Source organism: Phormidesmis priestleyi BC1401, assembly GCF_001650195.1.
In the GTDB taxonomy this organism is placed as follows: domain Bacteria; phylum Cyanobacteriota; class Cyanobacteriia; order Leptolyngbyales; family Leptolyngbyaceae; genus Phormidesmis_A; species Phormidesmis_A priestleyi_B.
Map to the genome: position 1 here is coordinate 1 of NZ_LXYR01000003.1, position 57,671 is coordinate 57,671.

The window sequence follows — 57,671 nt, forward strand, 5'->3', positions numbered from 1 at the left end:
AATTCGTTCCTGATTACCCTTGCCCGTCGTTTGGGTTGCCGTACTCTCCCAGATTGCATTCGTCATCTAGCCAATCAAGTCCATCAGGTTTTTCGCTGGCTAACTTGAAACCACCCTGGGAGAGCGATTATCCAAAGGGGAACTTGCTTTGCAAACGGGCGATCGTGCAGTATCAAACACGGCTTGATGGTGAATGATGATTGCTAGAAGACAAGATATAAAGATGTCCCCTGTAAAACGTTTTTACAAAGGACAATGAAGGGCGAGTTTTATCGGTTAGAGCGGACGATAAACGCGGTAATTGATGTCAGGGAAAATGTTGTCGATCGCTTCGACTTTCTCAATCCAACCCGAATCGATTTTGCCCTGATTGATGTCTTCATAGAGTTTGTTAAAGCGCATCAGGTGCGATCGAGTCCGACGAATTGCGTAAGGAACCATCGTTCCCGTTCGCATGATAAACGCCCAGTCAGACGACTGCGCTAACAGCACTTCTCTCGCCGCTTGATTGAGTGCCCGCCCGCTTAGTTCATCTTCAGGTTCTTTTTTAGACAACTCGATCATCCGTTCTGCGGCTTTGTGCAGATGAGGATAGATCCAGGCGTTGGTTTCGTTGAGCCAATATTCATGAAAGCCTTTGTAGCCCCAGCTCGACTGCGACGGACGGCAGACTTGCTGCATCGGTTCTGCCTTGAGATAGTCGGCTAAGTGCGTCATCTCATAGGTGCCCTGATCAAACCACGACTTGCGGAACAAATAGTCGATAAACCACGGACCTTCATACCACCAATGCCCAAATAGCTCGGCATCATAGGGCGATACAATAATCGGCGGACGCTGCATCATGTTGTGGAGATTTTCGACCTGCCGTTCGCGATTGTAGGAAAAATTGGCGGCGTGTTCGGCGGTCTTTTCTTTTGCCCAGTAGGGATCGTAGAGTTGTTTATCTGACAGCCCCAGCCCTTTGCCTGTGATTTTGTGATATTTAATGCCCACATTTTTACGCTGACCGTTGGGCATGACGTAAGGCTTGATATATTCATATTCAGCATCCCAGCCTAAATCGCGATAAAACTCTCGATATTCAGACGCGCCGGGATAGCCGACTTCCGATGACCAAACTTGCTGCGACGACTCATGATCGCGACCAAAAGCGGCGACTCCTGCCTCGGTGAAGATAGGGGCGTAGGTGCCAAAACGCGGACGGGGACGGGCGTAGAGAATGCCGTGTCCATCAGTGAGGAAGTAGCGCAGTCCGGCATCTGCCAACATCCGATCGACTCCCTCATAATAGGCGCACTCTGGAAGCCAGATGCCATTTGCGGGACGATCGAAGGTCTGCTCATAGTGTTCACACGCAACTTGAATCTGTGCCCACACCGCTTGGGGATACATCTTCATTAAGGGAAGATAGCCGTGAGTTGCGCCACAGGTAATGATTTCTAGGTTGCCGCGATCGAGATAGTGCTTAAACGCTTTAACGAGATTGCGATCGCACTTCTCCCAAAACATGCGCGCCGCTTTAAATTCTTTGGCGTTGTGTTCTGCCAGATATCTCATGTGACCATCGTGGGCGTGGCGATCGATTTCCATCTCAGCAAGTTCTTCAAGCTGCGCGAGATGGGCATCATAGCGATCTTGCAGCAATGGATCGAGCAACATCGACACCAGCGGCGGAGTCATGCTCATGGTGAGTTTAAACTCGACCCCATCGCGGATCAAACCCTCAAACACTTGCAGCAGAGGGATATATGTTTCGGTAATGGCTTCATAGAGCCATTCTTCCTCTAGCACGTAATCACTTTCGGGGTGACGAACAAAGGGCAAGTGGGCGTGCAAGACGAGGGCAACATATCCAATGCTCATAAGACTTTCGGGTATAGAGAATGAAACGCTGGGGAAAAACTCAAGAGTTGCCAAAATTGTAAAGCAAAACCGAGGGCGAAACTTATTCTGCGGGGATCAGGTTGTCGGGAATTGAAAAAGTCATCACGATTATGGCTTTATTCGTCAGCGTTGCTGAATAGCGGGATAGACTGCCCTCCTCACGAAGTGGGGCAAGCCCTCCCCAACCCTTCTCCCTAAGGAGAAGGGAGCTAAAGATCTTGTCCCCTCTCCTTTTGGGAGAGGGCTAGGGTGAGGATCAATCTGGAAATTCATCCATCAATTCAGCAACGCCTATTCGTCAACGATCGCGGCATATCGACGGCGGTTGACGATCGCAAACACCCACACGATCGAGGTGAGAAACCCTGCCAAATATAAGGGATAGCGATACGTTGAGGGATAAGCTTGATTGACCATCAATCCGGCAATTACAGGTCCGAACGCATTAGAAGCGCTCAAATAAGAGGAGTTTAATCCCATCACGGTGCCTTGATCTTGAGAAGAGGCATTGAGAGAGATTAACGTATTGATCATCGGCTGAACTAATGAGTTAAACAAAGAAAAGACAATGCTAACAATCACAAAATAAGAAATGTTTGCCCAAATCGGCATTAGAACAAATGAAATGCTGCGGACAAACAGTGCGAATAACAAGATAGTCACAAGATTGAACCGCCGATTGAGCACTGACACACCCCAAGTTTGCATAATCACTCCCAGTACGCCAAATAGGAGGAACATCAGCGTGAGTGCACGATTATCTTGATTGAGCACATGCAAAAAATAAAGCTGAAAGGCATACGTGAAGATCGTAAATGTTGTGCCGATAAAAAAGTTGATGATTAGCAGAATGCCAACTCTTGGAATCGCTAGACCTTTAATCAGATTTTCTAAACCGAGGTCAAAAATGTTGCGCGATCGTCCCGCTTTATGTTGCAGGGTTTCGGGCAAAAAGAAGAGGGTGATTAGCAGGGCAACGAATGCGATCGCGCTCGACACCAAAAAAGCCGCTCCGAGTGAAACCTGTTGAGCAAACAAACTCGTCGCTGGACCTAGCACAAATCCTAGACCAAAGGCTGCCCCAAAAATTCCAAACCCTTTGGCACGATCGGCAGGGGTCGTCACATCTGAGATGATGGCTTGAGCGACCGATGCGTTGCCGCCCGTGATGCTGTCTAAAAATCGCGCGATGAATAAAACGCTGGCGGTCGTAGCGGTGCCTGCAATCAGGTTAGCGATTACAGTTCCGGCTAGGCTGATGATCAAAAGCGGCTTTCGTCCAAAGCGATCGGAGAGTTTGCCAATGATTGGGGTCGCAAAAAACTGAGCGATCGCGTAGCTCGAAAATAGTAGGCTGGTTTGAAAATCATTTAAGCCAAATTGTTTGCCGTATAAATAGAGAACTGGAATTAAAATCGTGAAACTAAGCGCATTAATAAACGCAACGAGAGCCGTCACCCAAAACGTTCGATTCATTTCAATTCTCTAAGAGCGGTCATTTTGATTTTGGCAGACGCGTGCTGTCCGTGTGCGCCAGACAACATGGAGAAACAAATGACCAATGATACGGTTGCTGAAGACTGTCTAAAATTTGGGTAAGGCTTCAGCGATGCGTGTCAAGCTGCTATTTGTTGGACTGCTTTTGTCAAGCTTTTTTGCCCCAGTTTTTCCAGCTTGGGCGGAAACTAGGCAACTAAACTATACTCTCACGCCTGAAGCCAACCAATCATTTAATGGGCTGATTCAGCAAGCAGAACGGCTAGCAGAACAGTCAGTAAAAGAGAGCTTTGCCAATCCTTCAACGGTGGCGATCGAGCTAAAAATCTTGGCAGAACGTGAGGGACTCACCGCTCCAATTCTCTATGTTCGCGTGACTCGTGCCGACTGGCAAAGACAGTCTAATCTGCGATCGGCATTCACCTATCTTCGGGGAGCCGAGCAATTGTTGGGGTTCAGGCTTCCTCAAAATTCTCAGCCGCTCTCGCCAGCAACGGCGGTCAGTTTGGCATCGCCTCAAAGCGAACCGAACTACTATGACAATCCATAAGAACTTATGGCTTAACGGTGAGTATAGCAATCCTAATTAACTTGTGAGATGCAGAGATTCTGCCCTCACCCTAAATCCCTCTCCCCAAGGAGAGGGACTTTGACTTTCTGGCTCCCTTCTCCTTGGGGAGAAGGGCTGGCGAGGGCTTGCCCCACTTTGTGAGGAGGGCAGACCAAATTTACAACTGATTCAGGATTGCTATAGAATCCACTTGAATGAGAACAGTTTCAACTATCAAGAATTGATATCCAGGACTTTCACAACCACTTTCTTGTATATTTTTTTGCCGTCCTCATTTAAGTGAACGCCATCAGATGTCAATCCTGCTTTGAGGCTCCGATCGTTAAACAGGGGTTCGAGTCCTTGATCAACAAGTGCGACACTCTCGACATCAGCCACTTCACGAATCAAGGCGTTGATTTCTTCAACACGCTCGATCGTTCCAGCGACGTTGGGGTTGCGGCTTGCCTCAAGAGTCGAATAAAACGCAGGAGTCAGCGTCACTTGGCTGGCTCCCATTGAGCGAGTCAGTAAGATAATTTGCTCAAGATTGCTTACAAACTCGTCGTTGCGAATGGCATACAAAGCATCATTGGTGCCGATCGCGATCATCACATTTTGGCATTGCACATCCGCAGCTTTTAGCGTTTTTAATTGCTCTAATAGCGACACAGTGCTTAAGCCGCCCATCGCGAAGTTAGCGGCATCTTTACCCAACGTGTTGCCTAACCCCGATGAGATCGAATCTCCAAACAGACAGCCTTTATATCGCTGTCTTTGACTTGACTGTGCCTGATCCTTTACCTTTGAGCGCCACCATGCCAGATCGCCTAGTTTGTCTGGCTTCATCTGAGCGATCGAGACTTGATTTAACAGCCCAACCAGCCCAACTGATGACAGCATTGTCACCAAACTAATCTTGAAATTCTTGATCATAGCGAGTCGATTGAGAAAAATCAGAAAGCTTGCCTCATGATACATGACCGATCTGACCTCGATAGTGTTCCGGTGGTCTGAATTCAGTCATCTAAGCTTTCTTTCACGTAAGGAATGCCTAAAGCGGCAGGAGGCGTAGATTTGCCTGCTAAACCGATAAGCGCGAATAAAGCAATCACGTAAGGCAACATCACTAAGAATTGATAAGGAATGTTTAAGCCAAATGCCTGGATTCTTAACTGTAATGCTTCGGTTGCACCAAACAAAACGCAGGCGAGAACGGTGCTAATGGGATGCCATCGACCAAAAATTAAGGCGGCTAACGCAATAAATCCTTTGCCTGCGCTAATGTCTTCCATAAAGAACTTAACGTGAACTAAAACCAAATATGCACCGCCTAGAGATGCTAAACAACCACTTAGCATGACGCTAAGATAGCGCACAAATAACACTGAAACTCCAGCCGTCTCAGCCGCACGGGGATATTCTCCAACCGCTCGGAGGGTGAGTCCTAAGCTCGTTTTGAACAATAGATAAGTGATCAACGGCACCAGCAGCAGCAATAGATAGACGAGCGGATCTTGATTGAAAAACAGAGACCCCACGATCGGGATTTGGCTTAATCCTGGAATGGCGATCGCGTCGAGTCCTTGCAATGGCTGACTCGTTTTGCTATTGAACACCAGCCGCGATAAAAATGCCGTCAACCCTGCCGCAGAAAGATTGATCGCTAGCCCTGACACGAGTTGATCGACTCGCAGCGTCACACACAGATAAGCGTGAAGCAACCCCACTAAGCCGCCCACGATCAGCGCTGCCAAAATCGCGACCCAAACGCTACCTGTATAAAATACAGTCGCTGCACTGACAAACGCACCTGTAAGCAGCATCCCTTCTAGCCCGATGTTGAGCACGCCCGATCGCTCAGAAAAGAGTCCGCCCAGTGCCGCAAACGCCAACGGAACCGAGAGGCGAAGACTGGCAGCAAGATAGTCAGACAGAAAAGCAGCCGAATCGGACATAGAAATCTTTATCCACTTGTGATAACGGAAGACTGACGGATAGCGAATCGCTTTTCTAACGCTAAACCGATTGCGATAAACAACACGGCGAGTCCTTGAATAGCATACACAACCGTAACGGGAACCCCTGCACTGCGCTGCATGACATTAGCCCCACTGCGAAGGGCACCAAAAAACAGCGAAGTCATCACGACCCCGACTAAATTACCACGACTTAGAAACGCGATCGCGATTGCATCAAAACCATATCCCGGCGAAAATTGGTCAAACAACCGATACTTCAAGCCCGTCACTTCCCCGGCTCCTGCAAGTCCTGCCAGTCCTCCGGCGGTTGCCATGACTAACATAATGGTGCGCTCGACTGAGATTCCGGCGTAGCGAGCCGCGATCGGATTTTGTCCCACGGCTTCGATCTGGTAGCCCAACGGCAATCGCTGAAACACGATCCACAAGACGATCGTCGCCGCGAACCCGATCAGAATTCCGGCGTGGGTTTGGGTTTGGGGCAGAATGATCGGCAGTTGGGCAGAGGTGGCGATCGTCGGACTGTAAGGACTCGGCGCACCTGGCTCGATCAGAGGATTGCTGACCAGATAGTTAATCAAATTAAGGGCAATGTAGTTGAGCAGTAAAGTCGTAATCACCTCATTGATGCCGCGTATCGCTTTCAAATAGCCAGGAATCAGCCCCCAGATTGCCCCAAACAAAAAGCCACTCAGCAGCGCCAAAGGAACGTGAATCAAGGCGGGTAGCCCGTGAACATACAGCCCAACTAGAACGCTGCCCAAGCCCCCCATATAAATCTGACCTTCGCCCCCAATATTAAATTGTCCTGCTTTGAGCGCTACGAATACGCCCAAGCTCGTTAACAGTAACGGTGCCGTTTTTGTTAACGTGGTGCCGAATCCATAGTAATTAGCAAGTGCTTCGCGAAACAGAACAGAATAAGCAGCGATCGGATTCACTCCCGCCAACGCAATCAAGCCAGCCCCGACTAACAGCGCAGATGAAATTGCGAATAGGGGAGATAACACCGGAGTGATTGATCGTAGAATTTGATTCGCTTTCATGGTGACAACCTCCCGGCTGGGCTTCCTGCCATTAACAAGCCCAGTTGTTCAACGGTTGCCGTCGCCGCATCAAGAATTGCCACAAATCGCCCTTCATAAAGGACGGCAATCCGATCGCTCATCATCATAATTTCCTCTAGCTCGGTCGAGATATAGAGAATGGCGGCTCCTCGCTGTCGTTCAGTTAGGAGGGCTTGCTGCACATACTCAGTTGCGCCCACATCTAGACCTCGCGTCGGCTGCATCGCCACAATTAAAGAAGGATCACCAGAGAGTTCTCGTGCGAGAACAACCTTCTGCTGATTGCCTCCCGAAAGCTGACTGACGCGCAGTTTCCCACTCGTCGCACGGATATCAAAGGATTGAATTGCCTGTGTTGCGTGATGGGCGATCGCGCCGCGCTGCAACCATCCATTTCGGCAAAACGGCAACTGCTGAAACCCTTTGAGAATCAGATTTCGGGCAATGCTGAACCTCAGAATCAGCCCCATTTTTTGCCGATCTTCTGGGATATAGCCAATCTTCAAACGTTTGATGCGTTGCTGCATTGTCCAACGCGTGATTAGCTGCCCGTTGAGAATCAGTTCTCCGGCAGTGGCGGGACGTAGACCTGCGATCGCGTCGGCTAATTCTCGCTGACCGTTGCCATCGACTCCGGCAACCCCCAAAATCTCCCCGGCTTTTAGCGTAAAAGAGACATTTTGCACCGCGTTTAAGTGACGATCGTCCCTCACCTGCAAGTTCTGCACTTCTAGAACGATGTGATCCGAAGACTGAGCCGCTTTTTCGAGATGAAACAGCACGTCTCGACCCACCATCAGCCGCGCCAAATCTTGACGAGTCGAGTTGTGCGCGATCGTTGTGCCGACCACTCGCCCCCGTCGCAGCACTGTTATGTGATCGCACAAACTCAGGATTTCATCTAACTTGTGACTGATAAACAAAATCGTATGATTCGCTGCTGCCAGTTGACGCAACACTTTAAAGAAACCCTGCACTTCAGGAGGCGTTAACACTGCGGTTGGCTCGTCTAAAATCAACACTTTTGCCTGACGATACAAAGCTTTGAGAATCTCGACTCGCTGCTGAGTGCCTACAGGCAGATCGCCGACTTTAGCAAGCGGATCGATCGAGAGTCCGTATCGTTCTGACATGACCAAAATCTCGCGGGACTTTTGTTTCAAATTCAGCCGCAGAGTCAACGGGCTACCCAAAATGATATTCTCAATCACCGTCAACTGCGGCACCAGCATAAAATGTTGATGAATCATGCCGATGCCCTGCGCGATCGCCACCTTCGGAGACGTAATTTGTACGGCTCGATCGTGCAAATAAATCTGCCCTGCCTCCGGCTGATACAATCCGCATAAAATATTCATTAGGGTTGTTTTCCCGGCTCCATTTTCACCGAGCAACCCATGAATACTTCCAGCATTCACCTTCAGATTAATAGAGTCGTTGGCAACAAAATTACCAAACCGTTTTGTAATTCCCTCAAGCCGAAGATAAGCAGTCTCTCCATCTCTCATTCTTTCCTAAGCGGCTCCTTTGATACACCAGCTATCTTTTCCGCTAACTTTGCATTCTTCAAACGTGATCTTCTTCGCAATCAACGATTCTTTCGCTTGCGTTGCTTTTTGTTTCGTCGCATCAGTGACAGCAGCACTAAACTCTCCCAGTCTCAGAATATCTGGTTTGTCTAATCCCAGCTTATAGATTTCGCCCTTCATTTGACCATTTTTAGCAATGCTTGCAATGTTTGCGATCGCCAGCCCATAATTTTGCACTGCGCTAGTCAAAACCGTTTGAGGAGCGAGTTTAAGCTGATCTTCAAAATATCCGATCGCATAGCCACCTTTCTCACTCAGGGTTTGAATCACGCCCAAAGCTGCCGAATCGAGCATATTGTAAACCACATCCACTCCAGACGCTAGCAGCGCTTGGGTCGCTTCTTTCGCTTTGCCAATATCATTCCAATCGTTGGTATAGCTGGCTTTGACCTCGATCGCTGGCTTGACTGATTTTGCCCCTAACTCAAACCCTCGATATTCTTGATCTGTGGTGGCAAACGATTGAGCCGTAAGAAACGCAACTTTGTTTGATTTGGTCATCTGGGCTGCAACAATGCCGCACAGATAGCCGATTTGCAGGTGATCGACTTGCAGCGAGGCGATATTGCTGCCCGTCACGACTCCATCAGACACCGCAAAAAACGTGTTGGGAAACTGTGCCGCTACTTGTTTAACTGCCGCCTCAAATTGTCCTCCATGAGCAATCACTAAGTTGAACCCACGACGCGCAAAATCAGACAACACTTCTGCTTGATCGGCTTGAGCAACTTTCTCGACATACGCCGTTTCTGCACCCAGCTTAGACTTGACGACATCCATCGCTTCATAGCCTGCCTGACTCCAGCCCTTATCGGTAATCGGACCCGGAATCGCGATCGCCACTTTAAACGCCGATGCCGAAGCCGCCGGACTTGAGGTGACGCTGCTCGCAGTTGGGGTCGGTGGAGCGCTAGCACATCCTTTAATCAACAAACTTCCACCAAATGCTGCCGAACCCCACACAATAAAGGTTCGTCGATCGAGCTTCCTGACCATTTGTTTTCCTCAGCGACTTCTCAGACCCTAATCCAATTCGGCATTAGAGAATTGTCACTTACAATACCGTTGCTCAGTGGGTTGACTAGACAATTAGTTTGTCCATCAAGTGCCGCACGAGACGATTGAGCCGATCAGAATAGCTTTTCATCACTTCGAGCGCAAAAAATGGGGTTTCTTGAACGACAAACAAAAATCGCTCTTCATCTAAAAATGCCAGCTTGCAGTCGGTTTGGGCGATCGCCGTATAAGCTCTTACGCCTGAACTCACGAGAGCACCAATTCCAAACACCTTACCTGGCTCGATCGTTTCTACAATTTTGCCATTCACCGATAGAGCAATCTCGCCTTCAAGAACGCCATACATCAAATCTCCCGGTTCTCCTTCTTGAAAAACAGTTTGCCCTGCTGAAAAGATTTGAGGGTCAGGCTGTCTTTGAAAAATGCTGAGGGTTCTAACGGGGTCTAACATGAGTGTGTCCAAACAGTGCAAATGCCATTGGGTAGTATACGTCAATCTTTTCGCGCTTTCATGTCGGCTGCATCACATCCAATTTCCTCACGACGCTGAGCGATCGGCATCGCTACCTGAGTCAAAATCGTCATCGGCTGCTGATCTTTGAGAATCTGCATCTGCTCTTCGTCGCGCACAAACAGACTTCCTGCGAACCCTAAAGAGTTGACCGAGATCGACGCAAAACTGTCTTGCGATCGAGGCACCATTAATATCCAATCTCGCGTGGCTAAGAGATTATAAGCGTCACCTGCTCGCAACCCTAAAGTATCTAGGAGCGTACTATAACGAGCAAGTGTCTCCTCAGCCGCTTTCGTCGGTGACTGCATCCCGCTTGGTAAGCGCATCAGCCCATGAGCAAACGGCAGTTTGGGAATCGTCGCAAGGGTGCCTTTAAACTCAGCCGAGGCTAACCACGAGTCGATCGCGATCGCTCCATCTCTCCAAAGAGGCAATGGAATCAGTTGCAAATGTTTGTGAGGCTGACTTGCTCCGGCATTCTTGCCAGCGTTGTAAAAAGCCAGTCCATCATATTCAACGAGGCAAGCCCACAGCGCTGCAAAATCTTCTAGCGTCAATAAACGTTCTTGCTCCTCAAAGGCACGAGTAATGATCAGCAAGTGATAGTCTACAACGTTGAATTTATTTAGCAGACACAAGTGAGTTTCTGATAAATCGGCAACAAACAAGTCTTCTTCATAGGGCAAAAAAGGATTAATTACTTCGCCAGAAATGATAGCTTTTTGCGTTTGCTGCCGGGCTGCTTTCTCTTTGCGCGTCAGATTGGCTAAAATTCTCACTAAAAAATTTACGCCATCTTGATCGACGATCTCACGGTGAGTTGGAATCGATCGCAGCGCTCCACACTCTAATGCGTGCTGTGTCTGTTCAATGACCCGCGTCCACAGCGTTCCAGGCTCTAGCATCAATCAAAAAGATAACGGCTAAAACAAAGCAGAAACACCAATACGGCGCTTCTGCAATCGACCTAAAACTCAGTTTAACCTGTGGCTTCCCAAACCCTTGAGCTAAATAGGTTTTAAAATTGCCCCTAGACAAAGAGCCTGTGAGAAGCGGGAAGGCTCTCTGTCTCAGGAGAGAAGATTTAGTACAACTCTTCTTCTTGGTGCGTCTTGATGGTGCAGTCAGAAGTGGGGTAAGCCACGCACGTTAGCACATATCCTGCTTCGATCTGGTCATCATCTAGGAAAGACTGATCAGATTGATCGACCGTGCCCGCCGTGATTTTGCCAGCGCAGGTAGAACAAGCACCCGCACGGCAAGAGTAAGGAAGGTCTAAACCCTGCTCTTCAGCAGCGTCTAAAATATACTCATCTTCGGGAACGTCGATCGTCGTGTTTAGCCCTTCAGCTTCGTTAATCAGCGTGACTTTAAAAGTTGCCATCGGTAGTCCTCTCTCTATAAACAGAAACGGCGTTAAAGCCATTTGAAAGCGTAACTTTAGGCGTTGCCTGTAGCAGGCTTGCTTCATAAATCAGCTTCAATTCTGATACTACGGGAAAACTTATGAGTTAAAACCTCCAATTCACCTTTGGGATGAACGGGATTCGTAATAAATCTCGCCCATTTAATCTACTTATACTTATGGGACGAGGGAAAAACAGGGTTAAGACGGGCGTTGATCGACTAAGAATCGAGAGCGAACCGATCGCTTGCCTCAATTAATGCACTGCAAATTCCGGGTTCCATCATTGAATGACCCGCATCGGGAACGACGACCAGCTCAGCATCTGGCAAGGCTTTGTGCAAATCCCAGGCAGAAGTCATGGGGCAGACGACATCATAGCGTCCCTGCACGATGACAGTTGGGAGGTGGCGAATGCGATCGCAATTCTGCAAAAGTTGGTCATCTGGCTCTAAAAAGCCTCGATTGATAAAGTAGTGGCACTCAATCCGCGCAAACGCATCGGCAAACTCGGCATCGGCAAATCGACTCTGCGATTTGGGGTCAGGAATCAGTCTGCTGGTGGTGCCTTCCCAAACTGACCACGCACGAGCCGCTTCTTGACGAATCTGGGCATCATCGCTGGTCAAACGACGATAAAAGGCGGATAGAAGATCGGCGCGCTCATCAAGGGGAATCGGCTGTAGATAGTCCTCCCAAGCATCGGGAAAGAGATAGCTTGCGCCCTCTTGATAAAACCAGAGAATCTCTTTGCGCCGCAGTAAGAAAATGCCCCGCAGAATTAAACCCAGACAGCGATCGGGGTGAGTTTGACTATACGCTAATGACAATGTGCTGCCCCAACTGCCGCCTGACACGACCCATTGAGAAATTTTGAGGTGCGATCGTAGCGTTTCAATATCGCTGACTAAATGCCAGGTCGTGTTCTCTCGCAGTTCGGCGTGGGGCGTGCTGCGACCGCAGCCTCGCTGATCGAATATCACAATTCGCCACTTTGCCGGATCGAAGTATTGCCGGAAGACAGGCAGACTGCCGCCCCCTGGTCCGCCATGTAAAAAGATGACAGGCTTGCCTTGAGGATTTCCCGACTGCTCAAAATAAATCGTATGCAGGTCAGACACCTGAAGAGTGCCCGTGTCGTACGGTTCTAAAGGAGGATAAAGATCACGCATATAGCAAGTCTTAGACAACTGAAATACAGTAAACGTCCTATAACAAGGGGCTTAAGCCCCTTGTTCATGCCCTACCCAAATCGGAAACGCAATCAGAGGTTTCATCGCTGCAAACTCCGAGGATCGAGGGCATCTCTCAGTCCATCTCCCAGCACGTTAAACGCTAGAACCGTCAAAATAATCAGCAGCGCAGGCGGCCAAATCAGCCAGGGTTGCAGCACCAAAATCGACGCATTCGTCGCCAGCGTCAGCATATTTCCCCAAGACGGATCAGGCTGTTGAATTCCTAGCCCGATAAGACTCAACACCGACTCAGCCACAATAAAACTCGGAATCGAAAGCGTTGCTGAAATAATGATGTAGGTCGCCGTCTGAGGCAAAACGTGCCGAATGATGATGTAAAGAGGCTTTCCGCCCATCGCTCTCGCCGCCTGAACAAACTCTTGTTCTTTAATCGAGAGCACCTGTCCGCGAATCACCCGCGCCAACCCTGCCCATCGAATAAACGACGTAATCAAAATAATCAGCAAAAACCGTTCAGCACTCGTCAACCCTGGAGGCAGAACCGCCGCTAGCGCCACCAATAAATAAATTTCAGGAATGGTCATCAGCACTTCGACAAAGCGCATTAATACAGAATCGAGCCATCCACCCGCGTAGCCAGAGATGCCCCCGACCAACATCCCTAACGGAAACGCGATCGCGATGCCCACCAGTCCGATACTCAGGCTCACCCGTCCGCCATACACTAAGCGACTGAACTGATCTCGCGCTTGTTCATCCGTTCCCAGCAGGTTAAATTTGCCTTCTCCTGATGTGCCAAACAGATGCAGATTGCCAGAGATGCCAGGAAACAACTCGATCTCTTCAAACTTGGGATCGGTGAGCGGGAACCGAGTCGGCAACGGCAACCGAATCTGCAAAAAGCGATAGTCATCTCCCTGCACAAACAGCCGAATCGGAGACGGCTTTGAACGATCGACCTTTAACTGCCGATCGCCCGTCTGCACATCCACCGCGCCTTGAGTCGTCGGATAGACATGCGGACCGATGAATTTACCGCTCTGGTCAGCCCAATAAACCTGAGTGGGCGGCAGCAGCGCTCCATCGGTTTGAGACTTATAGGGATCGTAGGGAGCAACCAGTTCAGCCGCGATCGCTGACAGGTAAAACATCAGTAGCAACAACGCTCCAAACTTTGCTAACGGGTTTTTCTGAAGTCTTTTCCACCAGTCCATAAGCGCTCAGGGTGAAGGGGGGCTTTAATGCTCTTTGCTGACGATGATCACCCGATCGTGATCCTCATCTTCGATCGAGAGCATCGGTTCTAGAATACTATTCTCCATCGTTTCAGAGAAGATAGATCCCGTTTGAGGTGGAAGAGCCGGATCGAGAATAATTTCGACGATCGTGCGAATCACACTCGTCAATGGAATCGCTAAAATCACGCCCAACAGTCCCGCAACTCTAGCACCAATCAGCAGTGAGGTCAGAATAATCACGGGGCTGAATCCGGTCAGGTTGCCCATGATGCGCGGGGCGATAAAATTATCTTTGACTTGCTGAAGGGCGATCGCGGCTCCCAGCGCTTGTAGGGCTAACCACCAGTCGATAAACGCCACAACGATGCACACGGCAGCAATTCCCAACGTTGCGCCGATAAACGGAATGACTTCCATCACGCCGATAAACACCGCAAACACTAAGAAAAATGGCACTCTAAGCCACCAAAACGCAAAGGATAGCATCGTCGCCATAAATAGCCCTAGCAGCAGTTGCCCTGATGCAAATCGCTGTAGGCTATCTCTTAAAGAACTCGTCAACCGCTCTTGAATGGGGGCAGAAAAGATGCTGGTCAAGCCCGTCCAGATTTTTCCACCGTCCAACAATAAGTAGAACGAGATCACCAAAATTAAAATAAAGTCTAGCACCCAGTTAAACGTGCCCAAGACCAAGCCGATGCCTGTAGATGCGATCGTTTTTGCCTGCCCTTGCACCTGGGCTGAAAGCTGCTGTTCTAGAAACGACAAATCAAAGCCAAAGTGACGCTCTGCGCTCCAGGTTTCGAGATCATTTAGCTGCTGCTGACCTGACTCAATTAATCTCGGAAGATTAGCAGTCAACTGCTGTGCTTGCAATAAAATTGGTGGCGCGATCGTGATCGCTGCAAACCCCAGCACAAATCCTGCGAGTAAATAGACTAAAGCAGCGGCGATCGGGCGAGGCAAAATTGGATGCAACCGATCGACCGCGTAGTTGAGCAAGAAGGCAATCAATCCAGCAGTGACTAGCACGCTGAGGAGTTCGCCGAAATAGGTGAGCGCGTTTAAGCTCAACCAACCTGTGACCAAAATCAGCAGCCAGGTGATCAAAAACTGTTGAATTGGAGAGAAGAAGCGATCCATAGAGGAATCTAAAGAAGTTTGAGCGGACAACCCATGCACGCTATCACATTCCCATCTTATCGTTCTCCATTTGTAGGAGTGTCTGGTAAGTCTCTGCTACTTCAGCGATCGCTTCATCTCTCAGAAGCTTTTAAGAAATCACTTCGGCTGGGTAATTGAGTGAGGTGACGATCACGCTAAGTTTGATCGGCGTGTTAGTTAGTGTGAGCTGTGTTTTGCTAAGTTCGATCGGAGTGTTCCTTCGTGTGATCCGTGTTTTGCTAAGTTCGTTCTCTGACGGTTGCTATAATTTGGTGCAGTTCATCGATCGCATTGCCCCATGACCCAACAGCCACTCTCACAGATGCGGACGGAATTGGTGGGGTTGTGAAGTATCTTCCCGATGATGCATTCATTATCACCGCCTATTTCACAGATAAGAGAAACAGAAAACGATGCCATCATGGAACGAGTGGATGTAGAGGGTAACCTTCTCAGCTTTTCCATTCTAGCGGTTAGTCAACTTGCAAAATCAAAACCATTAATTGCTGAGTTGTTGTCAGGAAAAGGAGATGCAGCTTAGTCGAAGAAATAGGCATCTCTAAACCAGACATTGTGGCGGGGTTTCATCATCCGTTAATGCGCGAACATTCTGACTTTGCAGTTGCTTGATTCATACCTTAACAAGGAGAAAAGCTATGTCTACTCTGATGCAATCCTCAATCGAGGATCTAGCGATCGCAGCCCCTGAAAAAAAAGTCTGGACGGATGAAGCATTCATGGCGCTGCCTAATGATGGACATCGCTATGAAATTGTGAATGGAGAATTGATTGATATGGGAAATTCAGGGGCATCGCATGGTTATATCGCGATTATTTTAAGCTCTGCTTTGTTCCCTGTGGTCATGTCTAAGAAATTAGGAGCTTTATTGGACTCCAGCACCGCTTTCAAAATGAAAAATGGCAATAAGCGATCGCCCGATATTTCTTTCTTTGCTAGAGAACGTCTGCAAGGCATGACCCAACTACCCACTGGTTTTCTCGAAGGCGCACCCGATCTCGCTGTTGAAGTGCTGTCTCCTGGCAACACCGTTGAAGAGATACACGAGAAACTGGTCGAATATTTTGAGAATGGCGCTCGTTTAGCTTGGGTGATTCATCCGACTGAAAATTACGTGTTGGTCTATCGCTCTGCCGTGGAACCAGACCGATTACTCAAATCAACCGACTCCCTAGACGGTGAAGATGTGATTCCCGGATTTACTCTTCCTGTTGCCGATCTCTTCCAAAAGCTCTCGTTCTAAATCTTTGTGATGACCTCAACCCCTCTCAATCCCACCATCCTCGAACCCCTCTTTGCTCCCTGGTCAGAACCCAACGCCCATCGCGTCCGGGCAGAAAAAGCGGGCGACCCAGCCCAGATTATTCAGGGTAGACGGGCATCACCGATCGATTTAGTCAGCAATCTGCGCGCTGCCGTGCGCGAGTGGCGCGAAGCCTTCTACATTGGAGCAAGTGACACGACGATTCAGCTTCTCAACCACTAGTTTAACCGCGCCCATCGTCAAACCCAGCCCAACGGCGAAGAGCTTGAGTTTCGCTACTTCTTCTGTCAGCGCGAAGCCGTTGAAACCCTGATTTACCTCAAAGAAGTGCGACGCATCGAATCCCTTTCCCAAATCATCGCCGAATTTGGCGGCACCAACGCTGAACTACAGGCATTAGGCATTACCGAAACTGAAGATGCTTGGAGCCGTTATGCCTTCAAGCTCGCAACGGGCGCAGGCAAAACCAAAGTCATGAGCCTGTGCATCGTCTGGAGCTACTTCCACGCCCTGCGCGAATCCGAGTCCGAAATGGCGCGGCACTTTGTGGTCATTGCCCCCAACCTCACCGTCTACGAACGCCTCAAAGACGACTTTGGCAACGGGCGCGTTTTTGACACCGATCCCCTGATTCCCCCCGAATGGCGCGGCGACTGGAACCTCTCCGTTGTCCTGCAAGACGAAGCCAGCGGCGCAGCCACAGGTGGCACCCTCTACCTCACCAACATTCATCGCCTCTACGAAAAACGCAAAAAGAAAGCCGAAGACGAAGGCTATGCCTGGATGGGACCAGCCGTTTCCAAATCCAAAGCGCTCGACACCGGAGCAGCCTTGCGCGATCGCATCACCACCCATCGCCACGTCATGATCCTCAACGACGAAGCCCATCACGTTTGGGATGCAGATTCAGCCTGGAACGACGCGATCGCCACCCTCCATAAAGCCATTCTTGCCAAAAGCGGCTGCAAACTCGTCGCCCAACTCGACTTTTCCGCTACTCCCAAAGACAACAAAGGACTCCTTTTCAAACACATTGTCTGTGACACGCCCCTGGGTGAAGCCGTTGATGCCGGAATCGTCAAAACGCCGCTGATCGGGCAAGCCAGTCGCAAACTGGTCGAGCAAGCCGACGACAACGCGGCCTACCGCTGGGAGCAGCACTTGCTCTTGGGTTACGAACGTTGGAAAGCCAGCAAAGCCGAATGGAAAGCGAGTGGTAAGAAGCCTTTGCTGTTCATCATGTGTGACGACACCAATGCCGCTGACCAAATTACCCAACGCTTCAATACCGACCCGCTATTTGCTCACCTCAACGGCAAAACCATCAACCTGCACACCAACCTCAAAGGCAAACTCAAAAAAGTCGGCAAAGGCAACAACGTCCGCTACGAATTTGTCGAAGACGAAAAAGCCATCAGCGACGATGACCTAAAAGCACTCCGCAAACTCAGCCGCGAACTGGATAGCAACACCAGCCCTTATTCCTGCATTGTTTCCGTCCTGATGCTGCGAGAAGGCTGGGACGTTCGCAACGTGACGACGATCGTGCCGTTACGTCCCTACAGTTCCAAAGCCAACATCCTACCCGAACAGACTCTAGGACGAGGCTTGCGGTGCATGACTCCAGCCGGACAAGCGAACGAACTGGTGACGGTGATCGAGCATCCCGCCTTTGCCAGCCTTTATCAACAAGAACTAGCGCAGGAGGGCTTACCTTTAGAGATTGTGGATCTCGATCGCGTCCCTGCTACCACCATTTCCATCTTTCCTGATGAGGCACACAAAGACGTAACTCAACTAAACATTCAGATTCCCACCCTCTCAGCAGGCTACCGGATCATCCCAAAGCTAGAAGGCTTGACCATTCACGATGTCAAAAAAGCTTTCAAACCATACAAACCTCTCCCATTGGGAAAACAGGGCAATAGCGAAATCCAGTACGAGGGGCGACACCTGTTCACCGGGGAAGTCATCCAAAAACTTCAGCTCAACTTGCCTCTCCTGGCATCCGGCATTGGTGCGGTTTCTTACTACGTCAAGCAACTCGAAACGATTTGTAAACTGCGGGGATTGCATCCCATCCTCGCCCCGCTGATTCAGACCTTTCTAGAAACAATCCTATTTGAGCCAAAAACCAACCTGTTCGATCCCGCATTAGTCGCTCGTCTTGCAGATTCCGATGTTGGTGAACATCTCCGGGCTGTGTTTGTCCCCCTGATCCGCAGTCGCACCACCACCACTGAATCACGCTTGGCAGCAGAAGCCCCCAAATCACTCAACACATGGAAACCCTATCAAGTTACCCTCAGCGAACGTCGCCCCGCCCTAGAAGCGGCTAAAACCCTATTTAATCTCGTCACCTGCAATCGAGAATTAGAAGTCGCGGTAGCCAAGTTTTGCGATCGCGCCCCCGATGTCGTTGCCTTTGCCAAAAACGCTGGCTCACAGTGTTTACGAGTGGATTATTTGGCACAGGGCGATCGCCTTGCTTTCTACACCCCCGATTTCTTTATTCGCACCCTCGACGGGCACTGCTACTTAACCGAAACCAAAGGACGAGAAGACCGAGATGTGCCGTTGAAAGCAAAAGCGGCGATCGCCTGGTGTGAGTCTGCTTCTACAGAAACAATCCAGTGGCACTATCTCTACATTCCCCAAGGGGTCTTTGAACGCATGGCAGGCGATACCGTTGCCGAACTCGCTCGTGCCTGCGCTCCAGCCCTACAAAACTTACTACAAGCCGAAGAATTTCAGGATTTGCCTCTATTTGTCAATCTGGGACAGGCAGATGAAGCAGCAACAGCGGTAGACAGCCTGATCGATTCAGCCATTCTGAATGCTCTGCCTTCTCGCTATCGCCGAGCTGCCGATCAAGCTGTGATGCTCTATCGTTTCTTTGAAAACAAAGAAGGCATGAACTACGCACCCGTCTTCACAGCCCTGCTGGGTTCGATCGATGAAGTTGCAAAAGGCTTTATTGTGCGTCGTCTTCAGCCAGAGTTGCTCATTACTATAGAGGCTCAAAAAGCTTGGTTTGATCCAGATCTGTATGGGTTAGATCGTAAATCAGAACAGAACTATCGTAAGCTGGCGCAAAACTTGAAACGGACGCTAGTGTTTAACAACGGATTGTCGCTGATTGGCTTATTGCGATCGTGTCTAGACTATGCTCTGAATGACACCACAAAAATCGAGGGTGTTTTTGCAGCCCTGCATACTCAATTTCGGATTCAGGGTGGACGCAAACTTCTAGAAACCATCACGCGCATTAACGACTTTCGTAATACCTACATTGCTCACCAGGAGCAGGAACTAACCGATCGAAATTTGGCTGAACAAGAATTAAAAGTCTGGATCGAGGCGTTACAAGTCGTTGGCAAGCAAATGCAGTGAACGAAGGATTCTAAGCGTCGACGACCCCCTACGCAGGAGCGATTTGCCCTTGCTCGTCAGCTTTTTCGTGTTCGATGACAAACACATTGGAATAGAGATTTGCAATAATCTGCTTGCCCTGCTGAGTCAGTGAAAGATAGTGCAACGCATCTTTAATATAAGGATGAACTCCATTCCAGTAGAACTTGGGATAGTTTTTGCGGAGATCTCCAGGATGCCGATAGCCTAACGCTTGATTCACGCCCGTTTCTTCAAATTCGTAATAAAGGGCGCTGATCTTCTTCAAATAGCGGGGGTCACTGAGTTGACCAATCAAATCCGAGGCGCGAATCAACCCCGGATAGTCGATCGTATCCTGATGATCTTCAGCCGTCGGGACAGGGAAGCGAGTCAACTCGATGTTGCGTTTGACTAGCTCGGCATCAATCAATTTATGCCCCCCAAAGCGCTCATCGATAAACAGCTTGGCTCGATCGACGTGATAAGGGGTCAACGCCGCATCAGAAGCACCCGGCGGAAGCGTCACCATTGCGCCATCTTTCCCCGTCGAAAACATTCCATCGCGATCGCAGCGACACACCCCCTTGACATAGCCAATATCGTGACAGACCAGCGAGATCACAAAATGCAGCCAGTCTTCACACGATACGCCCCCTTGCCGAATGTGACGACCCCGCAGAATTTCTTGCCCTACCAGCGTCACCAAAATTGAATGCTCAACGTTGTGATAGAGCGCATCACTGTTGGCAATATTCTCCATTGCCATTGACCCCACCCAGCCGATGATGTCTTCATAGTCAGACTTCCAGCCGCCATAGGTGCGTCGATAGCCCTCTTTGAGCTTGGCAACAAAGTCATCAATTAAAAGTTCGGTGGCGTTAAACATCAGGAGCACTCACTGCGAATCTACGGACGATTTTATCGGTCTAATCTTCCCCGGTTTGTTCAATCTCAGCTAAACGGTAACTGACTTCCTGAGATCGGGCGATTCAAACCACGATCGCAACGATTCTACAGTCGGTCAGATGAGTGCTGGTTGAATTCGGGCACACTCCTTGATTCTATCGAAGTGAAACTCCATCACCCAAAACAAGTCACTATAGATTTTGGCGAGTGTTTCGCGTAAGAATATTTAGCGTGCGTCATAATCAAGAAAGACATTTATTTCACGCTAGACAAGGTTTGTAGAGGAAGCATCGTGGCATTGAATACCCTGACAGAATCTGACTCCCCTGAACCACAGCCGCCCCACAGTGCAGAATTTGAGGCAGCTTCTGACGGAGTGGCTCCTCCGGCTCGCGGTCGGCTTACCGGAGCACGAGGCATTTTAGCCGGGGTTGGAATTGGCATGGCGATCGCCGTTGGGGGCATGACGCTGCTCTCGAATTCTGGTAAATCTGCGGCTCCGGCGGCAACGACTCAAGAGGCTCCGGTGGCGGGTCAGAGTGTTGCAGTCGAGACGGCAAAGTTGGCGTTTGTGCCCAAAACATTCAGCGCGACGGGCAGTGTGGATGCTCAAGACTGGGCACAAGTAATGCCCCAGGCAACCGGGGTGCAGATTCAGCAAATTTTGGTGAATGAAGGCGATAGCGTCCAGACAGGGCAAGCGATCGCGATTCTAGATAGTTCTGTCTTGCGAGACCAACTCAATGAAGCTAAGGCGCAGTTAAATTCGGCTCAGGCGCAATTTAGTTCGGCGCAAGCGCAGTTAAATTCGGCTCAAGCGCAAGTGTCATCTAATCGCTCGATCGTGCAGCAAAAAAATGCGGTACTGAAACAACAAAGAGCCGTTTTAGCCGAGGCTGAAAGCAATTTGAGACGCTATCAAGGGCTGCGAGACGATGGCGTGATCAGCAGTCAAGATCTAGAGTCCCGCACGACTTCAGCCACCACTGCAAGAGAGTCGATCAGCGTGGCGCAGTCTAACATCAGCAGTGCCCAAGCCGATGTCGCCAAAGCTCAAGCCGGGGTCAATCAAGCTCAAGCCGGAGTCACGCAAGCTCAAGCCGGAGTCGATACGGCAGTGACTCGTATTCAGCAGCTTGAGACAAAAATTGCTCAAACGACAGTACGCGCTCCGGCAAGTGGGATTTTGGCAAAGCGAAACCCCGATGATCAAAAAGCAGCCGTTGCTAAAGTCGGCGAACTGACTGGCTCTAGTCCCCTGTTTTATATTGTGCGAAATGGTGCGCTACAGCTTCAGGTGAATGTGCCCGAAACGCTGCTTTCTCAAGTGAAAGTGGGTGAATCTGCCAAAATCACCTCTGATGCAGATAAGCGTATTAGCGTCCAGGGGCGAGTGCGAGACATAGAGCCAGTGATCAACTCGCAAACTCGTCAAGCGATCGTCAAGATTGACCTACCCGAAAGTGGGCTGCTCAAGCCAGGAATGTTTCTGAGATCGGAGATTGTCACCCAAAAAGTTCAAGCCGTAGTGGTCTCTGAAAAAGCCGTGGTGTCTCAGGCAGATGGGCGCAAAATTGTCTATGTGTTAGACGGCGACCAGATTGCTCATGCAAAACCCGTTGAGACGGGCGATCGCAACAACGGACAAATCGTGATCACAAGCGGCATTAATCCTGACGATCGCGTGGTCGTGGCAGGTGCAGGATTTGTCAAAGATGGCGATCGGGTCACCGTTGCCCAACAATAATCCTTCTGCGTGAATCGTCTTCTGTCCCCCTCACTTCTTGATTCATGTCTTTTAATATTTCTGCTTGGTCAATCCGCAATCCGATTCCAACGATCGTTCTATTTGTCATTCTGACGTTAGCAGGACTGATTGCATTCCCGTTGTTAGGCATCAACGACAACCCCAATGTCGATATTCCGGCTGTGACAGTGACGGTCACTCAACCGGGGGCTGACCCATCCGAGTTAGAATCACAGATTACTAAAAAAGTTGAAGATGCAGTTGCGAGCTTAGGCAACATTGATGACATTACTTCGACCATTAACGATGGCGTTTCTAATACAGTTATCAACTTTGTGTTGGGAACGAACACCGATCGGGCAACCAATGATGTCAGAAATGCTGTGTCTCAGATTCGGCAAAATTTGCCCCAGGACATTAACGAACCTGTTATTAAGCGCTTAGAATTTGCGAGTGGTGGACCGATTACCACCTATGCGGTTTCGTCAGATCAGCGATCGGTGACCGAACTGAGTAACTTAGTCGATCAAACCATCAGCCGAGCCGTCTTAGCCGTTCCAGGAGTCGCCCAAATTCAGCGAGTGGGAGGAGTCGATCGCGAAGTGCGCGTCAATCTGAACCCCGATCGACTACAGGCTTTAGGCATCACCGCCACGCAAGTCAACGATCAAGTCCGCACATTTAACACCAATCTGTCGGGCGGACGGGGCAACGTCGGCGGCAGTGAGCAAAGCATCCGCACGTTGGGCAGTAGCGCCAGTGTGCAAACGCTTCAAGATCTGCAAATCACGCTGCCCAAAGGAGGCTATGCCCCTCTTTCTAGTCTGGGAACCGTCACCGACGGGACGGCAGACCCTCGCCAAATAGCACGGCTGAATAACCAGCCTGCGGTCGTCTTCTCAGTCCTGCGGAGTTCGGGCACGACGCTGGTTTCGGTCGAAGAAGCGGTGCGGGCTGCTCTTGAGAAACTGCAAACGACGCTGCCCCAAGACATCAAGCTGAGGCTAATCAATAACGTTCAGGCAGACTATATTCGAGAGTCGTTTACCGCCTCGATCGATGCCGTGATATTCGGGGCAGCGTTGGCAGTCGTCACGATTTGGCTATTTCTACGAGACTGGCGAGCAACGCTGATTACTGCTGTTGCGCTGCCGCTCTCACTGATTCCAACCTTCGCCGTGATGAAAGCGTTGGACTACACGCTAAACGATCTGACTCTCTTGGGACTAGCCCTTGTAGTTGGCATTCTTGTGGATGACGCGATCGTCGAAATTGAAAATATTGAACGTCACATGCAGATGGGCAAATCAGCCTATCGAGCCGCGATCGATGCCTCCGATGAGATTGGTTTAGCGGTCGTCGCCACCACGTTTACGATCGTCGCCGTGTTTGGACCCGTCGCCTTCATGACAGGCATCACCGGACAGTTCTTCCGTCCGTTTGGCATCACTGTGGCAGCATCGGTTCTCTTCTCGCTGTTGGTTGCCCGAATGGTCACACCATTGATGGCGGCTTACTTGATGAAGGATCATGCAAAAGCCCCCAAAGAAGATCGCCTCTCGGCTCAATATCGTCGCCTGCTCACCTGGTCAATCAAGCATCGACTGGTGACATTATCGGTGGCGATCGTGTTTCTGATCAGCAGCCTAAGTCTGGTGCCTAAAATCCCGGTTGGGCTGTTCTCAAACCCTGATGTCAGCTTATCGACGATCTCGATGCAACTGCCGCCCGGTTCGACCATTGAAGACACCGATCGAGCGACTCAACAGTTGACGACTCTGCTGCTGCAACATCCTGCCGTTGAGGGTGTGCAAACCAGTGAATCGATCGCAAAATCGACGCTCTATGCCAAACTCAAGCCCAAGTCAGAACGTAAGATGACTCGCAAAGAGTTTGAAGATCAGATTCGTCCCATGTTTGCTCAAGTGCCAGGGTCACGCATCAGCTTTGTCAAAGGCGGACCGGGCGGCGGATCGAAAGAAGTCGCGATCGTGCTTAAAAGCGAAATTCCGGCAGCGTTGACTCAAGCTGCAAACGAGCTAGAAAAGCAAATGCGCCAAATTTCAGGATTGGTGGAAGTCACGTCTAGCGCCAGCTTAGTCAAGCCAGAAATCCTGATCACGCCTGACCCAGCACGAGCCGCCGACCAAGGCATCACCGTTCAGCAGATTGCCCGAACTGCGAACCTGGCAACGCTGGGAGACTTTGATGCAAACCTGGCAAAATTTGACTTGCCCGATCGTCAGATTCCGATTCGCGTTCAGCTAGATCCCAAGTCACGTAACAACATTGAGACCATTAGAAGTCTGCAAGTTCAAAACAAAAGTGGGGTGTTAGTGCCCTTGCAAACCGTTGCAGACATCAGCTTCGGCAGCGGTCCGTCTCAGATCGATCGCTACAACCGATCGCGGAATATCTCGGTCGAAGCCAACCTCAAAGGGTTAGCGCTCGGCGACGCATTAGCCAAAATCAACCAGTTACCGATTTTGAAATCTCTGCCAGCCGGGGTGACGAGAGAAAACTTCGGCAACGCGAAAATTCTCGGTCAAGTCTTTGGCAACTTTGGCGGCGCACTGCTAGCGGCGGTTGTCTTCATCTACGCAGTGTTGGTGTTGCTGTTTAACGATTTTCTGCATCCGCTCACGATTATGGTGGCGTTGCCATTCTCGATCGGCGGTGCCATGCTTGGGCTGCTGATCACCCACAAAGAACTGGGACTGATCGCTCTCATTGGAGTCGTCTTGCTCTTGGGTCTGGTGACCAAAAACTCGATTCTGCTAGTCGATTATGCGTTGATTAACCAGAGAGAAGGTAAGCCGACTTATCACGCAGTCATTGATTCTGGAGTTGCGAGATTGCGTCCGATTTTGATGACCACGATCGCCATGATTGCGGGCATGATTCCGATCGCGATGGGCATTGGGGCAGGATCTGAGTCGAGAAGCCCGATGGCGATTGCTGTGATTGGAGGTCTGCTCACCTCAACGCTGCTGACGCTGGTCGTTGTTCCAGTAATCTTTACGTATATCGATCGTTGGCAAGCCGTCATTTTTGGAAAGCTGCTCAAAGGCTCAATGAAGCGACGGTCAGAAGACTCGATCGTCGCCAATGGTCAACCGAGCAGTTTTTCCGCTCACAAGTAGATGTATAATGGCTAGATAGCTAGTCGCGGGTATAGTTTAGTGGCAAAATGAATGCTTCCCAAGCATTAGTTGCGAGTTCGATTCTCGCTACCCGCTTATTTAAGTCAAGTCCCTCGCAAATCCTGAAAGCGACTGAGCACACTTTTAGGACTTTGTTGTATGGGATATTTTTCGAGAACCTATTCCTATCATGCGTTTCAAATTCATCTCTCTCACTTGAAGCAAGAGCCGAGTATTGACAGACGCAGACTCATACGCTAGATTAGTCAAGGTTGTGAAATACGCCCCCATCGTCTAGAGGCCTAGGACACCTCCCTTTCACGGAGGCGACGGGGATTCGAATTCCCCTGGGGGTATGTAGCAAAATGTAAGAAGGGCAAGACTTTTATCGGTCTTGCCCTCTTTGTTTTTGGCAATTTCTTCTCTTTGACAACCCAGAGCTACGCTAGTTCTACATTAGAGGATTTGGAATGGTCAATTCGAAGGTCGAGGACATCATCAATAAGAGTGGAAATAATTTTCATTGCAAAGTCATTAATTATCTGAAAAAAAAGGGGTGGCAAATTCTCGTAAGCCCCTACTACATGGATGGTGCAACTAACAAGCCTCGTGAAATCGACTTAATTGCAGAAAAAGTGTTTACCAATGAAGGTGAACAAGGCTTCCCTAGGGCTGTGGTCGTCAAGCTATTCATTGAGTGCAAATATATTCCTCAGCCAAATGTATTTTGGTTCAGCGAGAAAGATCATGTTTCAGCAAAAAAGTGGGTCATTGACAATACGCCTTTACCCGCAGACAACATCTTTACTAACCACCACCATTATCTCGCCTCAGAATCTAGGAAGGTGGCTAAGCTGTTTTCCGGTGAGAGCAGGCAAAATACTGAAAATGAGGTAATCTATAAAGCCTTGAATCAGAGCCTAAACGCTATGGTTTATCTTAGAGGGCAGGAAGTTAGTCGAGAATCCATCTGGCAAACTGAACATAGGTTCGGGATACTCCCACCTACTATTGAGATGCCCGTCATTGTTTGTAACAGCTTTGCTGATTTTCATCGCGTTGACATGGAAGACTTAGGTGCTCCAAAGCCTATCGATACTAATTTTCAACTTGAAGTAAACTACGCATACATAGACCAGGACAAGAGCCACAAGACGGAATACTTTTTAATTGACATTGTCGCTTTTGATAAATTAGACGATTTTTTGGACGTTCTTGAAGATGATAAAAAAGCCATATTTTCGATTTTCACCTGAGAGCCTCACGTAGCTGATTTTCTGAGCAAGAGTGTCTCAGAGACAATTCCTACTACACGAGAAGTTGGGGTATCGATGCAACAACGCCCTTTGAATTGACTTCGAGTTCCTCTGGGGGTATGTAGCAAAATGTAAGAAGGGCAAGACTTTATCGGTCTTGCCCTTCTTCTTTTTTTGGTGAAATTCTCCTCGCTGGCGGCTGCGGTCGATCGCTCCAGTTAAATATTCTGGACACAAACTCTTGAACTTCACCTAATCGTTAGAAAGATTTTTGACAATGTTGGTCAAATTTAACCCTCGTCTCAGCCCTTTGAAGAATGGCAGAATAATGAACCACCTCTAGGATGAAAGCGGTCTACTCAGAAAATGTGGAGAGCCAGCCAATGTCGCTGATTAAATTAGAAGATTTTTATCCTGCCTATCGCGAAGGACATTCTGACAGTAAATCTGAGATCAAGAGTTTTGAAGTTTGCACTCAAGGGGGCAAAAAGGTCGGCTCGGTAACTGATATTTTAGTGGACGAGCAACAGGGACGGTTTCGGTATTTAGTGGTTGATATGGGTTTGTCGGGCTTCGGCAAGAAAGCGCTACTTCCGATCGGGCTAGCCCACATTAACTACACCGATCATCGAGTCTATGTGGAGGGCTTGAGCAAAGGGCAAATCGAACGCTTACCTGATCTTCATGACCTAGAGCGGGTTGACTATCACTATGAAGAACAGGTGCGAGATGTTTATCGCCCGACGACCCCAGCAAGTGTGGCTCAGGGCACGACGAAAGGAGTTTCTCACTATGAGCAAGACCCCAATCTATATGCTGTGAATGACACTCAGCACCAGTCTTTGAAGCTGTATGAGGAACGATTGATTGCTAGTAAGCAACGGCAAAAGACGGGAGAAGTCGCGATCGAGAAGCACGTTGAGACAAAGACGGCGCGGGTGTCGGTTCCGGTTGAGAAAGAGCGGGTGGTGATTGAGAGAGTGACTCCGATGGGTGGGGCGGCGATCGCTCCTGGGACGGCTTTTCAGGAGGGGGAAGTGGCTCGGATGGAGGTTTATGAGGAGACCCCTGACATTCATAAGGAGGCATTTGTGCGCGAGGAAGTTCGGGTCACGAAAGTCGTCGATCAAGATACGGTGATGGCTGAAGAAACGCTGCGACGTGAAGAATTGGAGGTGAATACGCAGGGTCACCCAGCCGTGGATCAAGAGCGGTAGGTTAGGGAGGCTTTGAGCTGAAACCTGCTTAACGGTGTCGATTGATTTGTAGCCAAACGCTTAATAAGCGATATCGGACTCCCTGATGAAAATCGCTATGCGCTGATTCGGCAAATCCGCGATCGAGGTGAACGATTCCGGCGATCGCGGCTGGATTTCAGCAGCATTTAGCCAAGTCATTTAACCCCGACGAATTAGGGGCGATCGTCGCCAGCCTAGTCAACCACCCACCGTAGGGACGTTTCGGTGGAACGTCTCTCCAACAATCGCCCCACAATCACTTATTAATCAACGACGATCGCGGCTTCGTTTGCCCAACACGATCGTCTCATAGACTGTCCTATACTTCAGTCTAAAAGTTGCATCTATCGGTAGAGGGTTAAACAGGAGTACCCACTTATCTTAAAGGTAGATTTCCAGTCGAATTTCTACACTCGGCACTTTACATTTTGTTTGTATGCATGAACTGGTTCAAGCTGTTTTAGACAGCGACGAAAAAACGGCTCTCCATCAGGTGATCAATGCGCTTACCACTTCAGAAAAGCGCTACTTCCTGAGAACCGAGATTCTACAGACATTTGCAAATTATTGTCACAATGCTCAAAAGCCCGCCTACTTCTTTCACGCCTCCTCGATCGGAGAACTCATGCATCATACCCATGAGATGATTTTTCAAGAAGGAGAAACCTGGTTTTTGCTGCGTCCGTGGATTGGCAGCCAACAGATTTGGCGATTGAGCGCTGATTTAAGCAGATTTGATCAAATGACCCCCGAAGCGTTGTTAGACGTGCGCGATCGCTTTGTCGATCGTGCTCAGTCTCGCATTCTAGAACTTGATCTGCGCCCATTCTATAAAGATTCACCAACCATTCGCGATCCGAGGAGTATCGGACAAGGGTTAGCGTTTCTCAATCATTATTTGTGCGACGAATTACTCAATGATTCGGCTTATTGGCTAGAGGCGCTGTTCAACGTGCTGCATCAGAGCCACTATGAATCGATCGAGCTATTGATCAACGATCAGATTCACTCTGGTCAAGAGATGGCTGAACAGGTCAAACAGGCATTGCGCTTTTTGAAAGTGCGATCGAACGATGAACTTTATAGCGAGGTGCATGAGCAACTACAAGAATTAGGGTTTGAGCCGGGATGGGGCAACACAGCCGGACGCGCCTCTGAGACATTGGAATTGCTCGATCGGCTGATCACCAGCCCCGAACCTGCCATTCTAGAAGCCTTTGTGAGCCGCATCCCAGCCACGTTTCGAGTTGTGCTGGTCTCGATTCATGGATGGATTGGGCAAGAAAGCGTGCTAGGGCGACCCGAAACTACGGGACAGGTTGCCTATGTGCTAGATCAAGCTCGAAGCTTAGAAAATAAACTGCGAGAAGACATTCAGCTTGCGGGGTTAGACTTGCTGAATATTCAGCCGCAGGTGTTGATTTTGACGCGCTTGATTCCTAACTGTGAGGGCACTCAGTGCGGGGTGCGGCTCGAAAAAGTAGACGACACCGAAAACGCCTGGATTTTGCGGGTGCCGTTTCGAGAGTTCAACCCCAAAGTCACCCAAAACTGGATTTCTAAATATGAGATTTGGGGCTATTTAGAGACGTTTGCGATCGATGCCGAAGCTGCCATTCTCAAACAACTCGGCACCAGCCCAAATTTAATTATCGGCAACTATAGCGATGGCAATTTAGTTGCATTTCTATTATCGCGTCGTCTCAAATCGATTTACTGCACCATTGCTCATTCTCTCGAAAAACCAAAGCGGCTATTCAGCAATCTCTATTGGCAAGACCTTGAAGATCAGTATCATTTTTCCGCGCAATTTACGGCAGATTTGATTAGCATGAATGCGGCGGATTTTATTGTCACGTCGTCTTATCAAGAGATTGTAGGGACTCCCGAAGCGATGGGTCAATACGAGTCATACAAATGCTTTACAATGCCGCAGCTTTATCACACAGTTGATGGCATTGACTTGTTTAGCCCCAAATTTAATCGAGTTCCGCCAGGGGTGAATGAGAAATCTTTCTTTCCCTACAGTCAGGCGGACGATCGCAATTCTGGGTTGCAGAGCCGCATCTATGATTTGCTGTTTACGCGTCAAGATCAGACGACGATCGGGTCACTCGCTGATCTCAATAAGCGACCGATTTTGGCACTCGCGCCGATGACCCCGATCAAGAATCTAGCTGGACTGGCAGAATGTTTTGGCAAAAGTCAGGAACTCCAAAACCACTGCAACTTAATTCTAGTCACCAATAATCTCGACCTGGGGCAGACGACGAGTTTTGCAGTAGCGGAGGAAATTAAAAAGCTGTACGCCATTTTAGGTCAGTATCACCTGCACGATCGCGTCCGGGTGATTGGGATGAACTTCACCAGCATAGAGTTGGGCGAAATCTATCGGGCGATCGCCGATCGTCAAGGCGTATATGTGCAGCCTGCCCACTTTGAAGCATTTGGACGCACTATTTTAGAGGCGATGATTTCGGGGTTGCCGACCTTTGCGACTCAGTTTGGCGGCGCGTTGGAAATTATTCACGATAAAGACAACGGATTCCATATTAATCCCATGAATCACGAAGAAATGGCTGAGGAGATCCTGGGTTTTGTAACTCAATGTGAAACCGAGCCGCAACACTGGCAGACCATTTCCGATCGAGCCATCAAACGGGTGCAAGAGCAATATAACTGGAAGTTACATACCCAACAACTTCTCTTGCTAGCGAAAACTTATGGCTTTTGGAGCTATGTATCACGCGACGATCGGGAAGCCCTATTGCAATATCTAGACGCGCTATTCTACCTCCTGTATAAGCCAAGAGCCGACTTGATTTTAGAAGCGCATATGCGGCGCTAGGAGTCGAAATACCCTCACCCCAGCCCTCTCCCTAGGGAGAGGGCGCAAGAGTCTAGTTTTCCGTCTCCCCAGGGAGGGGGAGCAAGAGTCTAGTTCCCCTTCTCCCTGGGGAGAAGGGGTTAGGGGATGAGGGCAAAGACTGAGCCGCAGACCGACCATCTCTCTATAAACCTCCCCAACCCACTGTCGTGACGATGGCTAACCCAGTTTCTGCTTCACCGTTTATCTACAAAGACTGGCTTTTGATCGAGCCTGACTTTGATCCTGCTCAACTGCATCACCGAGAAACCGTGTTTACGATCGGCAACGGCTATCTAGGAACGCGCGGCACCTTTGAGGAAGGCTATCCTCGTGCATCTCCGTCTACCTTGATCAACGGCGTGTATGATAGCGTCCCGGTGATGTATACCGAGTTGGTCAATTGCCCCGACTGGCTGCCGCTCGTGGTGATCGTCAACGGCGATCGCTTTCGCATGGATCAGGGCGACGTGTTGAGCTATGAGCGATCGCTGGATCTGCGGCGGGGGGTGTTGACTCGATCGGTGCGGTGGCGCAGTCCCACAAATAAAACGGTCGATCTGAAGTTTGAGCGATTTGCAAGTCTGGCAGATCAGCAAGTAGTGGCGTTGCGCTGTCAGATTACACCCGTCGATTTTGATGGCTTTATCGAAGTGCAGGCGAGCATCAATGGCTATCCTGAAAACCAGGGATTTAACCATTGGGAATGGCTCAACCAAGGCAAAACCGATCGCGGCGTTTGGCTGCAAGTTCGGACTCGTAGCTCTCGCATTGAGTTGGCAATGGCATCGGGAATCACGATCTCAGGAATCGAGGCATCGCAGCAGGTGTCGAGTGTTCCGGGCTATCCCACCTTAACGACAACCTTTATGGCGACGATGGGGCAGACGGTGACGATCGAGAATCTGCTCATCGTGTTTACTTCGCGAGAAGTCGAGTCGCCTGTGACTGCGGCACAGGAAAAACTTGCCGCTCTGCCCGACTACTCCACGGTGTTGAGCGCTCACGAGCAAGCCTGGAATCAAAACTGGGAAGCTAGCGATATTGTGATTGAAGGCGACGTGAGAGCGCAGCTTGCCGTTCGCTATAACCTGTTTCAGCTTTTGATTGCGGCTCCTCGCCATGACGATCGGGTAAGCATTCCGGCTAAAACACTGGCGGGGTTTGGATATCGTGGGCACGTTTTTTGGGACACCGAAATCTTTATTCTGCCGTTTTTCACCTACACGCAGCCTGCGATCGCCCGCAATCTTTTAAATTATCGCTATCACACTCTGCCAGGAGCGCGACGCAAGGCAGCATACTACGGCTATAAGGGCGCAATGTTTGCCTGGGAAAGTGCCGATACGGGCGATGAAGTTACGCCGCGCTGGGCATCGCCGAATGACCCGTATGCAGAAGATATTCGGATTTGGTGCCGCGATCGCGAGATTCACATCAGCGCCGACATCGCTTATGGTGCCTGGTATTACTGGAAGGCAACGGGCGACGATGCGTGGATGCGAGACTGCGGGGCAGAATTAATTCTCGACACGGCAGTGTTTTGGCGCAGTCGTGTGGAATGGAATACGAAACAGGAGCGCTATGAGATTCGCGAGGTAATCGGCGCGGATGAATATCACGAACATGATGTGCACAACAGCGCTTTTACGAATCGGATGGCGCAGTGGCATCTCGAAAAGGCAATGATTGTGTTTGATTGGTTATTTCATCACTATCCCGACAAAGCGATCGAGCTACAGAAAACGCTGCAACTCACATCTGAGCGGCGATCGCGGTGGCAAGATATCATTAACAATCTCTGGATTTCCTACGACTCGACGACGGGATTGATTGAGGAATTTGAGAACTTCTTCAAAATTGAAGACATCAAATTAGCAGACTATGAACCGCGCACCAAATCCATGCAGTCCATTTTGGGGATTGAGGGAGCCAATAAGCGGCAAGTGCTCAAACAGCCAGATGTGTTGATGCTGATTTATTTGATGCGTCAATCTCAAGAGTTTCCTTACGATCTCAAAATCCTTAAAACCAACTGGGATTATTATGCGCCGCGCACCGATATTACCTACGGGTCGTCGCTCGGACCTGCAATTCACGCGATTTTGGCATCTGATTTGGGAGACGTGCAGGAGGCATCCGATCGCTTCTGGCAAGCTGTTTTAGTAGACCTCGAAGACACGAGAGGAAACGCGTCGGAAGGCATTCATGGCGCATCGGCGGGAGGCATTTGGCAAGCCGTCGTCTGGGGATTTGGCGGCGTACAGATCACCGAAACTGGACCGGTCGCCCATCCTCATCTGCCTCCTAGCTGGACGCGCCTAAAGTTTAAGCTGCGTTGGCATGATCAATGGCATGAATTCGACTTGAAGAATGAAACTCACAGCGCAGACACAACGGAAACTATAATGACAAATCCAACCGATTCTTCAACGTCTGTGAATCAAAGTTCTTCTGATATTCGAGGGTTTATTTTTGATTTAGATGGCGTTCTCACCGACACGGCAGAGTTTCACTATCGAGCGTGGCAGCGACTCGCCGATGAGGAAGGATTACCGTTCGATCGTCAAGCCAACGAAGCGCTGCGAGGCGTGTCTCGTCGAGAGTCGTTGCTCAAAATCGTGGGCGATCGACCCTATTCTGACGCGAAACTGCAAGAAATGATGGATCGCAAAAATCACTATTATGTTGAGTCGATCCAAGACATTGCCCCAGGCGATTTGTTACCCGGAGCGCTCGATCTGCTCACAGAACTGCGACAAGCCGGAATCAAAATCGCCTTGGGTTCAGCCAGCAAAAACGCCCGTCCGGTGGTCGAAAAATTAGGCATTGCAGAATTGATGGACGCGATCGCCGATGGCTACAGTGTCGCTCAGCCGAAACCCGCCCCCGATCTCTTCCTATTTGCAGCCCAAGAGCTAGGATTACAGCCTGCTGAATGTGTGGTCGTCGAAGATGCAACGGCAGGAATCGAAGCGGCGATCGCAGCAGGAATGCGGTCGATCGGGTTAGGTCCGGTCGATCGAGTCGGAGCCGCCGATGTAGTTCTGCTCGATCTTAAAGACGTTCACTGGTCAGACCTGCAAGCAAAATTGACTGCCGCAAACTGACAACCCGTTTCTCAGGCGTGATCTGAAATTCGTCAAAAATACCTATTGGATGACAGCAGCCTTGATCGGCGGTTTCACTCCATTGTTTTTTACTCGCGTCTCAGCGCTTCTGCGAACGCGATCGCTCTTGCGGGTGCCGCCTGCCATCTCATATTCGCGGCTGTCGTTGCCATACTGTGCAGAAACGCCGTTCATCAACTGATCGAGCAAATCGCCCATGCGTCTTTCCATTGCGTCGATTTCTAGTTTTGTGGCATCAAGCTTGGCGATCGTGGTGTTGTAGTTGTTTAATTTGGTTTGCAACTGCTCGATCTGCTGCGACAAGGTTTCAAGACTGCGATCGCTACCAAAGTCCATTTTAGAATCGACCGCTCTAAGCTTGAAGATTCGCAGTTGTCCCTTGTCGAGAATGCGTGAGGTGCGCTGTAAACGTGGCATAAGATAGGTGTCCCTGTAAACAAGTTGATACTGCTAGTGTGTCTCTGCAACTATCCAAACTGGATGAGTAAATCGCGCAGAATAGGGTGTTGCTTTTAAGAGATTTTTGGAGTGGGACTGGTGATTTCCTCAACCTGAATGAGGTCGATCGGGGTTTTTACTGAAAAAATTAACCCGTTTGTGGTCATAGGGAACCCGTTTGTGGCAAATGGGTCTCTTGTCAGGGTCAACACTGCGGGATTCACGAGGAATGGGAACCCATTCGCGACGACAGAGAACCCATTTGTGATGACAGGGAACCCATTTGTGGTTACAGAGTAAGCGGAGACTACGATCGGGCTAATTGCTCGCGACACCGAAGCGAATCTTGCTGATTAAGAAAGCAACGTGAGCTTTGCGACCGAATACAATAGGGGGGCAATTGAGTGAAACCGTTATCGTATGCCCAGCTTAGAAGCGCTGCATCACCGTTTAGACCTCTTCCGAGAAGCAGGGCGCAATCTTGGACTTGATCCCTTAGTGACTCGCGAAGCGTTGGAGCGGTTGGGGGTGGAGTATCAAACTGAGTTGGTAGATGAGCTTGAGCAAGCGATCGAGGATTGTGTCTCGCGTGATAATAAGCTGATCTTCACAGGGCATCGGGGCTGTGGCAAATCGACACTGCTGGCAGAGTTGGGATTTCGTCTCAAGGAAACGAATCGGTATTTTGTAGTGATGTTTTCGATCGCGGATACGATCGAGCGGTCGGCGGTGGATCACGTCAACATTCTGTTCTCGATCGCGTTGCAATTGCTAGAAGCGTCAGAAGAGCGGGGAATTTGGCTAAAGCCAGGGATTAAAAAAGAGTTTTATCGCTGGTTGGGCAAACATACCCAGACCGAATCGAAGGCGGTTGAAGCAGAGATTGAGGCAAGTACGGAAACGACGGTAAAGGCGGGGATTCCGGTGATTCTGGAGTTTCTAGCAAAGGTCAGGTCAAAGCTAAAAATCAATTCGGTGATTCGGCAAGAGATCTCGATCGAGTTTGCGCGTCGCACTTCAGACCTTGTGGCTCAGATCAATCAACTGCAAGTCTATATCGAGAATGCAACAGGTCAGCAAGTCTTGGTGATCATTGATGACTTAGACAAGCTGGACTTGAGCGTGACGGAGACGATTTTTAACAAGAACATTCAATCACTGCTTGACCCAAACTTACGAATCATTTACACGGTTCCGATCGCAACCCTGCGCGAGGTTTCAATCAGAACCAGCATTCAAACTTATGTGAATAAGATCCACACAATGCGAGTGGCAAAGTTTTTTAGCAAGGCAACGGTTAGAAAGACAGATCGGATGCCAGATGAGTCTTGTGTCGAGGTGTTTGCGAAGATTCTCGATCGACGGTTGCCTTCTGAGTTGATGCAATCTGATGTGAAGCGACAGATCATTCTGCTGAGTGGTGGCGTGTTGCGAGAGTTGATTCGGATCAGTGATCGATGTTGCGACAAGGCGATGCAGAGCCTTCGCGGACAGATTCGGCGGCAGCGATTGGATCAGCCTGATGTCATTGTGGATCAGTCGATTCTGAATGAAGTCGTAACGGAGCTACAGCTTGAGTATGCGGAACCATTGGGACAGGTGGATTTTGAGGCGTTAAAGTTAATCTACACGGAGTTTAAGCCCAAGGATACTGAGAACCAACGATTTTTGGTTTTGCTGCACGGGCTGTATGTGTTGGAGTATCGCAATGCGCTGCTTTGGTATGACTTAAATCCACTGGTGCGAGATTTGCTAGTGCAGGAGGGGATATTAGATGTCGCAAGCTCTTGAGCCGCTCACGTCAGAGAATGAAGCAACCTATGAGAGTCTGATTTCGCTGATTGAGAACAATCAAGATCGATTGGCATTGATCATTGTGGCGTGTGATGATTTGCGGCTGCGGCAGCGGGTGGTCGATCGATATGAGGCAGAGGCGCGACAGACGAAAATTCGATCGTATCGGATTGTGTTGGGGAAAGAACCGAGTTTGCGATCGGAGTTAGCGAAGTTAGCACTGCGGCAGGGGGATGCGGCGGTAGTGACAGTGACAGGGGCAGAGTGGTTGCTGCGAGTGAAGATGCGGGAGGGAGAAGAGCAGAGCGACCTCGATAAGTTTTTTGGGTATTTGCAGTGGACGCGGGAAGGGTTGCGAGAGTTTCGGGTGCCGATCGTGCTGTGGGTGACGCATCGGATCTTGCGAGAGATCAGCCGACAAGCGCCGGACTTTTGGAGTTGGCGAAAAGCGGTGCTGCGGTTTGCCTCGCAGGAAGCAGAGCCGATTCCGGTTTGGAATGAGGAACGATTGCAGCGACCGCAATCTCAGCCAGATGATGAGTTTCTGCCGCCGCTAGAAGAGTTGCTCTCAGAGATTGAATCATTAGAGTCAAGCTCACCAGAGTCGCCGAATCTAGCAACGCTCTACGATCAACTAGGACAAGTCTATGCAAACCGGATTAAAAGTGGCAAAACAGTAAATTTAGAACAAGAAAGACAACAAGCGATCGATGCTTTTCAGAATGCAATCGATCGACATCAGCAACTAAACAATCAATCTGATCTTGTAGGTGTGTTGCTAAGGTTTGGTAACTTTCTAGAGAGTCAATCTCGTTATGAGGATGCGATTGTAGCTTATCAACAGTCCCTAGAGATTGCACGGGAGATTCGTAACGGCGAAGCGGCTTCCCTCAACAATTTGGGCATCGTCTACAAGGCATTAGGACAGTACGCACGGGCGATCGAGTTTTATCAACAGTCCTTAGAGATTGATCGTGAGATTGGCGATCGTAGTGGCGAAGCGACTTCCCTCAACAATTTGGGCAATGCCTACCGTTTGTTAGGACAGTACGCACGGGCGATCGAGCTTCATCAAAAGTCCTTAGAAATTCAGCGTGAGATTGGCGATCGCAGAGGCGAGGCGAACTCCCTCAACAATTTGGGCAATGCCTACTCTTCGTTAAGACAGTATGCACGGGCGATCGAGTTCCATCAACAGTCCTTAGAAATTCAGCGTGAGATTGGCGATCGCAGAGGCGAAGCGAGTTCCCTCCTGGGCTTAGGTAATGCCTACTATTCATCAGAACAGTATGCACGGGCGATTAAGTTTCATCAACAGTCCTTAGAGATTGCGCGTGACATTGGCAACCGTAGCGACGAAGCGGCTTCCCTTGGTAATTTGGGACTTGCCTACTATTTATTAGGACAGTCCGCACAGGCGATCGAGTTTTATCAACAGTCCTTGGAGATTGCACGTGACATTGACGACCGTAGCGGTGAAGCGTCTTCCCTTGGTAATTTGGGACTTGCCTACTATTCATTAGGACAGTACGCACAGGCGATCGAGTTTCATCAACAGTCCTTAGAGATGAAGCGTGATATCGGCGATCGCAACGGCGAAGCGGGTTCCCTCATGGGTTTGGGCAATGCCTACTATTCACTAGGACAGTACCAAAGAGCGATCGAACTTTATCAACAGTCTTTAGAGATCAAGCGCGACATTGGCGATCGCAACGGCGAAGCGTCTTCCCTCATGGGTTTGGGCAACGCCTACGGTTCGTTAGAACAGTACTCACAGGCGATCGAGTTTTATCAACAGTCCTTGGAGATTGCACGTGACATTGACGACCGTAGCGGCGAAGCGGCTTCCCTTGGTAATTTGGGACTTGCCTACTATTCATTAGGACAGTACGCACAGGCGATCGAGTTTCATCAACAGTCCTTAGAGATGAAGCGTGATATCGGCGATCGCAACGGCGAAGCGTCTTCCCTCATGAATTTGGGCAATGTCTACTATTCGTTAGGGCAGTACCAAAGAGCGATCGAGTTTTATCAAGAGTCTTTAGAGACGATGCGTGACATCGGCGATCGCAACGGCGAAGCGTCTTCCCTCATGGGTTTGGGCAACGCCTACGGTTCGTTAGAACAGTACTCACAGGCGATCGAGTTTTATCAACAGTCTTTAGAGACGATGCGTGACATCGGCGCTTACAATGGCGAGGCGAAAGTCCTCGGCAATTTGGGCACTGCCTACCGTTCGTTAGGACAGTACCCACAGGCGATCGAGTTTTATCAACAGTCCTTAGACATGATGCGCGACATCGGCGATCGCAACGGCGAAGCAAATTCTCTTTGGAATCTGAGTAATATCTATCAACGGCGAGGGCAATTTAAGCGCTCCCGTAGTTATCGACATCTGACATATCTGATCTGGCAAGAGTTAGACCTCCCGCTCGAAGCACTTCCGTACCCTGGGTTTCAGAAACGACTGCTTCGGCATCTCGGTGATGATTGGATTAAACAACAGATCGAGAACGAGCAAAACTTAGCCTGGTTCATAGATACGATCAGTCTGATTGTCTTCTTGATTCGCTGGCTCTTTTCCCCAATTCGATGGATACAGAGACGACTGCGCCCCAAAAGTAGCTGAAATACCTCTGGTTCTGCGTTGGGCTTGCGATCGTTCTTCTCATCGCATGGCTACGAAAATGAACAATCATCAGCCAAATCAGCGATCGTTGATACTATCAAGGCTCAATCAGCGCAAGATATAGAGATATCCTCTCGATCTCATCATCCACAATGCATATCAAAGATCTAACCATCGAAGAACTCAAAGCCTTAATTCGAGAAACTGTCCTAGAGACTCTTGAAGAACTTCTTGACGATCCTGATGAAGGCAAAGAAATGCGTCCCGAAGTCAAGCAGCAACTGATCGAATCCATGAGACGCACTCAAACCGGAGAACGCGGTATTCCAGCCACAGAAGTCGCCAAAAAACTTGGACTAACCTGGTAATGGCTTATTTGATCGAGTTCACTCCTGAAGCACTCCTTGGGCTAGAACAACTCAGCCAAAAAACCAAGAGCGCATTCTTCGCAAAACTCACTGGCTCATTGATAACTTTGACAGTCTCAGCCCAACCGCTCTCACAGGAAACTTAAGCGGTCTATTTAAGTTACGAGTTGGAGATTACCGAGTCCTTCATACCTTCAGCGAAGCCACCAAAACCATCACTGTGCATCTAATTGGACATCGCAGTGAGATTTATCTGTCATAGTCTAATGAAGCTGCATTCTCGGTGATTACGCCATTCACACCACTCAATGCAAACCGCGATCGTCCTTCATCGCGTGGCTACGGAAATGAACGCGATCGTCTGTGCAAGCTGCGATCGCTGTCTCCAATCCCATCGCTTCACGCCGAGCGCAGTAGACTAAAATAACCCTCAATATCCCTCGTTGATGAAACGCGAAATGGATAGTTTTCTACCTTGAAATACGAAGCTACCTTAAAACCAAGAGCAATCAAAGACCTAGCATAACTACCCTTCAACATTCAAAGGCGAATCCTTGAAAAAGTAGAACTCCTGCAAGACGACCTACAGGGCGATGTGAAACATCTAACAGACTTCACCCCAGAATATCGTCTGAGAGTCGGCGACTATCGGATTCTATTTGAAATAGAAGAAGCAGAACTTGTCATTTACCGCATCAGACATCGCAGTAAAGCCTATTCCTAGAGGAGAAACTATCGTGATTCAGCTTAACCCCGAATTTCTAAAGAAAAACGGTAAACCAGAGTTTGTGGTGTTGCCCTACGAAGAGTTTCTGCTGCTGCAAGAACTTCTTGCAGACTTGGAAGATTTACAAGACTTGAGGCAGGCAAAGCTGACCGACAAAGATGAACCCGCCGTCTCCTTGGCAGAAGCCAAGAAACGGTTGAATCTGCCCTAAGCAGTGTTGCAGGCTGCGACGACGCGACCCGAATACGCCGCCGCAAGACCCCTTAGTTTCTCTAGTTCTACGTTGGAATCACGATCGTTCTTCTCATCGCTTGGCTACGGAAATAAATGAGGTCATCTCTGTACTACTGATCGCAGTGCTAATTTAGAAGCAGATCACAGAAAGCTTTGCCATGACCCTTCAAGAACTAGAACAACACGTTCACCAACTCTCCGTCGCCGAGCGATTGTCTCTGCTCAACACCATCGCCCGATCGCTGCAACACGATCTCGCTCAACCCCAAGACCACACTCAACAAACCAAACGCGCCCTGGTTGAACAACTCCGAGGCTGCCTCAAACAACCTGGCAAACCCGCACCCACCGATGCAGAAATTGACGCTATGCGCGAACAGCGTTTAGTTGAGAAATACTTGACATGAGAATCCTGCTGGACACCAACATCATCCTTGATTTCTTCCTTGAACGTCACCCGTTTTATTCAGAAAGTAGCCAACTCTTTGAAGCGATCGCAGAAAATAGCATTGAAGGGTTTTTCTCAGGCTCAAGTGCTACAGACCTCTTCTATATTTGTAGGCGGCAAACTCAAAGTCTGGATACTGCCAGACGAATCCTTGAAATGACGCTTGCTCTTCTCTCAGCCTGTCCAGTGACCCAATCCATTCTTGAGGCAGCATTTGATTCTGGACTCCCTGACTTTGAAGATGCCGTTCAAATCGCTTGTGCGGTAGACCAAAACTTAGATGCTATCGTCACCCGCAACCCAAAAGACTTTCAAACCGACCTCATCCCAATTTTGTCGATCGCTGACCTTCTACACCAGCTAGAAAGCACAACCCAGTAAAAGGTACCAGTTTACGACCTGCACACGACTCAGGAAATCAGGGCGATCGTTCTACACAAATCTATGACGATAACCGCTAATCTAATGCGCCTCCGCAAGAGCTTCCTGCCCCTGCCGTGCAGCCAAAACAGTGACGATCGGTAACAATCTGCCGCGCCGCCAATCGAATCGGGTCAAAGTCTCGTAGGTGCATTCGTTCACCCTGATCTTGACACTCCAACTCCAGCATTTGATTAAAGTCGCAGTCATACAATCGCCCATCCCAAGAGATTGAGATCGTGTTGCGACACATCAAACCCGCCACCGTCGCTGGATTAAATGAATTTACCAACAGTTCCATATATTGCTGCAAATTGCCCGATTGCTCTAACCATTCGAGATAGCGAGAAATCGGCATATTGTTGAGGGTGATTAAGCGATCGAAGCCAATTCCATAATTTTTTTGCAGTCCAGCTTTCCACTCGTCTTCTAATTTCGCTTGACCACTCGCCAAAAATGCCCCGACTGGATTGCTCATCAAGGTTAACTGACGATGAGGATTTCCCTGTCCATAGCCTGCGGCGTTGAGTCGATGCAGTGCCTCGATCGACTTCTCAAATGTCCCGTCGCCGCGTTGAGCATCGGTGTTGCGTTGGCGATAGTGAGGGAGAGAACAGACAATTTCGACTCCTCGATCGGCGAACCACTGCGGCAAGTCCTCCATGCGGGGCAGCAGCAGCACGGTGAGATTGCAGCGATCGATGACGTGTTTTCCTCGCGCCACGCAGTGATCGACCAAATAACGAAAATGTGGATTTAGCTCAGGTGCGCCCCCCGTGATATCCACCATGTGAGCGTCGGTGAGATCAAGCGCGCGTAAACACAGGTCGATCGTCTCGCGATTCATGTTTTCTCGCGTGCGATCGGGTCCGGCATCGACGTGGCAGTGACGACAACTCATGTTGCAGAGTTTACCAATGTTGATTTGAAAGATCTCTAATTTTGCGGGCGTGAGTGGCTGCCAACGATTTGCTGCGAGCGTTTGAGCAAAGTCTCCTTTATGGGATGTTTGCGCGAGGTCAACCGCCGCTAAAACCTCGTGCTGATAGTCAGAAGACGACAAGGGCGAGTGTCGTTTGAGCAGAGATGCAGGTCTGGGTGCCGTTTGACGGCTCGAATCAGAGGGGGCGATCGAGTCAGAAAGTTTCATTTTGTGCTTTATCAATTGATTCGACTCATATCTGCATCACATTGTCAGTTTGTTGACGTGATCTAACATCTGCAACCCGTGAATCAGAGACGAGCCGCCTCGAATAGCAGTCGCAACGTGTACGGCTTCAGTCATTTGCTCTAGGTCTGAGCCTTGCTGTAACGATTCTTTAGTATAAGCATCAATGCAATAAGGACACTGAACGGTATGAGCAACCGCCAGCGCAATCAACGCTTTTTCTCGCTTTGACAGCGCTCCTTCTGCAAAGACGGCTCCATAATAAGCAAAAAACTTCTCTGCCAATTCAGGGTTGCCCTCCGCGATTTGACCAAAATGAGGCAAGTGTTCTGGCTTGTAATAGTTATCCACGGGGTCTCCTCCGATATGCTTAACTCAATTCATGTGCAACCGATTATTATGAAACGTTCTCTTGCGATCGCGTTCTCTTTGAGCTTAACGCTAGGGGCGGCTGTGATGGCTGCTAATCCGACTCAGGTGCAAAAGTTACTCAATTCTGGCGAATGTGTAAACTGTGATTTATCAGAGGCAAGTCTCTATAGCTATGTCTTAGATGGCGTTAATCTGACAGGTGCTAATCTCAGTGGGGCGGCACTGCAAGGCTCTAAACTCAACTCTGCGACGTTGACAAAGATTAACGGCGATCGTGCCAATTTAGCCTTGGTTCAATTCAAAGATGCCAACTTGCAGGGCGCAAATTTAACCAAAGCTAATCTATTTGGGGCAGATTTGAGAAACGCCGATCTGTCGGGTGCAAACTTGCAAGAAGCCATTTTAGAAGGAGCCGATCTCAGAGGCGCAAACCTCAATCAAGCCAATCTTCAAAAAGCTAATTTTGTCAAAGCAAAAATGGCAGGAGCAACGCTAGAAGGAGCGAAGATGGGAGGTGCCAGAATGCCAGATGGGAGCGAATATAAACAGAAATGATTCGTCAGACCCATGAATGAGATCGATAATGGATTCACCCAACATCGTAGAGACGTTTCGGTGAAACGTCTTATTGATTATGCGATGACCGATGAATCACGATCGTATTCAAAAATTTTGCCTTTACCCGATGGCGGGGAGACGTTCCACCGAAACGTCTCTACGGGAGTTTGGTGTGACCGATGGGCGATTGCATTCAAACAATAAAATTAGGTTTCTCTTCCGGTCTGAACGCCAGACACCCGATCGGGAATGTCTTCAGGCAATAGCGTGGTCAGCAACTCGTCGCTGAGAGACGAAAGCACCGCTAATCGGTTGGCTTGCCGCTCAAGACTTTTCTCAAATAAGTTGCGAACCAGTCTCGCGTTGCCAAAGGTTTTATCTCGATTCTCGTACAAGTCTTCAAACAAATTTTGCAGTTTTTCACCTGTGCCCGGAGCCAGCTTGAAATGGCTTTTGTTGCCCATTTTTCCAAAGATCGCGAGCAGCTCTTCGGGCTTGTAATGATTGAAATAAAAATAGCGATTAAAGCGCGATTCTAACCCCGGATTTGACTCGATAAACGTCGTCATTTCATCGGTGTAGCCTGCCACAATCACAACCAAGCGATCGCGGTGATCTTCCATGCGTTTGAGCAAAACATCGATCGCTTCTTGCCCAAAATCACGCCCCGATTCTCCGGGCACTAGCGCATAAGCTTCATCAATAAATAACACTCCGTTCAGCGCTGATTTGACGAGATTATCAACTTGTGTTGCAGTTTGACCGACGTATCCCGCGACCATTCCAGAGCGATCGGTTTCGACCAAATGCCCTTGAGTGAGGAATCCCAATCCTTTATAGATGCGTCCCATTAATCTCGCAACGGTAGTTTTCCCCGTTCCAGGCGGACCGCAAAACACTGCGTGTAGGGAGACGGTTGTTTTGGCTAACCCTCGCTCCGATCGAATCTTTTGCACTTTAAGAAAGTTGGCGAGCGTCTTCACTTCTTCTTTGATGTTGCTCATTCCGGTCAGGTCGTTGAGTTCGGCGAGTGCCTCTTCTAAGACTCGATCGAGATCGGCTGAATCAGACGCTTGATTTGAAGTCGCAGGCAGACCGTCTTGATAGGTGGCTAACTTGCGATAAGAGTGGAGTTGTTGCCAGATTAAGGAGAGTGCATCCAGGTCTTGCAAACTGACCGTGCCATCGGCTTTGACGATCGCTTGAGCAAATTTATAAATCGCATTAATCGCTGTCCCCAGATAATTAGTTCCTTTTTCTTCGTCCAAGCGATTTAGGATTGAGGGCAACTGAAATGCGTCAGAAGGCTGATTTTGGGTGAAGTCTAAGATAATTTGCAGCGTTAACTTCTGATAGTTAATGCGTTCATCTGCAGACGTGTCCCACCGATTGATTGCCACGTCTAGCTTTTCAGCATCGCGTTTAACCAGCGCATAAATCACGAGATATGCCAGCAGTTCAGCCTCACGAACATTGCCACTGCTGCGCCCACACAGTTGAATCATCTTGGCTAAATCAACCAGAATGACTTCTGCAAACGTTGCATTCACCGTCAAGAGCGGCGATAGAGATTTGTAGAGCAGATTTGCTTCTTGTCTGAGCAGCCTGTAATTCATAGCGTGTTTGAATAATCGCGGCGTTCCATCTCAGCCACGATATCGAGAATTCGACACGATCGCAACATTGGATAACGAATTTACCCGACCCCGTAGAGACGTTTCGGTGGAACGTCTCTCCGAATTCGCCATGACCCACAATCTATTAGTCAAAAATAAAATTGATATTGACAAACACAAGTTTCCCTATCATTCGCCAGAGGAGCCGTCTAAGATATTTCTCTACGATCGGCAAAGTCATTAAGCATCCACATCGGAGATTCATTATGCGAACGATTCAACTTCCGTCAGGGGCGGCGATTCCAGTTTTGGGTCAAGGAACTTGGCGAATGGGAGAAACACCGAAACAGCGATCGTCAGAAACCGATGCTCTAAAGTTTGGCGTTGAGTTAGGGATGACGCTGATCGACACCGCAGAAATGTACGGCGAAGGGGGTGCAGAAGAAATCGTCGCGGATGTGATCGCAGGGCAACGATCACGCATTTTCTTAGTCAGCAAAGTCTATCCTCACAATGCCACTCGACAGGGAACGATTCAAGCCTGCGAACGGAGTTTAAAGCGCTTGAAAACCGATTATCTAGATCTTTATCTGCTGCACTGGCGTGGCTCAGTTCCCCTTGCGGAGACGTTTGAAGCGTTTCTAGAATTACAGCAAGCGGGAAAAATTCGGGATTTTGGCGTGAGCAATTTTGACCAAGACGACTTAGAAGAGGCGCATCGTCTCGATCGTCATCTCACCGCAACCGATCAAGTGCTCTACAATCTCAGCCGCCGAGGAATCGAGTGGAATGTTTTGCCGTGGTGTCGTCAGCATCAGATTCCCGTGATGGCATATTCTCCGATCGAGCAAGGTCGAATCCTAAAAAATCGCGCTCTCGTGACGATCTCCAGCCAACTGAAGGTGACTCCGGCACAAGTGGCGATCGCGTGGTTATTGCATCAAGAAAATGTGATCGTGATTCCAAAATCAAGTCGGCGCGATCGCATTCAAGAAAACTATGCAGCGTTAGAAATTTCATTAACTGAGACGGATCTCTCAGCGTTAGATAAAGCGTTTCCACGTCCACGTCAACCGCAACCTTTGCAGATGCTTTAATCAGCCACACGCTTGGAGATAGTGCCCGATCGCCCGATCCAATGAAGGGAGCAAAATACCTCGTTCGCTGGTGAGGGCGGTGTAAGTCGGACGAGGCGCGGCTAACTTTAGCGATCGAGTCGAACACGCTTCGACGTGAGACGGATTGAACCCAGCGAGACGGGCAGTTTCTTGAGCAAATTCTGCCCAGCTAACGGCTCCCAAATTTGCCAGGTGCCACAGTCCACATTCTTGATCGATCAGCAAATCGAGGGTGGCATTTACCAAATCAGGGACGTAGGTTGGAGAAATCACCGTGTCGTCTGCGGCAAAAAATGGCTGACCCGATGCCAGAGTGCGAAGGGCGATCGTCAAGAAATTATGGTCATCCCAAGGTCCAAAAAAGGCGCTGGTGCGAATCACAAGGGCACGCGGATTGGTGGCTAAAACCCATTGTTCAGCGATCGCTTTACTGTGTCCATAGACATTTAACGGCGCGACTTCGTGGCTTTCGACATAGGGTTCTGTCTGGTTGCCATCAAACACCAAATCTGATGAAAACGTGACAAAGGAGATGTCTTGCTCGGCGCAGGCTTCAGCGAGAATAGCGGCTCCGTCGGCGTTGATTTGCCGACACAAATGCGGGTGCTGCTCGGCATCATCAACGCGAACATATGCAGCAGTGTTGATGACTGCCCAAGGCTTGAGATCTGCTAACACTTGAGTCACCGATCGTGAGTCAGTGATGTCCATATCTTGCCGCGTCAGCAGCCGATAGGGAATGCCCCGCATCTCACACAGACGGGCAAAGGCGCGTCCCAAAGTTCCTGTAGCCCCGGTGATCACGATCGGGGCTGAGACTTTTTGAGGAGGTGATTCGTGTTGAGAAGACCCTGATGGCGCATCCATTGCCATCACAGATGGATAAACTAAGCGCTGCGATCGTCGCCACCATCCCGGCTCTTGCAAGATTGGATGAGCATAGTCTTGTCCGTTAGCCAGGTGGCGCAGCATATGGGCGAGGGCAGTTGGGCGGGGAGTGGGCGATCGCAAGTCAAACACGCCCGGTTCATAAAATCCCTCACTTCGCGTTAAAAGCGTGTTCCAATCATAGGCACCGAGCAGCGACCAGGCAGTGACGGCTCGAACGTCGGCTCCCGATTTGCGCAGTCGGTTTGCCGCAGTCCAGGCTTCGTTAAGCCATCGCAGTTGTTCCTCACGAGTGCAGCCTAAATGCACCTCAGTTAACGCCATCGATCGACCATAGCGATTCCAGACTTCTTGCAGAAGATTGTGATGTCCAAAAATGCCATCAGCACGAACGCGAACGGCTTCGACATCAGCATAGGCGTGTCTGCCGTTGCCGCCGTGAAGTTGAGCAGGATAGCGATCGAGCCGTTCATCTAAAAAGCGATCGCTGGTCAAATAGTGGTTGATGCCCAATACATCGGGCGGACAAGAATTGTCTAGAAACCAACTTAAATCGGAGTCTGAAATTCCAAGTTCGCCCAAATAACCCCAAAGAGGATGGGCGCGATCGAGCCTGCCACACAGCAGATCAAAGCTTAACCAGCGCCGCTCGTTTTCAAAATCTGCCTGATAAGTCAGCGAGGGAGTGCTAAACACTTTCCCTAAATCTTCGGTCTGAATGAGTTTCGCTTGAGGATTGATCTGACGAATCGCCTGCATCGACAGCACGATCGCGCGGCATTGATTCAGTAAGGCACGCGCGAAAGTCGAGGGATCGTGTCCATGAGGATACCAGTGACCATATAAGCCGCTAAACCGGGCGGTGGTCAGAGGTTCGTTAATCGGGGTGTAGTGGTTTACCCAAGGGTAGCGAGTCGCCACTGCGTTGGCAAACTCAGCCAGTTTTTCAGGAAAATCGGGTTCTATAAGACTCGTGTGATCAGGTCCGCTCCCGTGGTGAACTAAGCCGACGATCGGATCGATATCTAAGTCTCGCAGTCGTTGCAATCGCTGATCTGCCCATAGCCAATCGGCGCGATCGAGCGATGCTGGAGCAATCCGTTCCCATAGTAAAGGATATCGAATTGCGGTGACTCCTAGCGACGCAAATAAGTCTAAATCTGTGATACGGTTAGCGTGTCCATTGCGTTCTAACTGATCAAAATAGTCATTACCCACACGATTCACAGTGCATTCTACACCTGCCCACAGTTCAACTTCAGATTTTTGAGTGTGAGTAGCTAAAATCTGTGCGCGATCGTGTGGTTGCCAGCGTTCTAACGGCTGGCTGATTGTCGATATTCTCATCCCCAAACTCCAATCCAAATTTGCCGAGCGATCGGATGTGCTGCCTTGATCCCTAGAGCCACCCGACGCTGTAGAGACGTTCCGGTAGAACGTCTCCCTTCATGAATTCCAATCAACGCACCGTTCCTGCAAGCGCGTGACCATTTTTCTCTTCAGGCTGCCAGCGAGTCCGATCGCTAAGTTTTGCATAAACCGAGAGTGCCTGAGCCACAACCTGATCCATGTTGTAATACTTGTAGGTGGCAAGTCGTCCAACAAATTCTACGTTAGGCGCTGCGTCGGCTAAGGCTTTATATTTTTTGTAGAGTTCTGCATTCTCAGGGCGCGGCACCGGATAGTAAGGATCGCCTTCTGCTTTCGGGAACTCGTAGACGATGCTGGTTTTAGAATGCTCTTGTCCAGTGAGATACTTAAACTCAGTGATTCGCGTATAGAGATGCTCGTTGGGATAGTTCACAACAGGCGCAGATTGATGAACAGACTCATTTAACGTTTCGTGTTTGAAGTCGAGCGATCGATAAGGCAATTTGCCAAACCGATAATCAAAAAATTGGTCTACAGGTCCGGTGTAGATCATTTGCTTAAAGGGAATGATGTCTCGAATTTCTCGATAGTCGGTGTTGAGCATCACCTTGATATTGGGATGGTTCAACAAATTTTCAAACATACGAGTAAACCCGTGGAGCGGCATCGCTTGATAAGTGTCAGTGAAGTAGCGATCGTCGCGATTGGTGCGAGTAGGCACGCGAGCCGTAACCGATTTATCTAGCTCAGAAGGGTCAATGCCCCACTGTTTGCGGGTGTAGTTGCGAAAGAACTTTTCATACAGTTCTCGCCCAACTTTGCTGACTACCACATCTTCAGAGGTGCGAATCGAGTCTTTGGGTTCTGCAACTGACTCAAAGAATTTCTCAAGCTCAAAGGAGTTGAGTTTCAGCCCATAAAGTTTGTTAATGGTGTCGAGATTGATTGGAATTGGAACCAGTTGACCATCAACACTCGCAAGCACTCGATGCTCATAGCGCCGCCATTCTGTGAAGTGCGACAGATATTCAAACACATCGCGAGAATTGGTGTGAAAGATATGCGGACCATATTTATGCACCAAGATTCCGGCTTCGTTATAGTGATCGTAAGCATTGCCGCCAATATGGTTGCGAATATCAACAATCAGCACTTTTTTGCCCGACTGATTTGCAAGTCGCTCTGCCAAAATGCTGCCAGCAAATCCTGCACCAACAATTAGATAATCAAACATAGCGATACTTCCTACTTATTATTTGAATCGTTTCAGCCGTCTTTTGACGCGATCGCTGAGGGTTTAACCGTCGAAACTGCCGACTCGATCAAGTGGCTCATGCTTGCCCAAGTTTTGTCCCATGAGTTTTGAGCGAGAAACGCATCGACTCGATCGAGCCATTCAGAATCTTTCTGGGCTGTTTGCAGTGCGACTTCAACGGCTGCCACAAATTCAGGCACGCTGTCGGCAATCTGCACCAGTCCTAAGTCTCTATAGGGGCGTACAACATCACGAATCGAGGTAGAAACGACGGGTTTTCCGGCAGCGAGATATTCGGGGGTTTTGGTCGGGCTGATAAATCGAGTCGATTCGTTGCGGGCAAACGGCAGCAGCGCGACATCCCAGCCTGCTAGATAGTGAGGCAACTCCGCATAAGATTTGCCACCGAGATAGTGGATATTCGGAAGCTGCGGCAGAGATGCGGGATCGATTTTGACGATCGGTCCAATCAACACCAACTGCCGGTCAGGACGAGCGATCGCGACTCCTTTCAGCAGATCAATATCCATGCGCTCATCAATCACGCCATAAAAACCAAGACGCGGGTGAGGAATGTTGGCTTGGTCAACGGGATCGTCGATCGCCTGACGCGCCTGAACAAAGTGAGTGACATCAATGCTGCTCGGAAACGCATAAACGTTGGGATGCTGATGTCGCTTGACTTCATAGAGGCTTTGTCCACCCGTAAAGACCAAATCTGCTTGCTGAAACAGGTCGGCTTCTCGCTGTCGTAGCTCAGGCGGTGCCCCTTGAAACACAGACAGTTCATCCATGCAGTCATAGACGATCGCCAACGGCTGAAGATGATCGGTGAAGGCTAACGCCATCGGCGTGTAGTACCAAAAAATGTAATCGCGAATGCCACAGGTTTTAAACAACTCGTCTAATAGCTGTTTTTGAAGGGCGATCGTCGTTCTTTGACTTAGCCCTTGCGGGAGATGAGGCACCACCACCCAAACTCCACACTCGCGCTGACTTAGGGATAACCATGCCTGATCTTCGCTGTCAAAAAAAGGCTCCTCAATCAAGAAAACTCGACGTTCTTGAACGCACCGAGTTAACAGATGTTGAGGACGCTGATAGACAAAATCCCAGCGCAAGTGAGATAAGCAGACGAGATCAGGCACCCCTGGAAACGCATCTTTTAAAAGAGAACTATCTTGATTTGACCAACGCAGCTTTAAGTGTTTTTCGCCCTGTATTGATGAACTTTGAACGAGATCGTAAGTGATTGAAGAATTAGATTGGGACATAGAAGTGTCTCAATAGATTAAATATTGAATGGTTGATAGGGATGTTAAGCGGTTAGTCACAGTGGGCTAACGTCTCAATTACAGAACTCGTTTTTGCTGCAAAGCCGACTGATAATAACATAGAGGTAATTATTCTCTTTTATCTTCCATCTAAAGGAAGGTAAACCTAATTCCACCTTGAGATAGAAGTTTTGTCTTGTGAGATGATATTGTCAGTTAATCTTCGATTTATTACAGTGTTGCTGTATACGGAACTCGTTAATTTATCTATTTAATTTGGGGTGGACAAGCGCCTATTTTTAAAGAGCTATTGTTATTTGAAAGTAGCAAAAAGCCGCCTTTGAGCTAACAGGCAAAATTAATGGTTTCTAGCCTTAGATCGGTTGAAAGAGAACACTTTAGAAGTCAGTGATAGTTCCTTAAAACGTCTCCACAATCACTGAAACAATTCCTGCTGTAATTTACTCTGTGCAACAATCCTTCCATTTTTAATCACCGTGCGATCGCTAGGTGCCGCCCCGATCGCGTCCGTTACCGTTTCCACTGTCAGGATGACTAAATCTGCCGACCGTCCAGGAGCCAAACCGTGGTTGGGAAGTCCGATCGCTTGAGCCGCCCGATTAGTCGCCATCTCCAAACACAGTTCATGACTCGCTGTAGTGCCAAGCTGAAGCACTTGCGCTAACAGCGTACAGATCTTTAGCACATCGCCATCGCCAAACGGTGTAAACAAATTCTGCACATTGTTAACAGCTAATCCGACATTCACGCCCATCTCAGCGAGATGATGGATCGGTGCAACACCCCGACGAACGTTGTGGGTATCATTGCGAGACATCATATAAATATCAGAAGCCGGAAGCGCCAGAATTGAAATTCCCGCTTCTAGAATCGCAGGAGCGATCGCTGATAGCTCTGCTGGAGAGAATGCCGCCAATTTAGTCATGTGCCCCAAACAGACTCGACCTTGCCAACCTCGACGACACGTCTCTTGAATCACAAACGGTAACGAGAGCGGTAATTCATCCTCTAAGAAATCTAAATGGAAATCGATATCGCAATCAAATTCTTGAGCAATGTCAAACACAATCCGAATATTACGTTCTGGATCGGGATCAACATAAGGAGCAGACCCAATCACATCACCGCCCAAGTGCATCGCTTGCCGTAGTAGATCTAGGGTTCCTGGTTGGTTGGTGATTCCTTCTTGAGCAAAGACAGCAAGCTGAAGCGTCATGCCCCATTGATAGGCTTGACGAAGCGGCATCAACGCCTGCATTCCTGTTAGCTTTGTCACTGAATCGACTTCAACATGACTTCGCATTGCCGTCACCCCAAATCCGATCGCCCGTTCGATCGTCCGTTTGGCTCTGGTTTGAATATCGGCGATCGTAAACTCGTTTTTCGCTTTCAACGTCTCTCGCATCGCTTCTACAAAAGTGCCTTCAACGCCATGACAGCGATCGAGCAAGTGCGCTTTATCGAGATGAAAATGGGCATCGACTAAACCCGGAATCACCAGCTTTTGATTCGCATTCAGGACGGTGGTGGCGGGAGCCGCGATCGTGGGGGCAATCTCGACGATCCGATCGCCCACAATGCCAATGTCCCAATAGCCAAAACGTCCGGGTAAAGCCGCTTGGGTGATCTTTAAATCCATAAAAGCGCACTGAGAAAACGTGAGATATTGGAAGTCTTGCACACATTTTCTAAAGTCGGGCAAATGAACGACTCAGACTGGCAAACTGAAGGAAAAGCGACCTTTCGAGTCGGTAACGCGTTCTACCGTCCCGCTGGTCAGATGGCAAGAGACTTGGGAGTGTTAGCGGCTGCCGTTCATCGCGCCGACGTTGGACAGTTGCGCGTCTTAGATTCTATGTCGGGATCGGGAGTGCGATCGCTGCGATATTGCCTAGAAAGTCAGGCAGATTGGGTGTGGGCAAATGACAGCAATCCTGAAATCAGTGCCGTGCTGCGGGGAAATTTAGAACGATCGCTTCCAAACTCCTTTAAAGTCACTCATCAAGATGCCAAACGCGTATTTTTAGAGTGCTGCGATCGTCACGATTTTTATGATTTAGTCGATGTCGATTGCTTTGGTTCTCCTGCCCCTTATTTGAGTTTTTGTTTGGGGGCAGTTGCGATCGGAGGTTTGCTCTACGTCACCAGCACCGACGGACGCAGCACTACCGGACACGCACCCGATGCCTGTTTAGCGCTCTATGGAAGTTATGCCCGTTCTCACCCGGCAGCGCATGAACAAGGGTTGAGAATCTTGATCGGCAGCATTCAGCAAATCGCAGCGGCTCAAGGATTAGGAGTTGAGCCAGTGTTCTCGCTGTTTTTGGGCGAAACTTATCGGGTGATGCTACGCCTGGTTGCCCGTCCTCAGCTCGACAGTCAAACCTACGGACTGCTGGGCTATTGTCATCGCTGCGGCGATTATCAAACCGTTTCGTGGCGAGAGTTGGGACGAACTAATTGCGCTCACGATGGTCACTGGCTGACGATCGGCGGCGCAATGTGGCTCGGAGCGCTGCACAATTCTAAGCAGTTGCACAAACTCGCCAGCCTTGCAGACCAGTGGCAGTGGTCAAAACAATCGACATTGCTCAACACAATGGCAGAAGAATCGGATTTGCCGCCTTATTTCTACACGCTCGGCGAGATCGGCAAACGCGGCAAGCTGGATATTCCTAAGCGATCGCACTTAATCAAAACCCTTCAGACGATGGGCTATCGAGCTTGTGCCTCTCACGTCAATATCCAGGCGATCAAAACCACCGCCACGCTGCAAACCTGCATCGAAGCAGCACGCCATTCCTGAGTAGACAAATCTTCACACTCAGCGTAGACGCGATAAAATCAAACGGTCAGCCTTGCCTCGTGCGCCCTGTATGAATATAGACAGTAGAGTCTCCGAAATCGCGCCTCCTCAACTCCACATTGAAGACAGTTCCCTTCCGGCGGGGGGCAGTGACCCAACTCGATTTGACTGGAAAGAAGCCTGGTATCCGATCGCCTATCTAGCAGATTTAGACCCGGCAACCCTGACATCTTTCACGCTGATGGAGCGCGATCTCGTCATCTGGTGGGATCGGCAAGCCCAATCCTGGCGAGTGTTTGACGATCGATGTCCTCATCGCCTCGCGCCCCTGTCTCAGGGCAGAATCGCCGAAGATGGATTACTAGAATGTCCCTATCACGGCTGGGCATTTGCAGGAGACGGACAGTGCGATCGCATTCCTCAACAAAGCGCAGATGCAATGGCTCATCAATCTAAAAGAGCTTGTGTTGACTCGCTGCCGACTGCCACGCGTCAGGGAATGTTGTTTGTCTACGCAGGTCAACCCGAAAATGCTCAAAAAGTCACCGTGCCGATCGTCGATGCGCTAGACGAATCTCCGAACGAGTGGGTCTGTCTCAGCACCTTTCGCGATCTGCCCTACGATGCTCTAACGCTGCTAGAAAACGTGCTCGATTCTAGTCATCTGCCCTTCACGCACCACAAATCAGTCGGCAATCGCGCCAACGCTGCCCCCGTTGATTTAGAAGTGGTCGAGTCCGATCGTCAGGGTTTTCGGGGCGTGTGGGAAGAAGGTCCGCGGCGAGGCACTTTGGGGCGGCAAGACACCACTTTTATCGCTCCGGGCTTAATGTGGCACGATCTCACCTCAAAACAGTTTGGCAGAACGCTCACCGTCGTTTATGCGACCCCAATCCGTAAAGGAGAATGTCGGCTGTTTGCGATTTTCCCGTTTAAGTTTTCCTCAAAAATTCCGGCATTTTTCATCAAACTCACGCCTCGCTGGTATTCTCACACCAGCCAAAACGCCATTCTCGAAGACGATCAAATTTTCCTCCACCGTCAAGAGCGCTATTTAGAAAATCAGGGCGGCAGTCCCAATTTTGCGAAGGCGTTTTATCTGCCTACTAAAGCCGATCGCTTTGTGGCTGAGTTACGGCAGTGGGTCAATCAATACCAAGCCGATCCCTTTTGGGGCAAAAAGTTGACTCCGGCTTTGTCAGAAGAGCAATTGCTCGATCGCTATCACTCCCACACCAAAAGCTGCGCCAGTTGTCGCACCGCCCTCGCCAAAATTCAGCAGATCAAAACCGTTTGCGTCGGCGCTGGCGCGATCGGACTCGCGACTATTCCAATTTTGCCCTTTTGGATAAACACTCCATTGGCGGCAGTGATTTCAAGTGTCACGATCGCGGTGTCTGGACTGATTTGGATCGCGCTCGATCGGCTTGAAAAGCGATTTTCTCAAGGGCAGACCACAGCACCGCGCAACCTGGCAGAAAAGCGACGAAGCCCAACGCCTCAAGGTGATCCCAACGCAAAATAAGCTAAAGTCTGAATGCTCAGGAACCTGATTGATTAACATCCCATGACCATCAGAATCGGCAACGGATATGACATTCACCGCCTCGTCAGGGGACGCGACCTCATCTTAGGCGGCATCAAAATCGATCACGAAACCGGGCTGCTAGGGCACAGCGATGCCGATGTTCTCACCCACGCCATTATGGATGCCATGCTGGGAGCCTTGAGTTTGGGAGACATCGGGCACTATTTTCCGCCGACCGATCCCCAGTGGGCAGGAGCCGATAGCCTAGTGTTGCTTGCCCAAGTGCATCAGTTGATTCAAGACAAAGGCTGGCAGATCGGCAATATCGACTCAGTAGTGGTGGCTGAACGACCAAAACTCAAGCCCCATATTGAAGCGATGCGATCGCGCCTCGCCACCGTTCTCGACTTGCCGCCCGATCGAGTCGGGATCAAAGCCACCACCAACGAAAAACTCGACGCAGTAGGACGCGAAGAAGCGATCGTCGCTCATGCCGTGGTGTTGTTAGAGCAATAGCGTGACACCGATCGCCGTTAACGAAACCATTAAAAACGACTAAACTAAAGACAAGATCCAAAAAACTGTGCCCTTACATAACTCGACATAAAGGGTTGGGATCTAAAGGAATATCTCTAGTGGTTAAGAAAGACTAGGAGATAGCAGCAGAATGACGTTAAGCCTTTACAATTTTAGGCAGAGTCGTGGCTCATACGGTTGCTGCTACGGTTCCATTGAAAACCTCCCACCTATTTGATTCGTCAGTTAGGGCATCCTTAGTTCTAATTGCCGGATGTTATCCAGTCTGGCTGGTACAGCACCATCGATGATCATCTCCGAATCCATCCTCGAAGAACTCCTAAAAGCCCTTCCTCAGATTCGCCCTCAACTCTATTTCAAGTCTTCACTCACCGCCCTCTCACACGCGATGGAAGACCAAGTTTTAGCGGGGGTCGATCGCCCACTGGTGATCGCCAGCTTTCAGAGAGAGCGGTTTTATCGGCAAGAAGCTCATCGATATTTACGAATCGCAGAACGCACCGATCAAGTTTATGTCTTGGCGGCTCCTGAAACTGATTTCTCCGAGCGCTCTCAAGATTATGAAATGATCGCGTTTGAGCCAGCCGATGCGTTGAGCCAAGAATGGCATTTGGTCGTGCTGGGAGAACACTACGCCTCGTGTCTAATTTGCCGTGAGCGGCGACAGCCCGATCCGCCTGCCAACATTCAAGATTTGCACGTCGATCAGTCTCGCCGCTTTGAAGGAATTTGGACGTTCGATCGCCAAATTGTGTGTGAGTCAGCAGAGTTATTACTAACTCGCATTCAGCGCTATCGTCCTGATCTGGCGGCTAAAACTGAGCTGATGTTGGCAAAGCTCAAAACCGATGCCAATGAGGGTTTTAACCAAGTCGATCCAGGTCCGTTTGCCGAGCGACTCGTGACCTACCTGCAAGCCGGACAATATAAGTTAGCAAAAGCCTATCGCTCGATCGCTGAGAAAGAACGCAAAGAGCGGTTGATCAATTCCATCACGGCGGCAGTGCGGCGGTCGCTGAATCCCCACGAAATTCTGCAAGTCGCGGTGCAAGAGTTGGGCACGGTGCTAGGAGCAGGTCGCTGTCTGATTTATCGGTGCAAATCAACCGATGAGACAGCAACGTTAGAGCATGAGTTTTTAGGAAGCTGCGGGTATTCAGGGTCAGGCAACGCTAGGAACCAGCCGTCAGTCTCTGAGACACACTCGCTCGTGGGTCAAACCTGGTCGCTACAGGCAAATCCGATCTTTCAGGAAGTTATTCAAAAGCAAGAGCCTGTTTACCTTGAAGACACGCACGTTGATGAGCGGTCAAGGGATCAGCGCGGTCTCACTCAAAATGGACAGATCCGATCGTGGCTCATGGTGCCCGTTCTCAACCAAAACCAGCTATTGGGCATCGTCGAACTGCACTACTGCAACGCTATTCCCCACAAGCTAGAGCGCAGCGAATTAGAGATGGTCGAAGCGATCGTCACTCAAATTGGGGTTGCCCTCATTCAAGCCGAAGCCTACGCCAACTTAGAAGACCTCAACCAGCAGCTAGAAGCCCTCGATCGGACTCGCAGCAACCTGATCGCCATTACCGGGCACGAGCTACGAACTCCTCTTTCTACCATCCAGGTCTGTCTCGAAAGCCTCGCCACCGAACCCGATATGTCGGCTAACTTGCGTCAGGTGATGCTCAACTCAGCGCTGACAGATGCCGATCGGATGCGAAAGCTAATTCAAGACTTCCTCACCCTCTCTCGCCTCGAAAGCGGTCGCATTGAGTGGCGACTCGAACCGTTGCCCCTTGAGGAGTGTGTCGATCTGGCGCTCAGCAGTCTTCAGTCGCACAAATACAACGCTCCTCTGCCTAAAATCACGACTCGCCTCCCAACTGAGTTGCCCCTCGTACAGGTCGATGGCGAATGGCTCGTAGAAGTCATTTCTAAACTGCTCAACAACGCGTGCAAATTCACAGACTCTGATGGGCAAATCACTATTGAAGCGCACCACAACGACAGCAGAATGCTAGAAGTCACGATCGCC

50 protein-coding genes and 2 tRNA genes (1 of these 52 running past the window's edge) are annotated in these 57,671 nt (G+C 49.6%); 30 read left to right on the forward strand and 22 right to left on the reverse strand.

Translation table 11 applies throughout. The features are described from left to right. Positions 1 to 276 precede the first annotated feature (276 nt). Both A8707_RS02410 and A8707_RS02415 read right to left on the reverse strand, forming a co-directional pair. The gene (locus A8707_RS02410; protein ID WP_068814786.1) at positions 277 to 1,866 is read right to left on the reverse strand and encodes a glycoside hydrolase family 57 protein; all 1,590 of its coding nucleotides are present in this window, start codon (positions 1,864 to 1,866) and stop codon (positions 277 to 279) included. 312 nt (positions 1,867 to 2,178) lie between these two features. Next, positions 2,179 to 3,363 carry an MFS transporter gene (locus A8707_RS02415; protein ID WP_068814788.1) on the reverse strand — a complete coding sequence of 395 codons (1,185 nt, stop codon included), beginning with the start codon at positions 3,361 to 3,363 and terminating at the stop codon, positions 2,179 to 2,181. A gap of 133 nt (positions 3,364 to 3,496) precedes the next feature. On the opposite strand from A8707_RS02415, the gene A8707_RS02420 reads away from it, so the two are divergent. Continuing rightward, positions 3,497 to 3,934 (forward strand): hypothetical protein, encoded by a 438-nt coding sequence (locus tag A8707_RS02420; protein ID WP_068814790.1) that lies wholly within the window; start codon positions 3,497 to 3,499, stop codon positions 3,932 to 3,934. Between the two features lie 234 nt (positions 3,935 to 4,168). Here A8707_RS02420 and A8707_RS02425 read toward each other — a convergent pair whose 3' ends face one another. The 11 genes from A8707_RS02425 to A8707_RS02475 all read right to left on the reverse strand — a co-directional run bounded on the left by A8707_RS02425 (position 4,169) and on the right by A8707_RS02475 (position 15,085). Further along, positions 4,169 to 4,915, reverse strand: coding sequence for an SGNH/GDSL hydrolase family protein (locus tag A8707_RS02425; RefSeq protein ID WP_231947907.1), 747 nt, complete (start codon positions 4,913 to 4,915; stop codon positions 4,169 to 4,171). Positions 4,916 to 4,953: 38 nt separating this feature from the next. Beyond that, on the reverse strand, positions 4,954 to 5,892 hold the full coding sequence (locus A8707_RS02430; protein ID WP_068814791.1) for an ABC transporter permease: 939 nt from the start codon (positions 5,890 to 5,892) through the stop codon (positions 4,954 to 4,956). Between the two features lie 8 nt (positions 5,893 to 5,900). After that, positions 5,901 to 6,962, reverse strand: coding sequence for an ABC transporter permease (locus tag A8707_RS02435; protein ID WP_068814793.1), 1,062 nt, complete (start codon positions 6,960 to 6,962; stop codon positions 5,901 to 5,903). Continuing rightward, on the reverse strand, positions 6,959 to 8,491 hold the full coding sequence (locus A8707_RS02440; protein WP_068814796.1) for an ABC transporter ATP-binding protein: 1,533 nt from the start codon (positions 8,489 to 8,491) through the stop codon (positions 6,959 to 6,961). The genes A8707_RS02435 and A8707_RS02440 overlap by 4 nt, the downstream gene beginning before the upstream one ends. 6 nt (positions 8,492 to 8,497) lie before the next feature. After that, complete coding sequence (locus tag A8707_RS02445; RefSeq protein ID WP_068814798.1) at positions 8,498 to 9,568, reverse strand: BMP family protein; 1,071 nt, start codon at positions 9,566 to 9,568, stop codon at positions 8,498 to 8,500. Positions 9,569 to 9,653: 85 nt separating this feature from the next. Continuing rightward, positions 9,654 to 10,040, reverse strand: coding sequence for a cyclic nucleotide-binding domain-containing protein (locus A8707_RS02450; protein WP_068814800.1), 387 nt, complete (start codon positions 10,038 to 10,040; stop codon positions 9,654 to 9,656). Between the two features lie 41 nt (positions 10,041 to 10,081). Continuing rightward, positions 10,082 to 11,008: an ATP adenylyltransferase family protein gene (locus A8707_RS02455; RefSeq protein WP_068814802.1), complete on the reverse strand. Its 927-nt coding sequence runs from the start codon at positions 11,006 to 11,008 to the stop codon at positions 10,082 to 10,084. Between the two features lie 179 nt (positions 11,009 to 11,187). Next, complete coding sequence (locus A8707_RS02460; RefSeq protein WP_068814804.1) at positions 11,188 to 11,487, reverse strand: ferredoxin; 300 nt, start codon at positions 11,485 to 11,487, stop codon at positions 11,188 to 11,190. A 242-nt stretch (positions 11,488 to 11,729) separates the two neighbouring features. After that, positions 11,730 to 12,680, reverse strand: a complete 951-nt coding sequence (gene pip / locus A8707_RS02465; RefSeq protein WP_068814806.1) for a prolyl aminopeptidase — start codon at positions 12,678 to 12,680, stop codon at positions 11,730 to 11,732. 101 nt (positions 12,681 to 12,781) lie between these two features. Continuing rightward, complete coding sequence (locus tag A8707_RS02470; RefSeq protein ID WP_068814808.1) at positions 12,782 to 13,918, reverse strand: ABC transporter permease; 1,137 nt, start codon at positions 13,916 to 13,918, stop codon at positions 12,782 to 12,784. Positions 13,919 to 13,942: 24 nt separating this feature from the next. After that, entirely contained in the window at positions 13,943 to 15,085 is a 1,143-nt protein-coding gene (locus tag A8707_RS02475) for an AI-2E family transporter (protein ID WP_068814810.1), read from the reverse strand. Between the two features lie 382 nt (positions 15,086 to 15,467). Here A8707_RS02475 and A8707_RS02480 point away from each other — a divergent pair, with 382 nt between their 5' ends. From A8707_RS02480 to A8707_RS02490, 5 genes are all read left to right on the forward strand, one after another. After that, a complete protein-coding gene (locus A8707_RS02480; RefSeq protein ID WP_068814811.1) occupies positions 15,468 to 15,647 on the forward strand; it encodes a hypothetical protein in 180 nt (59 codons plus the stop codon). Positions 15,648 to 15,661: 14 nt separating this feature from the next. After that, the gene (locus tag A8707_RS30540) at positions 15,662 to 15,736 is read left to right on the forward strand and encodes a hypothetical protein (RefSeq protein WP_269452656.1); all 75 of its coding nucleotides are present in this window, start codon (positions 15,662 to 15,664) and stop codon (positions 15,734 to 15,736) included. Positions 15,737 to 15,762: 26 nt separating this feature from the next. After that, positions 15,763 to 16,368, forward strand: a complete 606-nt coding sequence (locus A8707_RS02485; protein WP_082906195.1) for a Uma2 family endonuclease — start codon at positions 15,763 to 15,765, stop codon at positions 16,366 to 16,368. 9 nt (positions 16,369 to 16,377) lie between these two features. Then, the gene (locus A8707_RS28860; RefSeq protein ID WP_197484588.1) at positions 16,378 to 16,611 is read left to right on the forward strand and encodes a hypothetical protein; all 234 of its coding nucleotides are present in this window, start codon (positions 16,378 to 16,380) and stop codon (positions 16,609 to 16,611) included. Positions 16,612 to 16,716: 105 nt separating this feature from the next. Further along, positions 16,717 to 19,782, forward strand: coding sequence for a DEAD/DEAH box helicase (locus A8707_RS02490; RefSeq protein WP_197484589.1), 3,066 nt, complete (start codon positions 16,717 to 16,719; stop codon positions 19,780 to 19,782). 28 nt (positions 19,783 to 19,810) lie between these two features. Here the strand turns inward: A8707_RS02490 and A8707_RS02495 are convergent, their stop codons facing one another. Continuing rightward, positions 19,811 to 20,668, reverse strand: a complete 858-nt coding sequence (locus A8707_RS02495) for an Npun_R2479 family HD domain-containing metalloprotein (RefSeq protein ID WP_197484590.1) — start codon at positions 20,666 to 20,668, stop codon at positions 19,811 to 19,813. A 312-nt stretch (positions 20,669 to 20,980) separates the two neighbouring features. Between A8707_RS02495 and A8707_RS02500 the strand changes: the two genes are divergently transcribed. From A8707_RS02500 to pgmB, 8 genes are all read left to right on the forward strand, one after another. Beyond that, a complete protein-coding gene (locus A8707_RS02500) occupies positions 20,981 to 22,435 on the forward strand; it encodes an efflux RND transporter periplasmic adaptor subunit (RefSeq protein ID WP_068814813.1) in 1,455 nt (484 codons plus the stop codon). 44 nt (positions 22,436 to 22,479) lie between these two features. Then, positions 22,480 to 25,578, forward strand: coding sequence for an efflux RND transporter permease subunit (locus A8707_RS02505; protein WP_068814814.1), 3,099 nt, complete (start codon positions 22,480 to 22,482; stop codon positions 25,576 to 25,578). A 25-nt stretch (positions 25,579 to 25,603) separates the two neighbouring features. Then, positions 25,604 to 25,674 (forward strand) — tRNA-Gly (locus A8707_RS02510). Between the two features lie 187 nt (positions 25,675 to 25,861). Next, positions 25,862 to 25,934, forward strand: a tRNA-Glu gene (locus A8707_RS02515). 114 nt (positions 25,935 to 26,048) lie between these two features. Then, positions 26,049 to 26,834, forward strand: a complete 786-nt coding sequence (locus A8707_RS02520) for a PDDEXK family nuclease (RefSeq protein WP_068814816.1) — start codon at positions 26,049 to 26,051, stop codon at positions 26,832 to 26,834. A 383-nt stretch (positions 26,835 to 27,217) separates the two neighbouring features. Next, complete coding sequence (locus tag A8707_RS02525) at positions 27,218 to 28,051, forward strand: DUF2382 domain-containing protein (RefSeq protein ID WP_068815089.1); 834 nt, start codon at positions 27,218 to 27,220, stop codon at positions 28,049 to 28,051. A 457-nt stretch (positions 28,052 to 28,508) separates the two neighbouring features. Further along, on the forward strand, positions 28,509 to 30,920 hold the full coding sequence (locus A8707_RS02530; RefSeq protein ID WP_068814818.1) for a sucrose synthase: 2,412 nt from the start codon (positions 28,509 to 28,511) through the stop codon (positions 30,918 to 30,920). Positions 30,921 to 31,114: 194 nt separating this feature from the next. After that, positions 31,115 to 34,048: a beta-phosphoglucomutase gene (gene pgmB / locus A8707_RS02535; RefSeq protein WP_068814820.1), complete on the forward strand. Its 2,934-nt coding sequence runs from the start codon at positions 31,115 to 31,117 to the stop codon at positions 34,046 to 34,048. 42 nt (positions 34,049 to 34,090) lie between these two features. Here pgmB and A8707_RS02540 read toward each other — a convergent pair whose 3' ends face one another. Beyond that, positions 34,091 to 34,486 (reverse strand): hypothetical protein, encoded by a 396-nt coding sequence (locus A8707_RS02540; RefSeq protein ID WP_068814821.1) that lies wholly within the window; start codon positions 34,484 to 34,486, stop codon positions 34,091 to 34,093. Positions 34,487 to 34,927: 441 nt separating this feature from the next. On the opposite strand from A8707_RS02540, the gene A8707_RS02550 reads away from it, so the two are divergent. The 8 genes from A8707_RS02550 (at position 34,928) to A8707_RS02575 (ending at position 41,088) form a co-directional block, all read left to right on the forward strand. After that, the gene (locus A8707_RS02550) at positions 34,928 to 36,298 is read left to right on the forward strand and encodes a P-loop NTPase fold protein (RefSeq protein WP_068814825.1); all 1,371 of its coding nucleotides are present in this window, start codon (positions 34,928 to 34,930) and stop codon (positions 36,296 to 36,298) included. Then, positions 36,282 to 38,930: a tetratricopeptide repeat protein gene (locus A8707_RS02555; RefSeq protein ID WP_068814827.1), complete on the forward strand. Its 2,649-nt coding sequence runs from the start codon at positions 36,282 to 36,284 to the stop codon at positions 38,928 to 38,930. The genes A8707_RS02550 and A8707_RS02555 overlap by 17 nt, the downstream gene beginning before the upstream one ends. A gap of 152 nt (positions 38,931 to 39,082) precedes the next feature. Then, the gene (locus A8707_RS02560) at positions 39,083 to 39,298 is read left to right on the forward strand and encodes a hypothetical protein (RefSeq protein ID WP_068814830.1); all 216 of its coding nucleotides are present in this window, start codon (positions 39,083 to 39,085) and stop codon (positions 39,296 to 39,298) included. Positions 39,299 to 39,371: 73 nt separating this feature from the next. Continuing rightward, positions 39,372 to 39,560, forward strand: coding sequence for a type II toxin-antitoxin system RelE family toxin (locus A8707_RS30545; protein WP_197484597.1), 189 nt, complete (start codon positions 39,372 to 39,374; stop codon positions 39,558 to 39,560). Positions 39,561 to 39,848: 288 nt separating this feature from the next. Further along, positions 39,849 to 40,022, forward strand: a complete 174-nt coding sequence (locus A8707_RS30550; RefSeq protein ID WP_414858387.1) for a type II toxin-antitoxin system RelE family toxin — start codon at positions 39,849 to 39,851, stop codon at positions 40,020 to 40,022. Between the two features lie 13 nt (positions 40,023 to 40,035). Continuing rightward, the gene (locus A8707_RS02565) at positions 40,036 to 40,236 is read left to right on the forward strand and encodes a prevent-host-death family protein (protein WP_068814832.1); all 201 of its coding nucleotides are present in this window, start codon (positions 40,036 to 40,038) and stop codon (positions 40,234 to 40,236) included. Between the two features lie 181 nt (positions 40,237 to 40,417). Continuing rightward, entirely contained in the window at positions 40,418 to 40,666 is a 249-nt protein-coding gene (locus tag A8707_RS02570) for a hypothetical protein (protein WP_068814834.1), read from the forward strand. After that, positions 40,663 to 41,088 carry a PIN domain-containing protein gene (locus tag A8707_RS02575; protein WP_068814835.1) on the forward strand — a complete coding sequence of 142 codons (426 nt, stop codon included), beginning with the start codon at positions 40,663 to 40,665 and terminating at the stop codon, positions 41,086 to 41,088. Before A8707_RS02570 ends, A8707_RS02575 begins: the two co-directional genes overlap by 4 nt. A 76-nt stretch (positions 41,089 to 41,164) precedes the next feature. On the opposite strand, the gene arsS is transcribed toward A8707_RS02575, so the two are convergent. Together arsS and A8707_RS02585 are read right to left on the reverse strand one after the other, a co-directional pair. Beyond that, positions 41,165 to 42,277: an arsenosugar biosynthesis radical SAM (seleno)protein ArsS gene (gene arsS / locus A8707_RS02580; protein WP_082906196.1), complete on the reverse strand. Its 1,113-nt coding sequence runs from the start codon at positions 42,275 to 42,277 to the stop codon at positions 41,165 to 41,167. A gap of 36 nt (positions 42,278 to 42,313) precedes the next feature. Continuing rightward, on the reverse strand, positions 42,314 to 42,646 hold the full coding sequence (locus tag A8707_RS02585; RefSeq protein WP_068814836.1) for an arsenosugar biosynthesis-associated peroxidase-like protein: 333 nt from the start codon (positions 42,644 to 42,646) through the stop codon (positions 42,314 to 42,316). Positions 42,647 to 42,694: 48 nt separating this feature from the next. Here A8707_RS02585 and A8707_RS30120 point away from each other — a divergent pair, with 48 nt between their 5' ends. Next, the gene (locus A8707_RS30120) at positions 42,695 to 43,222 is read left to right on the forward strand and encodes a pentapeptide repeat-containing protein (RefSeq protein ID WP_068814839.1); all 528 of its coding nucleotides are present in this window, start codon (positions 42,695 to 42,697) and stop codon (positions 43,220 to 43,222) included. A 12-nt stretch (positions 43,223 to 43,234) separates the two neighbouring features. Further along, on the forward strand, positions 43,235 to 43,429 hold the full coding sequence (locus A8707_RS02595) for a hypothetical protein (RefSeq protein ID WP_068814840.1): 195 nt from the start codon (positions 43,235 to 43,237) through the stop codon (positions 43,427 to 43,429). Between the two features lie 2 nt (positions 43,430 to 43,431). On the opposite strand, the gene A8707_RS28865 is transcribed toward A8707_RS02595, so the two are convergent. Continuing rightward, positions 43,432 to 44,841, reverse strand: coding sequence for an AAA family ATPase (locus A8707_RS28865; RefSeq protein WP_068814842.1), 1,410 nt, complete (start codon positions 44,839 to 44,841; stop codon positions 43,432 to 43,434). A 7-nt stretch (positions 44,842 to 44,848) separates the two neighbouring features. Between A8707_RS28865 and A8707_RS27830 the strand changes: the two genes are divergently transcribed. Then, on the forward strand, positions 44,849 to 45,085 hold the full coding sequence (locus A8707_RS27830) for a hypothetical protein (RefSeq protein WP_156518324.1): 237 nt from the start codon (positions 44,849 to 44,851) through the stop codon (positions 45,083 to 45,085). Positions 45,086 to 45,107: 22 nt separating this feature from the next. Next, positions 45,108 to 45,938, forward strand: coding sequence for an aldo/keto reductase (locus A8707_RS02605; RefSeq protein WP_068814844.1), 831 nt, complete (start codon positions 45,108 to 45,110; stop codon positions 45,936 to 45,938). Here the strand turns inward: A8707_RS02605 and rfbD are convergent, their stop codons facing one another. From rfbD to A8707_RS02625, 4 genes are all read right to left on the reverse strand, one after another. Next, positions 45,939 to 48,194 (reverse strand): dTDP-4-dehydrorhamnose reductase, encoded by a 2,256-nt coding sequence (rfbD, locus tag A8707_RS02610; protein WP_082906198.1) that lies wholly within the window; start codon positions 48,192 to 48,194, stop codon positions 45,939 to 45,941. A 112-nt stretch (positions 48,195 to 48,306) separates the two neighbouring features. Next, positions 48,307 to 49,452 (reverse strand): UDP-galactopyranose mutase, encoded by a 1,146-nt coding sequence (gene glf / locus A8707_RS02615; protein ID WP_068814846.1) that lies wholly within the window; start codon positions 49,450 to 49,452, stop codon positions 48,307 to 48,309. Between the two features lie 32 nt (positions 49,453 to 49,484). Next, positions 49,485 to 50,747 carry a glycosyltransferase family 1 protein gene (locus tag A8707_RS02620; RefSeq protein WP_068814847.1) on the reverse strand — a complete coding sequence of 421 codons (1,263 nt, stop codon included), beginning with the start codon at positions 50,745 to 50,747 and terminating at the stop codon, positions 49,485 to 49,487. A gap of 436 nt (positions 50,748 to 51,183) precedes the next feature. After that, a complete protein-coding gene (locus A8707_RS02625; RefSeq protein ID WP_068814848.1) occupies positions 51,184 to 52,407 on the reverse strand; it encodes an amidohydrolase family protein in 1,224 nt (407 codons plus the stop codon). A gap of 63 nt (positions 52,408 to 52,470) precedes the next feature. Between A8707_RS02625 and A8707_RS02630 the strand changes: the two genes are divergently transcribed. From A8707_RS02630 to A8707_RS02645, 4 genes are all read left to right on the forward strand, one after another. After that, positions 52,471 to 53,574, forward strand: a complete 1,104-nt coding sequence (locus A8707_RS02630) for a class I SAM-dependent methyltransferase (RefSeq protein WP_068814849.1) — start codon at positions 52,471 to 52,473, stop codon at positions 53,572 to 53,574. 70 nt (positions 53,575 to 53,644) lie between these two features. Further along, entirely contained in the window at positions 53,645 to 55,099 is a 1,455-nt protein-coding gene (locus A8707_RS02635; protein WP_068814851.1) for an aromatic ring-hydroxylating dioxygenase subunit alpha, read from the forward strand. A 42-nt stretch (positions 55,100 to 55,141) separates the two neighbouring features. Continuing rightward, positions 55,142 to 55,618 carry a 2-C-methyl-D-erythritol 2,4-cyclodiphosphate synthase gene (gene ispF, locus A8707_RS02640; RefSeq protein WP_068814853.1) on the forward strand — a complete coding sequence of 159 codons (477 nt, stop codon included), beginning with the start codon at positions 55,142 to 55,144 and terminating at the stop codon, positions 55,616 to 55,618. Between the two features lie 307 nt (positions 55,619 to 55,925). Then, positions 55,926 to 57,671, forward strand: partial view of a DICT sensory domain-containing protein gene (locus A8707_RS02645; protein WP_068814855.1) — the 5' portion only. Its footprint extends 267 nt past the window's final position; the window shows 1,746 of its 2,013 coding nt (coding positions 1–1,746); the start codon lies at positions 55,926 to 55,928; its stop codon lies beyond the right edge, outside the window.

Bases quoted from the DNA above. Each gene is read 5' to 3' on its own strand.
- A8707_RS28860 (WP_197484588.1), top strand. From the start codon at position 16,378: ATGACCTCAACCCCTCTCAATCCCACCATCCTCGAACCCCTCTTTGCT.
- A8707_RS02435 (WP_068814793.1), bottom strand. From the start codon at position 6,962: ATGAAAGCGAATCAAATTCTACGATCAATCACTCCGGTGTTATCTCCC.
- A8707_RS02420 (WP_068814790.1), top strand. From the start codon at position 3,497: ATGCGTGTCAAGCTGCTATTTGTTGGACTGCTTTTGTCAAGCTTTTTT.
- ispF (WP_068814853.1), top strand. From the start codon at position 55,142: ATGACCATCAGAATCGGCAACGGATATGACATTCACCGCCTCGTCAGG.
- A8707_RS02605 (WP_068814844.1), top strand. From the start codon at position 45,108: ATGCGAACGATTCAACTTCCGTCAGGGGCGGCGATTCCAGTTTTGGGT.
- A8707_RS02625 (WP_068814848.1), bottom strand. From the start codon at position 52,407: ATGGATTTAAAGATCACCCAAGCGGCTTTACCCGGACGTTTTGGCTAT.
- A8707_RS02575 (WP_068814835.1), top strand. From the start codon at position 40,663: ATGAGAATCCTGCTGGACACCAACATCATCCTTGATTTCTTCCTTGAA.
- rfbD (WP_082906198.1), bottom strand. From the start codon at position 48,194: ATGAGAATATCGACAATCAGCCAGCCGTTAGAACGCTGGCAACCACAC.
- A8707_RS02460 (WP_068814804.1), bottom strand. From the start codon at position 11,487: ATGGCAACTTTTAAAGTCACGCTGATTAACGAAGCTGAAGGGCTAAAC.
- A8707_RS02550 (WP_068814825.1), top strand. From the start codon at position 34,928: ATGCCCAGCTTAGAAGCGCTGCATCACCGTTTAGACCTCTTCCGAGAA.
- A8707_RS02470 (WP_068814808.1), bottom strand. From the start codon at position 13,918: ATGGACTGGTGGAAAAGACTTCAGAAAAACCCGTTAGCAAAGTTTGGA.
- A8707_RS02485 (WP_082906195.1), top strand. From the start codon at position 15,763: ATGTCTACTCTGATGCAATCCTCAATCGAGGATCTAGCGATCGCAGCC.
- A8707_RS02620 (WP_068814847.1), bottom strand. From the start codon at position 50,747: ATGTCCCAATCTAATTCTTCAATCACTTACGATCTCGTTCAAAGTTCA.
- A8707_RS02415 (WP_068814788.1), bottom strand. From the start codon at position 3,363: ATGAATCGAACGTTTTGGGTGACGGCTCTCGTTGCGTTTATTAATGCG.
- A8707_RS02530 (WP_068814818.1), top strand. From the start codon at position 28,509: ATGCATGAACTGGTTCAAGCTGTTTTAGACAGCGACGAAAAAACGGCT.
- A8707_RS02560 (WP_068814830.1), top strand. From the start codon at position 39,083: ATGCATATCAAAGATCTAACCATCGAAGAACTCAAAGCCTTAATTCGA.
- A8707_RS02495 (WP_197484590.1), bottom strand. From the start codon at position 20,668: ATGTTTAACGCCACCGAACTTTTAATTGATGACTTTGTTGCCAAGCTC.
- A8707_RS28865 (WP_068814842.1), bottom strand. From the start codon at position 44,841: ATGAATTACAGGCTGCTCAGACAAGAAGCAAATCTGCTCTACAAATCT.
- pip (WP_068814806.1), bottom strand. From the start codon at position 12,680: ATGCGTGATCTTTATCCTCCTTTAGAACCGTACGACACGGGCACTCTT.
- A8707_RS02410 (WP_068814786.1), bottom strand. From the start codon at position 1,866: ATGAGCATTGGATATGTTGCCCTCGTCTTGCACGCCCACTTGCCCTTT.
- glf (WP_068814846.1), bottom strand. From the start codon at position 49,452: ATGTTTGATTATCTAATTGTTGGTGCAGGATTTGCTGGCAGCATTTTG.
- A8707_RS02520 (WP_068814816.1), top strand. From the start codon at position 26,049: ATGGTCAATTCGAAGGTCGAGGACATCATCAATAAGAGTGGAAATAAT.
- A8707_RS02425 (WP_231947907.1), bottom strand. From the start codon at position 4,915: ATGTATCATGAGGCAAGCTTTCTGATTTTTCTCAATCGACTCGCTATG.
- A8707_RS02430 (WP_068814791.1), bottom strand. From the start codon at position 5,892: ATGTCCGATTCGGCTGCTTTTCTGTCTGACTATCTTGCTGCCAGTCTT.
- A8707_RS02475 (WP_068814810.1), bottom strand. From the start codon at position 15,085: ATGGATCGCTTCTTCTCTCCAATTCAACAGTTTTTGATCACCTGGCTG.
- A8707_RS02445 (WP_068814798.1), bottom strand. From the start codon at position 9,568: ATGGTCAGGAAGCTCGATCGACGAACCTTTATTGTGTGGGGTTCGGCA.
- A8707_RS02630 (WP_068814849.1), top strand. From the start codon at position 52,471: ATGAACGACTCAGACTGGCAAACTGAAGGAAAAGCGACCTTTCGAGTC.
- A8707_RS02450 (WP_068814800.1), bottom strand. From the start codon at position 10,040: ATGTTAGACCCCGTTAGAACCCTCAGCATTTTTCAAAGACAGCCTGAC.
- A8707_RS02595 (WP_068814840.1), top strand. From the start codon at position 43,235: ATGAATGAGATCGATAATGGATTCACCCAACATCGTAGAGACGTTTCG.
- A8707_RS30120 (WP_068814839.1), top strand. From the start codon at position 42,695: ATGAAACGTTCTCTTGCGATCGCGTTCTCTTTGAGCTTAACGCTAGGG.
- A8707_RS02635 (WP_068814851.1), top strand. From the start codon at position 53,645: ATGAATATAGACAGTAGAGTCTCCGAAATCGCGCCTCCTCAACTCCAC.
- A8707_RS02455 (WP_068814802.1), bottom strand. From the start codon at position 11,008: ATGCTAGAGCCTGGAACGCTGTGGACGCGGGTCATTGAACAGACACAG.
- arsS (WP_082906196.1), bottom strand. From the start codon at position 42,277: ATGAAACTTTCTGACTCGATCGCCCCCTCTGATTCGAGCCGTCAAACG.
- A8707_RS02570 (WP_068814834.1), top strand. From the start codon at position 40,418: ATGACCCTTCAAGAACTAGAACAACACGTTCACCAACTCTCCGTCGCC.
- A8707_RS02540 (WP_068814821.1), bottom strand. From the start codon at position 34,486: ATGCCACGTTTACAGCGCACCTCACGCATTCTCGACAAGGGACAACTG.
- pgmB (WP_068814820.1), top strand. From the start codon at position 31,115: ATGGCTAACCCAGTTTCTGCTTCACCGTTTATCTACAAAGACTGGCTT.
- A8707_RS02505 (WP_068814814.1), top strand. From the start codon at position 22,480: ATGTCTTTTAATATTTCTGCTTGGTCAATCCGCAATCCGATTCCAACG.
- A8707_RS02555 (WP_068814827.1), top strand. From the start codon at position 36,282: ATGTCGCAAGCTCTTGAGCCGCTCACGTCAGAGAATGAAGCAACCTAT.
- A8707_RS02480 (WP_068814811.1), top strand. From the start codon at position 15,468: ATGATGCATTCATTATCACCGCCTATTTCACAGATAAGAGAAACAGAA.
- A8707_RS02440 (WP_068814796.1), bottom strand. From the start codon at position 8,491: ATGAGAGATGGAGAGACTGCTTATCTTCGGCTTGAGGGAATTACAAAA.
- A8707_RS02525 (WP_068815089.1), top strand. From the start codon at position 27,218: ATGTCGCTGATTAAATTAGAAGATTTTTATCCTGCCTATCGCGAAGGA.